Origin of the sequence: Bacillus sp. FSL K6-0268, assembly GCF_038005425.1 — a bacterium.
GTDB classification, from domain to species: Bacteria; Bacillota; Bacilli; order Bacillales; family Bacillaceae_G; genus Bacillus_A; species Bacillus_A thuringiensis_S.
In genome coordinates, this window is the sequence record NZ_JBBOTF010000001.1 from 2,950,001 (window position 1) to 3,007,671 (window position 57,671).

The following is a 57,671-nucleotide window of genomic DNA, read 5'->3' on the forward strand; positions in this document are numbered from 1 at the left end:
AACTTTTTAATTGTTTTATTAAATTTATTACACCTATTTTTTCGAAATAACAGTAAACATCCCTGTCATGTTAGGCGAATAATCTTTAAAATCATATTTTTCGTAGAATGACGTTTTACCTTGCGACGCAAACAAACCAATGAATGCTTTATCTGGAGCATTCTGATTTAAGTATTCTACTAAAGTATTCATTATTTTCTTTCCAATACCATTCTTTTGATACTCTGGATGAACCACTATATCTTGAATATAGAAATAGATAGCCCCATCACCAACAATTCTCCCCATGCCGATGATTTGATTATTATCCTTGACTGTTATACAGTAAATCGAATTTTGAAGTGATATTTCCGCCACCTCAAAGTTCATATAATTAGTCCATCCCACAGAATCACATAAATATTTATATTCTTCCAATGTTGGAATGTCACTTTTAATCTCATATTTCTTCAAAATGTCCCCTCCAAGAATTCATTTCCACCAATACAAAGTAAATTCGACAAACTTTTATCTAACCCTTCTTACTAACTTAGCACTGTAAATCCCGATTAACCTCACGCTAATCCTTATATAATAAAGAAAGAGGCTGACGTATAGCCGTCAGCCTCTTTCTTTATTATATATTACGCCTTATGACACTCTGGACAAACGCCATAAATTTCTAAGCGATGACTATTAATAACGAAGCCTGTCGTTTTTGCAGCTTCCTCTTCAAGTTGTTCCAAACCTCCATAAGGAAAATCAACAATCTTACCACATTTTTCACAAATCACATGATAATGTTGACTTGTAACATAATCAAATCTACTTGAAGCGTCTCCATAAGTTAATTCCTTTACAAGTCCAACCTCTTTAAATACACGTAAGTTATTATAGACAGTTGCAACACTCATATTTGGAAACTTACCTTCTAATGCTTTATAAATGTCATCCGCTGTTGGGTGCGTCATTGATTCCACAAGGTACTCTAAAATAGCATGACGCTGTGGAGTAATGCGTACACCCGTATTTTTCAGCATTTCTAGCGCTTCTTTTAATTCTTCTTTGACCACCGTCATGCACCCCGATTCTATACGGATTATTATTTTATAATTCTTATAAAGAGTGTACTCCTTTTCTTATAAATCGTCAATATTTCTACTATAAGTATGTGGTTTATTTTTATATTCAGGGCTTGTTTTTATGTATCTTTCCCTTTTTCTTCATATATTACATAGAAAAAAGTGCGACATAATCGCACTTGGAATACTATCATCTGAGGAGGTATGCCCTACACTTCCACTTTATGTAAGGCAGTAAAATATGTATAGACACTTGCCTTGTTTCTGCATATTTTATCTCCACTATAGATTTATTTTATATAAGAAAGAACATCCTCAATATGTCCTTTCACTTTCACTTTACGCCACTCTTTCACAAGTTCACCATCTTTATTAATAAGGAATGTAGAACGCTCGATTCCCATATACTCTTTCCCAAAGTTCTTTTTCAGCTTCCAAACATCATATAACTCTGCTACTTTATGATCTTCATCTACTAAAAGTGTAAATGGCAATTCATGTTTCTCAATGAATTTCAAATGTCTATTCGCTGAATCAGGACTTACTCCAAGAATAACCGTATCCTTCTCTTGAAATACTCCATACGCATCACGAAAATCACATGCTTCAGTTGTACATCCTGGCGTCATATCTTTCGGGTAAAAATAGAGAACTACATTTTTACCGCGGAAATCAGCTAGGCTAACTTCTTCTCCGTTACTTCCCTCTAATGTGAATTCTGGTGCCATTTCTCCTACTGTAATCATAGTTATCACTCCTACTCTTTTCCTTTACTATAACAAATGCTTCCTTATTTTTCATTGTCTATTACAGACCTCATCACAAAAGCAAAAGGGAGTGTATATCCAATTAGCGCTTCTGCAATTGCAATCCATCGCCCAATTCCAATCGGAGATATGTCACCATATCCAACAGACAATAAAGTAACTGCGCTAAAATATAAACAAACTTCAACGAGTTGAAAAGAATGAGCGTTCAAACTTTCTCCGTCCTCTTTCAAAACTGCGAAACCCATTTCCTCTAATACAACGTAACTTAATCCAAACGCGATCAGTACTGTTGTATAGATTAAAAATAATGTGGCCAAATTATACAGCGAAAAAAAACGCGTTGAATCTGAATAGGAACTCCATAATAATTGGACACTTTTCAAAATAGCGATTGCTGCAAGTAATAGAATAAATCCCCATAACATGTCCTCCACCTCATTTTATATGTATGAGACGACCATTGGATTTATCCCTTAGAAACAAACAAGCTTCTATAATTAATTCCCAGCACCACGGTACCTTTTTACCCCTTGATTCCAAAGAGTGATTGCAATCGTAAAACAGATAACACCAACAATTGGCGTCGCGAATGCATAACTATTCCATTCTGTTTTTCTTAAAAAGTATGCTGCTGGATATACTCCAACAAACGCAAACGGTAAAACAAACGTTAAAATGAAACGAATTACACGATTATAAATATTAACAGGATAGCGCCCGTAATTACCTATGTTATACATAAGGGGCATAATTGAACTTTTCGCATCTGACCAAAAACCAAGGCTCGCAAGCGTAACAAATATCCCTCCATATACAAGTGCGCCTCCTCCTACCATCAATATAAATAAGAAGAAATCATACCAGTAAAAAGATAATTGTAACTCTACAGCTGCATATCCCATTACAATCATTCCTGTAATGGCCCCAATTAAAGACTCAAGTTCCATTCTTTCTAATATAATTTGAAACAAGCTATGAATCGGTCTCGTTAATATACGATCCATCTCCCCTTTAATAATGTAACGATCATTAAAGTCCCATATGTTAAAGAAAGCTGAGAAAATGGCAAACGGCACTAAAAAGAAACCATAAATAAAGATTACTTCTTCTCTACTCCAGCCTTTTAATGCTTGTGTATGCCCAAACACAACGAGAATAAAGATTAAATTAACAGCCTGTAGTGATAAATCAGAAAGTAATCCAACGATAAAATCGCCCCGATACTCCAATTTTGTTTTTATATATTGGCTTGCATATTGCAAAAATAGTTTTATATATATCATCTCATCATCCCCCTTGTACAATTAGACGTTTTCTCGCCGTTCTCCACATAAGTACAATTGGAATAATAAGGACAATCGCCCAAATTACTTGGAATAATAATGCCTCATACAATTTATTTCCTTGTATACCTTCTGAAAAAATCATACTCGGAATATAACTAATGGCTTGAAACGGTAAAAACATCATTGCCTTTTGGGCCCATAACGGATAAAAACTAATCGGTAATAATAGACCAGAAAATAAATCAATAACAACGCGTTTTGCATACATAATTCCACTATTATTAAATAGGAAGAACGTGAGCATTCCCGTCATTAAATTAATTTGTGTATTAATAATAAAACTAAATATTAGAGACAAGAAGAAATATAACCACGTTTGAAAATTCGTTGTAATTTGCAATGAAAATAATAACGTAACGATAACCATACCTGGAATTGAAAAAAATGCAAAACGAAATATCCCTTCACCAAGACCTTGCATCACTTTCATCCCTAAATAATTATATGGACGAATCAGTTCTACCGCTACACGTCCTTCTTGAATCTCCATCGCAATTTCCCTATCTATATTATTAAAATAAAAGGCACGTGCCATCCACGCAATTGCGATATACGTAGTCATTTGCGAAATAGATAAACTTTCAATGTTCTCTTTTCCGCTATAAATTGCTTGCCATAAAAAATAATACGCACCGATATTAATCGTATAAATTAAAATCCCGCTATAATAATTTGTGCGATACGCAAGCATCATTAAAAAGCGAATTCGAATCATTTCAATATACTTACCCATGTTTAATACCTTCTTCATAAATGTTACGAATAATTTCCTCTGTAGACACTTCATTAATTTTTAAATCTTTAATTTGAAAGGCTTGTACTACTTTAGAAATAAGCATTGAAATAATAACTTCTTCATTCGGTATTTTTGCAACCCACGCGTTTTCCTCTTTCGCTTTCGACCAAACGACATGACTATCTGGCATAACCATTGATAAAGCCTGATAGGAAACTGGTGCAATAAACTGAAAATGTATTTCCTTCTCTGCTCCCCACTGCGTACGAAGATTATTTAAAGAACCGTCATACATAATATTTCCTTCATCCAGCATGATAACACGCTCACATAATGCTTCAATATCAGTAATATCATGGGTTGTTAATAAAATTGTTGTTTTATAACGTTCATTCATTTCTTTTAAAAATTCACGTATTTTCAATTTCACAAGTACATCTAGCCCAATTGTTGGTTCATCTAAAAATAATAACGGTGGGTTATGAATTAATGCTGCCGCTAATTCACAACGCATTCTTTGACCTAGAGATAACTTTCGAACTGGCTTATCTAATAAAGGACCAATATCTAACGTTTCAATCACGTGTTCCATATGCTCTTTATACTGAGCGTCTGATACACCGTACACTTTTTTTAATAAACGAAAAGATTCTTGTACAGCAATATCCCACCAAAGTTGTGAACGTTGACCGAAAACAACACCAATGGTTCTTACAAATTCTTCTCTCTGCTTATGTGGGTTCATCCCATTTACTAAAATCTCTCCTGATGTCGGAGTCAAAATCCCCGTAAGCATTTTAATTGTTGTTGATTTACCAGCACCGTTCTCACCGATATAACCAACCATCTCACCTTGTTTTACAGTAAAAGATACATCATTTACTGCTGGTACTATTTTATAATTACGATTTAATAAATCGCGAAATGCACCCTTTAAACCCGGACGACTTGAATAGGCTGTAAATTCTTTACGTAACCCTTGTACCTCAATTACCGATTTCATAATCGGCCCCCCCTCCTAAATGTCACAACGAATAGTTTACCCAACTGCCTTCTCTATCACAAACAATACGTCTTTTCGAAAAACATGTTAGAATAATACATAGATTTTTGTAAGGAGATGAATGGTAGTGAAATTCACAAAATCAGAAGCATTACATAAAGAAGCTTTAGAACATATCGTTGGCGGCGTTAATAGTCCTTCTCGTTCTTTTAAAGCAGTTGGCGGTGGCGCTCCTGTTGCTATGGAACGTGGAAAAGGTGCTTATTTCTGGGATGTAGACGGAAATAAATATATCGATTATTTAGCAGCATACGGTCCTATTATTACTGGACATGCTCACCCGCACATCACAAAAGCAATTACAACAGCTGCTGAAAATGGTGTACTTTACGGAACACCAACAGCGCTAGAAGTAAAATTTGCAAAAATGTTAAAAGAGGCAATGCCTGCTTTAGATAAAGTACGCTTTGTAAACTCTGGTACTGAAGCAGTAATGACGACAATTCGTGTTGCTCGTGCTTACACAGGCCGCACAAAAATCATGAAATTTGCTGGTTGTTACCACGGTCATTCTGATTTAGTACTTGTAGCAGCTGGATCTGGTCCTTCTACACTAGGAACACCTGACTCAGCCGGCGTACCACAAAGTATCGCTCAAGAAGTTATTACTGTTCCATTTAATAATGTAGAAACTTTAAAAGAAGCGTTAGATAAATGGGGACATGAAGTAGCGGCTATTCTTGTAGAACCGATTGTTGGAAACTTCGGTATTGTAGAGCCAAAACCTGGATTCCTTGAGAAAGTGAATGAACTTGTTCATGAAGCTGGCGCACTAGTAATTTATGATGAAGTTATTACCGCTTTCCGCTTCATGTACGGTGGTGCTCAAGATTTACTTGGCGTAACACCAGACTTAACAGCTCTTGGTAAAGTTATTGGCGGCGGACTTCCAATCGGTGCTTACGGTGGTAAGAAAGAAATTATGGAACAAGTTGCTCCGCTTGGCCCTGCATATCAAGCAGGTACAATGGCAGGAAATCCTGCTTCTATGGCATCTGGTATTGCTTGTCTAGAAGTTCTTCAACAAGAAGGACTTTATGAGAAATTAGATGAACTTGGTGCCATGCTTGAAAAAGGAATTTTAGAGCAAGCTGCAAAACATAATATCGATATTACATTAAACCGCCTAAAAGGCGCTTTAACTGTATACTTCACAACAAATACAATTGAAGATTACGATGCAGCACAAGATACAGACGGTGAAATGTTCGGTAAATTCTTCAAGCTAATGCTTCAAGAAGGAGTTAACTTAGCACCTTCAAAATACGAGGCATGGTTCTTAACGACAGAACATACAACAGAAGATATTGAATATACAATTGAAGCTGTAGGCAGAGCATTTGCTGCTTTAGCAGATAGCAAATAATCTCGTCATTAAAAGGAAAAAAGAAAGCACATCTTTCTTTTTTCCTTTTTTCTATTTCATAAATCCCACATTAATAGTATAATTATTCATAATTATCTGTTTTATATTCTTTTACATCATTACTATCTCTGTGTACAAGGTGATTCACACCTTAAATAGTAAGATTATTCTAATTTTTACAAGAGGGGGGATTGACGGATGCTCAATAAAACAAATACATGGACACCGTCTTTATTTCGAGATTATAGAAATGCAGAACATGATGCGTGTGGAATCGTTTCCGTTATGGAGAAACGAAAAATTCCTACAAAAGAAAACATTGACCTTTGCATACAATCACTCGTCAAAATGAATCATAGAGCTGGTTTCATTAATGGCGAGGGCGATGGCATCGGCATTCACATTGATGTACCAAAAACGCTTTGGAATGAAAAACTAAAAAGTAGTGGATATAATCCAACGATTGTGGATCATCCCCACTTTATCGTTGGACATTTTTTTCTAAATAAAAAAGAAAACATTACTGCCTTAAAAGATTATATTCGTACGCAATTAAACAACAAAAACTTTACTATCATTTTCGAAAGTGATGATGTAACAAACTCAGATGCGCTCGGTCCACTCGGTAAACAAGAAGAACCTTTATTTTGGCAAGTTGCCCTTATCGCAGAAAATGAAATTACAAATATTGAGCAAACATTATTTTCTGTCACAATAAAAATAGAGGAAAACGAAGCAATTCATGTTGCTTCATTAAGTCGTGATCATGTTGTATATAAAGTTCTAGGTGCTGGTGATACACTTGTTGCCTACTATAATGATTTACAACATCCACTTATCGCTTCAACTATGACATTAGGACATAACCGCTACTCTACTAATACATTATCTAATTTTTTTCGTGTACAACCATTTAGTATTCTCGGACATAATGGTGAAATTAACACAATCGCAAAATTACGCGATCAAGCTGAATTGATTGATGTACCACTTACTGCTGGAGGCAGTGACTCTCAAGATTTAAACCGCACCTTAGAAACCCTACTTGTTCAATACGACTACAGTTTATTTGAAGCAATGGAAATACTATTTCCACCAATTATTAATGAAATTAAACTTTATGAAACACCTTTACAAGATTTATATACGTATATACGTGAAGCATGGGGACATTTTGCACAAGGACCAGCTGGCATCATTTCCCGTTTTAAAGATGAAGCTGTTTTCAGCGTTGATTCCCTTGGATTACGCCCAGTATGGAAAGTAGAGACAGAAAGCTCTTATATTTTCTCTTCTGAACCTGGAGTTGTATCACCAACTAAATATGTAGCAGAACCAAAGCCACTCGCCCCTGGAGAAAAGGTCGGATTAAAATGGAATGAACAAGATGAACTTGTTCTTTATGAATATGACAAATATCAAATCCAAGTATATAACCGTTTTAAAAAGCGAATTGATACTACCAATTATCATTTAAATTTATCTATCCCTGAAACGCAAAAAATCCAAGGGCTATGTGATTTTGTTCAAGTTGAAACGAAACAATACGTCGCTTTCGGATGGGACCGAGAACATATTCAGCTTCTTGAACAGATGGCAACAAAAGGTGTTGAACCAATACGCTCACTTGGGCATGACTCACCACTTGCCGCACTTGATACTGATAGACGAAATATCGCTGACTTTATTAAAGAAAGTGTAGCTGTTGTTACAAACCCAGCAATTGACCGTGACCGTGAAATTGAACACTTCTCTACACGTACTGTACTTGGAGAGCGTCCAAGTTTATTAAGCGGCGCAAAACGGCCATTTGTAGTTGAAATGCTTTCACCAATTATTTTAGAAGGCAGCGTGGCACAACCTATTGCAGAGGAATTACACACAATTACGTACGAACAACTCACAGCGTTATTTAGGACTCATAACTCTATTGCCACAATCTCTGCTACATTCAGCTCGTCAGAAACCCTGCAATGTGCATTAAGCCGCATTAGTTCTGAAGCGATAGCTGCTGTTAACAATGGTGCTTCCCTACTAGTATTAGATGACGCAAAAGCCCATCTAAATGAACGCTTGTGGATTGATCCACATTTAGTTACCGCGAAAGTACATCAAGAATTAAGTGAAAATAAATTACGCCGCAATTGTTCTCTCGTTATACGTTCTGGTGCCCTTCGCTCCTTACATGACATTGTCACGCTATATGGATTAGGAGCAGATAGTATTAATCCATATTTATTATTCGCGACTGTAAGTGATGGAACAAAAATACCAATTACGAATCTGTATAATGCACTTAATAAAGGATTAGAAAAAGTCATTTCAACAATTGGAATTCATGAGTTACGTGGTTACGGACGTCTCTATTCATCTATTGGGTTACATGAGGAAATTGCAAATATATTACAAATCACAAATTTCTTCGGTTCAAATGATTTAGCTTTTTCACTTGAATCACTTGCTGAAGATGCAAAAATACGAGCAGAGGATTATAACAATCCTAAAATTAGAATGCGAAAATCATTTCATATATTCCCGCGAATTTGGAAAGCAATCGGCGATGTTGCAAAAGGAAATCCTTATGATGACTACCGTGACAAGTTAAGTGAACTAGAAGAGAATAATCCAATCGCAATCAGACACCTTGTTCAAACGAAACAAACAAAACATGTCGTTCCAACTGAAGAAGTATCTATCGGCATTCAAAATCATAATTTACCATTTATTATTAGTTCTATGTCATTTGGTTCTCAAAACGAAATTGCCTTTCGCGCATATGCAGAAGCGGCCGATCAGCTAAATATGATTAGCTTGAACGGTGAAGGCGGCGAAATTAAAGATATGATCGGGAAATACCCACATACACGCGGACAACAAGTGGCATCTGGGCGATTTGGAGTAAATGCCGAACTACTAAACTCATCGAATTTAATTGAAATCAAAATCGGTCAAGGCGCAAAGCCTGGTGAAGGTGGGCATTTACCTGGTTCAAAAGTGACAGCCAAAATCGCTGAAGCACGTAATGCGACAATCGGCTCAGATTTAATTTCACCTTCTAACAACCATGATATTTATTCAATTGAAGATTTAGCTCAAATGATTACCGAAATTAAAACAGCTAATCAACTTGCCAAAGTAGCCGTGAAAGTCCCTGTTGTTCCTAATATCGGAACAATTGCTGTCGGTATCGCCAAAGCTGGTGCTGATTTTATTAACATTAGCGGATTCGATGGTGGAACAGGTGCTGCACGTATTCACGCCTTGCAACATGTAGGTCTTCCTGTAGAAATTGGTGTTAAAGCCGCTCACAACGCTTTATTAGAAGCGAGCATGAGACATAAAGTAGAGATTTGGGCAGATGGTGGTATTCGAAGTGTAAATGATGCCTTGAAAATCATGCTCCTCGGAGCAAACCGTATTGGATTTGGCACACTGTCAATGATTGCAATCGGCTGTACTACTTGCCGTGGGTGCCATCTAGATACTTGCCATGTTGGAATTGCGACACAAATTGAGTCTGAAGCACAGGCAAAAGAACATGGATTACGCCGCTTCGTCCCACGCGAATTAGAAAGCGCAGTTGCTGGCCTGCTAAATTTATTCACCTCTTTCGGTGTAGAACTAAAACGATTAACAGGACAGCTTGGGTATACAAATTTACAAGCAATTGTCGGGCGGTCTGATTTATTAGAGCAAGTTCGGGGCGAAAATTTATTAAACTTATGTAATTTACTACAAATAATAGAACATCCATCTGTTACAACAACAAAAGACGTACCAGAAAAACAATTTAAAACAGTTCATTCCGCTGACTCAAAAGAATTAGTAGGCGTTGGTGTAGAGCAACGCGTTATGGGCGGTCTAGAATCATGTTATCGCGTTCGCAGTAAACTATATGAAGCTACTCAACTTGAACCACTTACATTAAAGTATACGAATGGTTCTATCCCTGGAAATGGGTTAGGTGCTTACAATAGTGAAAATTTATTTATACACGTAAATGGCGGCGCACAAGATGGCATTGGTAAAACTTCCTTTGGTGGTGGTATTTATATAACGAAATCAAAAGGAAAAGACGGAGTATATTATAACGGTTCTGTCGGAAAAGGATTTGGATATGGGGCACAAAAAGGGGCACTATACGTGCAAGGGAACGCTGATGCTCGTGCTGGCATTCGCCTTTCTGGGGCAGACATGATCATTGGAGGTAGAATAACAAAACCACTCCGTGAAAAAGAGCAAGGAAATATAGGTGCATACTCCAATATTAAAGGTTTTGCTTTTGAATATATGACAAATGGGCGAGCGCTTGTTTTAGGTGACCCTGGTCCATGGATTTGCGCTGGCATGACTGGCGGTGTTGTTTATTTGCGTCATGATTCAAACTTAGGCTTAACAGAACAGGCCTTAAAAAGAAGAATTGCAAAAGGGGCAAATGTTACATTACAATCAATTAGTAAAAATGGTTTGAAAGATGTAACTGAATTATTGCTAGACTATATTCGTGTACTAAACGAGCATGAGCAATATGAGGAAGTTGCTTTGTTAACCCCATTATTAGATGATATACAGAACCAGTTTTTTGAAATTATCCCGAAAAAAGAACAGGCAGATCCATCTATCTCAACAGAGTAACATGAGTAATTTTCATTATTAAGAAAAAATTGACGAAGTACACTTCTCATAGTAATCTATAGTAACAATTTGAGACCTGCTGAAATTCAGCAGGTCTTTTTACTAAAAACTGATGTTTAAAAGAAATTAGGAAAAATTATAAAGTGAAACTTTAATTAGCCTACAGCAATTGAGCGTTTACCGGCATCCAGCTACTGAATTTAGAGGCGGGAATCTTACTGTTCACAATTAGCCGGATAAAATGAATACTAATTTCTTTTAACGTCACTAAAATATCACTTGCTAACATATTGTAATGAATGTATAGTATCATGTTGTACATTCATTATGACAAGAGAAAGGATCTTATTAAGGGTATGAAACTTGGTGCTCGCATTTTAAAAACGGGTATTGCCATCACGTTAGCTTTATTTGCTTGTATTTTACTTCAATTACCGAGTCCGGTATTTGCGGGAATTTCAGCTATCTTTGCTGTTCAACCGTCTGTATACCGTTCTTATTTAACCGCACTTGAACAGATTCAAGCAAATGTAATCGGTGCGATATTTGCTATCGCATTTGCTACTGCTTTTGGACATAATCCTTTTATTATTGGATTAACATGTATATTAGTAATTGCTCTTACACTGCAATTACGATTAGAAAACACAATATCAATTGCTTTAGTAACAGTTATCGCCATTATGGAGTATCAAGGCGAAGACTTCTTTAGTTTTGCCTTACTTCGATTTGCGACAATTATGATTGGTATTATTGCGGCTTCACTTGTAAATTTAGTATTTATGCCGCCGAAATATGAAACAAAACTTTATCATCGTATCGTTGATAATACAGAAGAAATTGTAAAATGGATTCGAATGAATAGCAGGCAGGCTTCTGATTTTACAACGCTAAAAACTGATATTGATCGTATGAAAGAAAAAATGATCAAACTAAATCATTACTATTTGCTGTATAAAGAAGAAAGAAGCTACACGAAAAAAGTAAAGTTCGCAAAAATTCGTAAGCTCGTTTTATTCAGACAAATGTTAGCGACAACAAGCCGTGCTTTAAGTACGTTAAAATCATTACACCGTACTGAAAATGAACTACGCTACATGCCGGAAGAATTTCAGGAATCTATCCAAAACGAACTTGATTCATTAACGCATTATCATGAACAAGTTTTATTAAAATTCATTGGTAAAGCAAAAAAACAACAATCAGTTGAAATGCTTGATGAAGTTGAAACAGGTAAACAAGAATTAATTGATATCTTTATGGAATATCAAAACAAGGACGATGAAGAAGCATATAAAACATGGTTACATCTCTTCCCTCTTATTTCTTCCATCATTAACTATAGTGAAGAAGTAGAGCATTTAGATTTACTTGTAGATAGCTTCTACACATACCATAAACCAGAAAAAGAACTCCAAATCGATGATAAAAAAGAAGACGAATAAAAAAGCAGCTCCTTTTATGCTAAAGGAGCTGTTTCTGTTATATGTTGAAGTTGATATAAATTATAATAAAATCCTCTTTTTCGCATTAACTCTTCATGAGAACCGGTTTCTTTAATCTGACCGTCTTCAATGTAAATGATCGTATCAACATGCGTAATTGTCGCTAATCGATGTGCAATTATAATCGTTGTCCGGTCAGCAGCTAACGTCTGAAGCGCCTCTTGAATATACCTTTCATTTTCTAAATCTAAAGCCGAAGTTGCTTCATCCAATATAAGTACCGACGGATTCTTTAGAAATACGCGTGCAATTGCCACGCGTTGCCTTTGCCCACCCGATAGCTTCACACCACGTTCTCCAACGACAGTATTATAACCATCTGGTAAATCTATAATAAAATCATGAATTTGCGCAGCTTTGGCAGCTGCAATCACTTCTTTCTCTGTAGCTTTCGGATTTCCATATAAAATATTAGCTTCAATTGTATCGCTAAACAATAAATTATCTTGCAGTACAATTCCAATATTACTACGTAAATTTCTCATATTATACTTCCTTACATCTATGCCATCTACATAAACCGTGCCTTCAGAAACATCATAGAAACGCGGGATCAAACTAGCAAGAGATGACTTCCCTCCTCCACTCGCTCCTACAAGCGCTACTTTCTCTCCAGACTGCATAGTTAATGACAAGTTGTGTAATATCTCTTTTTCATCTGCATTATAACGAAAAGAAACATTATCAAATACAATTTCTCCATTTAATTTTTTCGTTTGTATCGCATTTGGCACATTAACAATATCGTATTTTTCATCTAACAGTTCAAACACACGATCCATCGATGCAAAAGATTGTGTCAATGTTGTAGATGAATTAACAAGGCGGCGAAGCGGACTATATAAACTATCCATATATCCAACAAAGGCTACCATCGTCCCTAGCGTTAACTGCCCCTGAATTACTTCATATGCTGCAAAACCAATCACAAGTAACGGACCTAAATCGGTTAACGTATTTACTGCCGAAAATGTTCTCGCCGTCCAACTTGTATGGTTTAATGCTTTCGTTAAAAATTCATTATTTCTTTTTTCAAACTGCTTCCCCTCATACTCTTCTAACGCAAAGCTACGTGTCACTTGCATTCCTTGAATACGTTCATGCAAATACCCTTGCATCGTCGCTAACGCTTGTGAACGCTCTTTCGTCAATTTCCGAAGACGTCCGAAAAAATATTTCACTGCTATTACATAAATAGGTAAAATCAATAACGCAACAAATGTTAATTTTATATTCATAGAAAACATAACAATGATAGCGATAGCAATTGTTGCAGTATCTAACCAGACGTTCATCAAACCTGTAATTACAAAATCTTTCGTTTGTTCTACATCATGGATGACCCGTGAAATAATCTCCCCTGTTTTCGTATTCGAATAATAACGTAAGCTTAACTTTTGTAAGTGACCGAAAATATGCTTCCGCAAATCATACAGTATTGTATTTGCGATACGTTGCGCGAAATATTGACGATAATATTCAATCGGTGGTCTTAATACCGCAAAAATAAAAAAAGCAATTCCAATCGCTGTTATTAATTGAGATGTTTTATCTTGAAGTGAACCCGCCCCTTGAATTACATCATCGATAATATACTTTAATAACCACGGCATAATAAGTGGAATACCGAACTTAACTAGTCCAATAATAATTGTAATAGCAATAAGCCATCGATATGGTTTAACAAATTGTAAATATCTTTTTATGCCCTGCACATAATCCCCCCTCTAATAGGACAAACCTGCCGGGAAATTCCCTGCAGGTTTGTTTTAATTTCTGTACATTAAATATCGTTCATACCACATATCTACGAAATCTGGTGCGAATGGACCTTTTCTTTGATGAATCCACTGTGTTAAATGTGCTACATTTCGTTTTAAAATTGTATCTATAACAGGTGGATACTGCATAATTTGACTATGTTTTTCATACTCATCTTCATCTAGAAGCGTATATGTCATATCTGGATACACTTTAATATCTAAATCATAATCAATATACTTTAATGCTTCAGAATCATACGCAAAAGGTGAGCTTAAATTGCAATAATAATATACGCCATCCTCCCTAAGCATCCCAATCACATTAAACCAATAGTTAGCATGAAAATAACAAATTGCTGGTTCGCGCGTAATCCATGTTCGACCATCTGATTCTGTAACTACTGTACGATCATTCGCTCCGATCACAAGACTCTGTGTCCCTTTTAAAATTGTTGTTTCTTCCCACATTCTATGAATGGAGCCATTATGTTTATAACTATGTATTTGTACTTTTTCTCCTTCTTTGGGAAATCCCATATATGCTCCCTTCTTTCAACTGCAAATGCCCTTTGAACGGCATTCACTTTTTTTCTATTATAACTTTTTTGTCAAAATTTTAAAACTAAAGGGATAAGACTCTATTTTCCACACTGAATATGCAGGAGGTTTATCGTTGAATACAATAATCCCCAATCTTCTCAGGAAACAAGGTTTGTATTGTATTATTTATAAAGTGAAACTTTAATCAGCCCTCACCAATCGGGCTTTTACGGGCAGCCCGCCCCCCACCTAACTTCTTTGCTTTCGCTGAATTTTGAGGTGGGGGTCTTACTGCCCGGCAAATAGCGGGATAAACGAGGACATGTAATAAAAAAAGCCCTTCTCTATTTGAAGGACTTTTCACCTGAGACAATGATATATCTTATCCTAAATTTGAAATCATTTTTTCAGTTGCAAAAGATTGGATTACACTATTTGTTTGTTCTTCAAATTTCTCATGTAACATCTTCAACGCTACTTCTGTTCTATATATTTCCTGACGGATAAAATGCAGTTCCTTTTTATCGCACATATCTTTTTCATTCATTTCAATTTGTTGATACTTCTCTAGATGTGCTTGTAACTTTAACAACTCATCCATCGTTTCTAATTGCTCCCCTACCAACTTATCAAAATCGTTCATTACTTACCCCCTTTGGACTTATTCATCAGTTATTATTCCTAATTACATATTTCTAATTGTTAACTTCCTTTTCCTTTGACTACATTTGTTGACTTATTAGAAGTTATGTCGTTCATTTTCTTTTCATTACAAAGATCCACACACAAAGAAAACACTTCTCTCGAATTGGAGAAGTGTTTTTCTTTCATTACTCGTTTGAACTAGAAGATTGTGATTGTTTTGCAGCTGACTTAGCATTTTGTTTTTTCACAGCATGCACGTCTGTTTCAGTTGCAAATTCTGTACCATAGCTAGCGTTTGCACTTTGTGCACCAGAAGCTTGTGCTTTCTTTGCTTCTGATTGTGCGTTTGCTTGTTTTACTGCTTGTACATTTGTTTCAGTCGCAAACTCTGTACCATAACTAGCATTTGTACTTTGAATGCTAGCACCAGAAGTTGCCTTGTTATAACCTTGTTGTTTTTTACTCATCTTTCTCACCTCCACAACCAATAATGTAACCAATTCACTTAGAGGCTATCCGTAATTTTATTTTGAATAATTTCCGCATATATCTTTTGTTACTTATTCAAACTATAAGAAATGGAGGTGGAAATATGTATATAGGACGCGATATGACTGAACTAACAATGGTTTCAAAACATGAATGGAAAGAAGATGAATTAGCTTATTTTCATCACTCACTACAACAGATTCTGCCTTATTTAAATGCAGAAGGTCAAAGTATTTACAAAGAAATTGTAGTAGAAATTGAATCAAGAGGCGGCTTACAAGAAGGTGAAGCTAGTTGGACTCATGGGACAAAAATTTCTTACGACTAAAAAAGTGTTCCCTAGATTGGGAACACTTTTTTATTTATTGTATTGTAATTTTCTCCACGCAATTTTCGTAAATAGTACGATGCGATTTCGAAAAAGGTAATTGCTCAAATGCTTCTTTCGATACAAATTTCAATGTATCTGTATCAACAATATTGCCAGTTACCTTTCCATAAAATACAAATATATCCCAAGTACGATGTGTAAACGTATGTTGTACATTCATTGCATATTCATCAATAGAAACCGCGAGTTCAAATTTTTCTTTCATATAATCTATAAGCTGTTCCTTCTGATTTCGAATACCTTCTCCAAGTTCAGCATTAGGAAACTCCCACATATTAGCTAACAAACCTGTACTTGGACGTTTATTAATAACGTAACGACCGTCTTCAGTTTGAAGTACTCCTGCAACAATAGGTACCATTTTAGGAGCTTTCGCTTTACTTTTTACTGGTAATTCTTTTTGAACACCTTCAGCATATCCTCTGCAATGCTCACGTACAGGACAAAGTAAGCACGATGGATTTTTAGGAATACAAATCAGTGCACCTAATTCCATCAATCCCTGATTAAAATAAGATGGGTTTTCTACTGAAATAATTTCACGCACAATCTCTTCAAAAACTTTTCGAGTCTTCGGTTTTGCAATATCATCCCATACTGATAAAATGCGAGATAATACACGCATAACATTTCCATCAACTGCCGGCTCTGGTATACCATATGCAATACTTAAAATAGCACCTTTTGTATATGGTCCGACTCCTTTTAACTTTTCAATTTTCTTTACATCACTTGGTACAACCCCGCCGTATACTTCTTTTACCTCTTTTACTGCCGCATGTAAATTACGTGCTCTAGAATAATATCCTAAACCTTCCCATGCTTTTAATACTTCTTCATCATCTGCGTTCGCTAACGCTTCAAGTGTAGGAAACTTCCCCATAAAATTTGCGTAATATGGTTTTACGGCTTCTACTCTTGTTTGCTGTAACATAATCTCAGAAACCCAAACGCGGTATGGATCTTTATTTTTTCTCCATGGTAAGTCGCGCTGCTCCTCTTCAAACCAACCAATTAAATCATTTTGAAACTGCTCTATATTAAATTTTTTTAGTATTTCAAGTGTCAAACTTGATCCCCCTCATTTTTTTGCATATAAGTACTATTATAAAGATTTTAGGAAAAAATTTAAGTAAGATGACATAGGAAATTGAAGGCAAAGGACTTGAGGTATCGAATAAAAAGAGTTACATTAATAAAAAACGGAGGTGGATTTTTATGGACACAGCCACTCACCTTGTTATGGGTATCACTTTAGGTAGCTTAGCAACATTAGATCCAGCCATAGCACAAAGTGATATTGGCCCACAAGCTGTTATGCTTGCTACAATTGCTGGTTCCAACATTCCTGACATTGACACAGTTTTAAAATTGCGTAATAACGCTAAATATATAAGAAATCATCGCGGAGTTACTCATTCCATTCCCGCGGTAATTCTTTGGTCATTTCTTATAAGTGGCATCTCTTTCGCCTTCTTTTCAGACGCTCCATATCTTCATCTACTACTTTGGTCATTTATTGCAGTCTTCCTTCACGTCTTTGTCGATATTTTTAACGCCTATGGTACACAAGCATTACGGCCTTTCACAAAAAAATGGGTCGCACTCGGCGTGATTAATACATTTGATACCGTAATTTTCTTTATCCATATACTTGCAATTGCTTGCATGCTCGTCGGTTCTCATAAAGGATACACAGCCTTAGCAGCATATATATTAATGATTATTTACTATATCGGACGGGTTATGATGCACCGAAATATAAGAAGCGTTGTACACAAACGTTTCAAAAATGTCGAAAAGATTATCATTTCTCCTTCTTACCGATTTTATCATTATCATTTAGCAGTCGTTACAGCTGATTATTACTACGTTGCGAGATGGCACCGTGGTAACATCATGATATATGACAAATTCGATCGGGTACCGTTCCCAGAAAATGATATTATGCGAGCAGCTAAACAAGATGAAAACATCTCGGCCTTCCTATCTTTCTCTCCTGTATATCGCTGGGATATTTTTGATCATGATCATTATTATGAAGTACGATTCATTGATTTACGGTATCGCAGTAAAGATTATTATCCATTTGTCGCGATTGTTCAGCTCGACCATAATTTAAATATTATTAGTTCCTATACAGGATGGATTTTTAGTGAAGAAAAACTTCGAAAAAAGCTGGAATTACTTCCACATTAAAAAAAGCGACTTAAGTCGCTTTTTTTAATGTTTCAAATGATCTTCTTGATTAATTAAATGGCTATACTTCGGATTATTTGTACGCATTTCATGAAGGCGTACACCATGATTATTAATCCATGATCGTACCACTTGCTCAGTCATTTCCTCACCTTGATAACGCCCTGATTTTGCATAAGTTGTTTGAAAATCTTCCCAAAGTAATTCAACCCACGCACGTGCTTGTCCGTAAGAAAGCTTGTCATTCTTATCTAATAATTCTTTCGTTAATGCTTCATAAATATCATTCATGTTCTAATCTCCTTTTCCCTATTTATCCCTTCATTTCTAAAGGATAGTTTCTTCTGTTTTGCACATTCTATAAGTGATACTTCTTAAAGAGGTATCAACTGATGATGAGGAGGGCGTTCGCAATGGGTAAACAAGCCGAATTTTGGTCTGAGTCAAAAAACAACAGCAAAATCGACGGTCAGCCGAAAGCGAAATCACGCTTCGCTTCGAAGCGACCTAACGGCACAATTAACACGCACCCACAAGAACGTATGCGTGCTGCAAATCAGCAGGAAGAGTAATACAGTTACAACCTAAAAAATTAACTTCCTACACGAGGTGATAAAGATGAGCTACCGTGATCGTTTAGATAGTCGTTCTGAATTATTTAACCATACGTGGACTCGTCCGAAACATGCGAAAGCGCAAGTTAACGGACAGACGCAGCAAACCCAGTCTCTCATTATATTGGCCAACGAATGTAAAAAACGCCAATTTTAGAATCTCCTATCTCCTTTAACGCCTACCAAAGATGAAAACCAGAGAGATATTTGCTCTCTGGTTTTTATTTTTCTTGCAATAAGGAAATTGGTATTCCAATCTCTTCATTATCATTTTGTTTATAACCCCAAGCGAATACCCCATTGAAGTAAGTAATTTTAAATAATATACCAGGTTCTTCTATTAATTCATATGTTTCACCAATATGGAATTTGTTTATATCAGTCATATAAGCGCGAGCCATTGCCATCTTTCTCATTAATACATCGAACTCATTTACAATTCCAAGCTGTTCAGCCTTTATTGCTTGCTCCTTCAAATCCCCAATTTCTTCTCTAAGCTCATGTGGTGTCATTTCACTGTAGCGTTTTGGCATATTCATCTCATTATTCCCCTCATCCCTCTTCACGTTTCATTTGTAAAAATATCTCTATCTCATCAATAGAGAATCCTTTTCGATATAACGCTTGTTTCATCTTGTTTTCAAATGTCCATCCATCATACTTCTTATATTTCTCATAATACTTATTCCCATGATAGTGTAACGCTTCTTGTTGCTTTTCGTCATCTCTTTCGTCTTTCAATTCTTCCAAACAAATTTGAATTACTTCTCTAGAATACCCTTTTCGAACAAGCATCTCATCCAACTTTAGCTTCATTTGTAAAAAAGAATGCTTTTGATAAGATTTTTTTTTCTTTTCTATGAGAAACAAGGCATTCTCAATTTGCTTTTCCTTCGGATATTCTTGTAAACTATGCATAATAATTAAATCCTGAACACCTTTATTTAACAACTCTCTTTTAATAACAGTTGGACCTTTTCGATTCACATTACTTTGCGTTCGCGTATATAAAACCGCGTACTCTTTATCATTAATATATCGGTCATGTAATAATTTCGAAACGACTTCAGAGATGATGGCCTGTCCCACTTCTTTTTTTCGTAAAAAATCTTCTATTTCTTGTTTTGTTCTCATTTGATAGGATAAATAGGAGATTGCTTGTAAATATGCTTTTTGTACCTCTTCATTGTACAAAATATTTCCTAACTCTATTTCATCAATTTCTAAGCCTTTTTGTAATCCATGTTTCATTAAGATTACTTGATCCACACTAAACCCGTACTCTTCACCTTGGCCTTTATCAATATAAATATTAAATCGTTCTTTCGATCGCTTTTGTACTTCTATTTTTGTAATGACAGCCATACTCTCACCTCCCTATTATTTTAACATAGTCGAGGAACATTTTTTCTTTTCAAGAATATATATAATGAGGAGGAAATGATTATGAAAATCGCAATTTCTGGTGGCACTGGTTTTATTGGTAAATACCTCTCTACTTTTTTTATTCAAAAAGGATATATGGTCTACATTCTTACTCGAAAGAAAACTACTAGAACCTCAAACCATAACCTTCAATACGTACACTGGACACCAGATTTATCTACCTTTCCACTCTCCTCTATCGATGTAGTCATTAATCTAGCTGGAGAATCTATCAATAGTAGATGGACAAAAAAACAAAAAGAAACAATATTAAACAGTAGAATTCAAACAACAAAAGGACTTATTCAACAACTACAAGTAATGGAAACAAAACCACATACATTTATTAATGCAAGTGCTATTGGATACTACGGAACATCTGAAATAGAGTCTTTTACTGAGCAACAAGAAACTCCCGGAAATGATTTTTTAGCAGAAACAGTATTTTTATGGGAGCAAGAAGCAGCTAAAGCATGTTCTCTCGGAATAAGAACAATTTACACAAGATTTGGCGTTGTATTAGGTGCAGATGGCGGAGCCTTGCCAAAGATGTTACTTCCCTATCAATTCTATATCGGCGGCACCATTGGTTCTGGGAAGCAATGGTTATCATGGATTCATATAGACGATGTCGTTCGTATGATGGATTTCATCATACACAAAAAAGAAATTGATGGCCCTCTTAATATGACAGCACCAACACCTATAAGAATGAAGGAATTTGGAAAAACCATCGCTGTCGCAACGAGAAAACCACATTGGCTGCCTGTCCCTTCATTTATGCTTCACGCCTTATTAGGTGAGATGAGCATACTTGTACTAGAAGGGCAACATGTATTACCTAGTAAAGCAATTAAACATGGATACCAATACACATTTCCGGCAATAGACCATGCATTACAAAATATACTTTCGCATACAATGTAGTACTTCTAAAACAAAATTTTACATGGGCCCTTTTAAAACTTTCATTTTCTAGGATCCGAAGCATTACCATACAAATAACCTTTCAGTTACTTTCCCTTAACTTCCATTAGCATTATAAAGTAACAGAAATGAGGTACCTATGAAAATATTGCTCAAACAAGCCATTGTATACCCTATTACATCTCCAAAGTTTCAAGGCGATGTACTCGTTACAGAAGAGCGAATTACCGAGGTCAAACCTTTTATTCAACCTACTCAAGATATGACCGTTATAGATGCACGGGCACTCCATCTCTTACCTGGCTTTATTGATGTCCATACTCACCTTGGTCTCTATGATGAAGGTACTGGTTGGGCTGGAAATGATGCCAATGAAACATCTGAAGTTTCAACACCACATATTCGTTCTTTAGATGGTATCCACCCTTTCGATATTGCCTTTCAAGACGCTGTGCAAAATGGAATTACAACCGTTCACGTTATGCCTGGTAGTCAAAATATTATCGGGGGTACTACTTGTGTAATAAAAACAGCTGGAACTTGTATTGATCATATGATTATTCAAGAACCTGCTGGTTTAAAGATTGCCTTTGGAGAAAATCCTAAAAAGGTCCATAGTAATGGAACGAAAGAATCCATAACACGTATGGGGATTATGGGGTTACTACGGGAATCATTCTATGAAGCACAACACTACGGGCACGAAGCTGATTTTCGAATGCTTCCTATTTTAAAAGCATTACGTCGTGAAATACCCGTACGTATCCACGCTCACCGAGCAGATGATATTAGTTCTGCGCTACGCTTTGCAACGGAATTCAACCTCGATCTACGTATTGAACATTGTACAGAAGGACACTTTCTTGTTGAAGAGCTTTCGAAACACAATTTGAAGGTTTCAGTTGGTCCCACTCTGACACGCCGTTCTAAAATCGAACTAAAAAACAAGACATGGGATACTTACCATATATTATCCAAAAATGGTGTGGAAGTTTCTATAACGACAGACCATCCTTATACACCCATTCAATATTTAAATATTTGTGCTGCTGTTGCAGTAAGAGAAGGGTTAGATGAGAAAACAGCACTAGAAGGAATCACCATATTCCCAGCGCGAAATTTGCGTTTAGAGGATAGAATTGGAAGTATCGAGGTTGGAAAAGACGCCGATCTCGTGTTATGGACTCATCATCCTTTTCATTATTTAGCCAAGCCTGTACTAACTATGATTGATGGAAAAATAATTTACAAAAAAAATAAAAAAAACTAGTTTATTTTTTTGACTAGATAAAGTATTATACGATTATAAACTGAATGAAACCATAATCAATTTGTGTCGTGATTATCATTTTCAAATTGATGAATGGGGAAGGCAAATGGTGCGCCACCAGCGTTAGAAACTGGTTCTAGTGGGTTCGATTCCCACCCCGAAATTTTTTAAAGATTGATATAAAAATTTCGAGGGTGGGGTGTTTTTTCGTCATGCTACCCTCGTGTGAGGAGGAGTTAGTATGTTGAAAAAACGCGACTTACACGACAGCCACGTTCTATACGAGTTAATGGTGGATCCAGCTGTCTTCCCTTTTGTGCGTCAAAAGGCTTATTCTTATGAAGAATATTTATTCTTAACGAAACAAACAATTGAAGCTGAAGAGCGTGGTGAATTAATTTCACGCACAATTTTAGATGAATGGGGTAACCCCATCGGAACAATTACTTTATTTGATGTGCAAGAAAAAGCTGGGTTTCTCGGGACATGGCTCGGCAAACCATATCATGGAAAAGGCTATAATAAATTAGCAAAAGATTCATTTTTTAGTGAACTTTTCTATGAATTAGATATTGAAACAATCTTCATGCGTATTCGTAAAATAAATATTCGTTCTATTAAAGCTGCAGAAAAACTGCAATATGTAAATCTAGCAAACGAAACAAGAAAAGCCGTATATGATGAAATTAACGCAAACGAAGAAGTATATAACTTATATGAAATTCCAAAAGATCAATACACACTTGCTACAATGCGAGATACAACCTTCCAAGATGCTCATCAATTAAAAGAAGCATAATCTAAATTTTCTGAAATGATAATCAATCATTAACATTTTCCATATGCGTATATCCCCTCATGTCTTTGGAAACGATAAATAGTAACTTTAAGACACGAGGTGATTTGTAATGGATAAAAAGAAACGTGATAAAGCAAAAAATACATTATCTAGTACACAAGAAGTTCTCTATCAACGAGAATTTCAAAAAGCAGATCGTGCAGCAGGATATCGCTCGAAAAGCATTTAAAGTGAAAATGAATAATTAGAAGTTTCCCCCCTAATTATTCATTTTCATTACATAATTTTCTCGACTGATAGAAGTAAGCAAAAAGGACCCTTATACATAAGGGTCCTTTTTGCTGTGGACAACTTTATCCACAAAACCAACGAAATTGTTAGTAATTTTCAAAAACATTTAATATTTTTCTATATTAAAGTATATATCAGCTGTTTTAATTGTGGATATTTTTCTAAAAATTGTGGACAATGTGGATATAGTTGTTAATATTCCGACTTTACTGTTTAATGAAAGCGCAATCCTTTTGTGGATAACTAGCTGAATTTTCTTTGAAAATAATAAAGAACCCTCTTTACATATACAAAGAGGGTTTCATATTAAGTAAAAGATTGTGCAAGAGCAGGTGATTTAATAGGTATATGCCGCGGTTCTGCATGATTTTCTGCCAAAATTGCATCTACAATATGACCAGCTGGCTCTGGAAGATAGATGCTTTTCATTGCTTCTTTCATTTGAAGAAGCTTCACATCATCTTGTAATAATGCCTCTGTTTTTGCAAAAACCTCACTATCATCGCGAATGACAACTGCTGCTCCTTTTTTTTCAAAGTACATCGCATTTTCATTTTCTTGTCCTGGAACAGGTTTATATAAAATGACAGGTACTTGCAACGCTGCTGCTTCACTTAATGTTATTCCGCCTGGCTTCGTAATCATACACGAAGTAACTCGGAATAATTCATCAATATTTTCAACATACCCAAACACTTTTAATGCATCGGAATTTTGATTCTGTAAACTTAATAAATCCTGTTTTAAAGCTTCATTTTTCCCACAAACGACAACTACTTGTAAATTAGGCACTGACATAAATGATTGGCATAGTTCTTTTACATTTCCTAATACCCCATGAGCACCTGCTACAATTAGTAAAATCTTTTTATTCTTACATAACTGATATTTATTATATATGATGTCTGGATTTACCTTTAACTCAAAACTACTCCGAATTGGAATTCCTGTTTCAACAATTTGTTCCGCAGGTACACCGATATCAACCATCAATTCTTTCACGTGATCCGTTGCAACAAAATAACGATCTACTTCTCGATGAATCCATATTTTGTGCACGCAAAAATCAGTTAATACGTTATAGACAGGAATTGAAATCCCTGTTTGTTTCTTCAATTCTGGTACAGCGATAATTGGAAATGTATTAATTACAATATCTGGTTTCTCCACCTGTAACAGTGTTTTCAAACGTTTTCTTCCAAAGTTCGCATACCAAGATGCTATTTTCTTATCATAAATTTTTTCTACCCCGTAATAAAACAAACGATATAGTTCTTTTCCTATTGTATAACTTTTTAAATATAAATATTTTGTAATGTCAGTTATAAATGGATGTGATTCTCCAAACAAGTCGCATACAATAACATCTTCAATTCCTTTTTGGCGAAATGTTTGTTCTAATGTTTTTGCTACTTGCACATGACCATTACCGTAATGTGCAGTTAATATTAAAACCTTGGGGTTTTTTATCAAACAAATCCACTCCTAGCTTTTTGTTTCTCCATATTGCATATACGACAATAGGAAAAACATTTTCCTTAAAAATTACATAAACAGATTCTAATAATTCCCTTTTCAGCTATGTACCTGTCGTGGATATGCAAAGCATATAAGATTGACCCCTTAATCCTATCTGTGCTCATATCTTTACATTATACTTTCCTATAAGAGCTTTCGCAATAACTTACAAATGTTCTCTATTCCATGATACTCACTCTTTTACTTCTTAATTCTTTTTACTATTTTGATTTCCCTTTACAATTATGTAAATTTCTCCACTTATTCCGTACAAAATTATGGATATTCTACTTTCAGTATACTCTTTTATCAATATATACTCTAGATTTTATTGTAAAGAAAGCAAAAAGCCTAATCCAATATTTGGATTAGACCGCTTGTAAAATATGTTTAGCATGTTCTACATTTTTCTCAGTAGGTGGTTCTACATTTGCGAGTGGATACTTATGTCCAAGCGCCTCCCATTTATATACACCAAGCTTGTGATATGGTAACACTTCAACTTTTTGAACATTAGACAGACTTTGAATAAAGCTAGATAGTTTTTGTAGATCCTCTTCATTATCCGTAACACCAGGAACTAATACGTGTCGTACCCAAATCGGTTTATCCTTATTCGATAAATAACGAGCGAATTGTAAAATATGTTCATTTGGTTTCCCTGTTAATTTACGATGCTTTTTGGAATCGATATGTTTCAAATCCAATAAAACTAAATCTGTATAATCCATTAAAATATCTAGCTTACTTTGGAATTCTGGTTCCTCAGAATAACAACCACCAGAAGAGTCGATTGTTGTATGGATACCAGCCTCTTTACACTTTTTAAACAACTCAATTAAAAAGTCTAGCTGTAATAATGGCTCTCCACCGCTAACTGTTATACCGCCTCCGGAGGCTTCAATAAATGGAAGGTAACATGTCACATCCTGCATCACTTCTTCAACTGTTATTTCTTTACCTTTACCGATTTCCCAAGTATCAGCATTATGACAATATTGACAACGTAATAAACACCCTTGTGTAAATATGACATAACGAATCCCTGGGCCATCAACAGTACCACAAGACTCTACAGAATGTATTCTTCCTTTTACCATGTTACTTCCTCCTTTATTGAAACAGCCTCCCTTCGCTATATATTAAGAGCGAAGGGACACTTTTTTCATTTACATGCTTTCATGCATTGTACGGTTAATTACATCAATTTGTTGTTCACGAGTTAATTTAATAAAGTTTACAGCGTAACCAGATACGCGAATTGTTAATTGTGGATATTTCTCAGGATGTTCCATTGCATCCATTAATGTTTCACGATTAAATACGTTAATATTTAAGTGATGGCCTTCTTTTACTGCATAGCCATCAAGCATAGATACTAAGTTACGTACTTGTACATCATCTTCTTTACCAAGTGCTTTTGGAATAATAGAGAATGTATTAGAAATACCATCTTGTGCATCTTCATATGGTAATTTAGCTACAGATAATAATGAAGCTAATGCACCTTTTGTATCACGTCCGTGCATTGGATTTGCACCTGGTGCAAATGGTTCTCCAGTACGGCGTCCATCTGGAGTGTTACCAGTTTTCTTACCGTATACAACGTTAGATGTAATAGTTAAAATTGACATTGTATGAACGGAATTACGATATGTTTTATGTTTACGAAGTTTATTCATAAATGTTTTCACGAGATTTACAGCGATTTCATCTACACGATCATCATTGTTACCGTATTTAGGGAAGTCTCCTTCAATTTCGAAGTCCACTGCAATACCGTTTTCATCACGGATTGGTTTTACTTGTGCGTATTTAATTGCACTTAATGAGTCTGCTACTACAGATAGACCCGCGATACCTGTTGCCATTGTACGAAGAACATTCGTATCATGAAGTGCCATTTCAATACGTTCATAGCTATATTTATCATGCATGTAATGGATAACATTTAGTGTGTTTAAATATAGACCCGCTAACCATTCCATTGTCATATCAAACTTATGCATAACTTCTTCGTAATTTAATACTTCAGAAGTAATTGGTGCGTACTCAGGACCAACTTGTGCTTTTGATTTTTCATCTTTACCACCGTTAATCGCATATAATAATGCTTTCGCTAAGTTTGCACGAGCTCCGAAGAACTGCATTTGCTTACCGATTCTCATTGCAGATACACAACAAGCAATTCCGTAATCATCGCCGTAATCAGCACGCATAATGTCATCATTTTCATATTGAATTGCTGATGTTTTGATGGACATTTTCGCACAGTAGTTTTTAAAGTTCTCTGGTAATTGTTTAGACCAAAGAACTGTTAAATTCGGTTCTGGAGCTGGTCCTAAATTATCTAATGTATGCAAGAAACGGAATGAGTTCTTTGTTACTAATGGACGACCATCTAATGCAATACCACCGATAGATTCAGTTACCCAAGTTGGGTCACCAGAGAATAATTCATTATAATCAGGTGTTCTTGCGAATTTCACAAGACGTAATTTCATAATGAAGTGATCTACAATTTCTTGTACTTCTTCTTCTGTTAAAGTACCATTTGCTAAATCTCTTTCAATGTAAATATCTAAGAATGTAGAAGTACGTCCAAGACTCATTGCAGCTCCGTTTTGCTCTTTAATCGCCGCAAGATATGCGAAGTATAACCATTGGAACGCTTCTTGTGCATTTGTTGCTGGTTTAGAAATATCGAAACCATGAGAAGCAGCCATTTGTTTTAGTTCTTGAAGTGCACGCATTTGCTCAGATAATTCTTCGCGTAAACGCATTGTATCTTCGCTCATTACACCGCCAGTTAAATTTAAATCAGCTTTTTTCGCTTCAATTAAATGATCAATACCATATAATGCTACGCGTCGATAGTCACCGATAATGCGTCCACGACCGTATGCATCTGGAAGACCAGTAATAACGCCTGATTTACGTGCATTTCTCATTTCTGGTGTATAGGCATCGAATACACCTTGGTTATGAGTTTTTCTCCAATCTCTAAAAATACGACTAAGTTCTTTGTCCATTTCGTATCCATAAGATTCACAAGCTTGCTCCGCCATACGAATACCACCATATGGTTGTAAAGAACGTTTAAATGGTTTATCAGTTTGGAAACCGACTACCTTTTCAATATCTTTATTTAAGTATCCTGGGTCATGTGATGTAATAGAAGAAACAATTTTTGTATCCATATCAAGAACGCCACCGTTTTCACGTTCTTTTGTTGTTAAATCCATTACTTGATCCCAAAGTTGTTTCGTTGCTTCAGTTGCTTCTGCTAAGAAAGATTCGTCTCCTTCGAAAACGTTTACATTATTTAAAATGAAATCGCGAACATCAATCTCTGCTTTCCATTTTTCACCTTTAAAGTTTTCCCATGCGTTTTTAACATTTTCTAATACTTGAGTCATCCTAATCTCCTCCATTTTTGATTAGTACAGGACTAAGATTTTTTATATAACAGCTTACACACTTAGAATACTACTTTTTTAAGAAAGTGAACGAAATAGTTGTGACATGTTTGTGAAAAATCGAGCAAACCACTATATATATAGTGGTAACTTCATTTAAAAGTCTTTAAAATTAACCCTTTCCTTAATTGTATTTTTTTGGTATTCTTATATACGAGTCCTATTTTGTAATATAAGAACAATACCCATTGTAGAGCTGTAATACTCTTATCTCCTAATCTGTTATAGTTTTTATAACAGAACAAAAAAGTGTACACATGTTGTACACTTTTTTGTTACTTCTATAAAACATCTCTTTTTCTATTGCCATCATAGAATCCGCCACGATTGTCTGTTAATGCAATTATTTGCTCTAGTCCCTCTATATGATCACCTATAATTCGAAGTACAGCTGGAGGATGACCTATTTTTGCAAAATGTTCACTGGGACGAATACGGTTCATCTTATCAACCTCAACACGATATACACACGCAATTTCAAATCCAGAAAGAAGAGCCTTCACTTGTGCTACACAAGGTGACAATAAAGATTTATACCCAATTGCTTTCAAACACTTGTGGCTAAATGCATTAGGTACCGCAATAAGTGATCCTACCCCTAAATCCTTTCTATCACAAGCTAAATTTAGTGCATACTTAAACGCAGTTACAAGATGAAGTGGTACTCTTAGATCTAAATAATGATTTAAATCATTTAATGCGACGTCCTTTCCATCTGCAATAGCTTTTGCAAAAGGATATAGCTCCCTAGCTGGAATAACAAAATCACCATCTATAAATAACACAATTTCTCCTTTTGCAAAATAAGTTCCAAGTGAACGCCCTACATCGTTTCCAAGGGCTTCTTTATATACAATTGTCGTTGCGCCCTTGTCTTTTGCAATCGTTGCTGTTTTATCTGACGAACCATTTACGACGACGATGATTTCAAAAGGTTCAATTTTACGAAGCTCTTCTATAACGTTTCCAATTGTTTTCTCTTCATCTTGTACAGGAATAACAACCGATAGTTGCTTTCCTTTATACAAATTGGATGTAACGCCCCATCCTTGATAAAAATCTTCGAAATTTAAAGTATGATAGACGCTATTCCTTTTCCTATTTCCATCATAATATCCCCCGCGTGTATCACTGCTTACTATCCGTTCCGCAACAGCTTCTATATGATCACCTATCATTCTTCTTTCAGATTGAGAAAGGCTCGTGCCATATGCAGCATGTTCAACCGGTCGAAATTTATTCGGCGTAATAACATCAATAGCACAATGACGGCTAATTCTCCATTTACTTTGTGCTATACGTAAATGAGCTACAATAGGATTAACTAAACATTCGTATCCAATACTCTGGACGACTTCTTTCGTCAACGCATGAGGTACAGATAATAAAGAATCTATTTTTAATTCTTCACGCTCTAACATTGCATTTAATATTTGACGCCACACTGTAACAGAATGGGGTTTTTGTTTCTTTAAAAACAATGCGTCCAAATTATTTAAAACGATGTCAGTCTGATCATGTAAAATCGGATTAAGAAACAATTGTAATTTTGAAGTTGGAATAGCAAAGTCCCCATCTATAAATAGTAATACATCACCTATCGCATATTTTGCGCCAACTGCACGTCCAACATCGTTTCCTAATAGTTCTGTATGCCTGATTACTTTACATCCTAACCGATTAGCAACCTCTTCTGTACCATCATTACAACCATTTGCTATTACAATAATCTCTACTGGATTTAACGGTTTTACCGATTGAATAACGTCTGAAATTGTATCCACTTCATTACTTGCAGGAATAATAACTGATAGCGACTTAGCCATTGTTTTCTTCATGAAACCACTTAATAGTTTCTTTCAATCCTTGTTCCCACGTTACTGTCGCTTGAAATTGAACAAGCTCTCTTAACTTCGTTACGTTCGGCCTTCTATTTGGAATTTCTTCAAAGCCATGTGGATATACTTCCTCAAAAGGAACTTGTATAATTTTTGAAGAAGATTTCGTTAGTTTTTTAATTGTTTCTGCTACTTCTTTTATACTCTTTTCGTTCTCGGAACCTATATTAATAATCTCACCATTTACCTTCTCATCCATTGCTCGAATCGTTGCCTCTACCGCATCACTTACATACGTAAAGCAACGTGTCTGCTTTCCATCTCCATATACGAGAATATCTTCTCCTTGCAGGGCCGCACTGATAAATCGCGGGATTACCCCTGCATACGGACCATCTTTCGCTCTTGGACCATAAATATTAAAATAACGAACAATTGTTACCGGTAAACCTTCTAATGCGTAGCCTAAACATAATGTTTCTTCTAATGTTTTACACACTGCATAACTCCAACGTATTTTAGAAGTTGCCCCGTACAATCGGTCCCCTTCTTCTGAGAAAGGCGGTTTGCCCTTGCCATATACTTCGGAAGTAGATGCAAAAACTACTTTCTTCTTTCCTTTTAATGCTGCTTGTAAAATGTTTCTCGTTCCATCAAAATTCGTTTCAATGAGCTCTATACTTTTTTCCATTGTCGTTTTAACACCTAAAATTGCTGCTAAATGAAACACTACATCATGTTGATTTACTAACTCATAAATAGAATTTTTGTCTAAAACACTTATTAGAATAACCCGCATCTCTCTCATTAGCTCATTATGATACTTATTTTTCCCTTTATAGAAGTTATCCACAATCGTGACTTCATAACCCCTTCTCACCAACTCTTCAGCTAAATGAGATCCAATAAATCCGGCCCCACCTGTAATTAAACATTTCTTACTCATACACTCACCTTCTTTATAATTCCCCTTGTATCTATTACTCGGTTCATTCCTTTAAAAAGCTTCCAATCGATATTAGAATGATCAGTTAAAATTAAAATACAACCTGCCTCTTTAACTGTTTGTTCATCCAAGGCAACGGATTGATACACCTTATCTCCAATTTCTGCAGAAGAAATATATGAATCATGGTATTTTATCTTGTATCCTTCTTTTATTAGTAATTGAATAATTGGCAAAGCCGGTGATTCCCTCAAATCATTTACATCTTTCTTATACGCGATTCCTACAATTAAAACTAGTCCGGGTGATTGCACCATGCCCTTTACTTTCCGGACAATTTTCTCTGGCATTTCTTCATTAATTACATGTGCCGCCTCAATTAATTGACTAATTGCCCCATTCTTTTTTATTCTCCATTGAAAATATAAAGGATCTACGGGAATACAGTGCCCCCCTATCCCTGGTCCTGGCCAATACGGAGTAAATCCAAACGGTTTTGTAGATGCCGCTTCAATAACCTCATAAAAATCAATCCCTAAACTTTCACATAGTGTGTTTAACTCATTTACTAAAGAAATGTTAACTAAGCGCTGAATATTTTCAAATAGCTTACACATCTCTGCTACTTTCGGAGAGCTAACAGGTACAACTAAGTCAAAAATGCTACTATATAAATCCTGTACTTTTTGTTTGCACTTTTCTGTTTGTCCACTAATAACTTTTGGAATAGCTTGAACTGAATATTGACTATTTGCTGGATCAATTCTCTCAGGAGAATATCCAATATAGAAATCTTCTCCTACCTTTTTGCCGGCTTGAGAAATAATAGGAATAATAACTTCCTCAAGTGTGCCTGGGTATGTGGAACTTTCAAAAATGAAGGTTTGTCCTTTTTGGAGATTTTGTTGTATATAATGCGAAGCTGAAATGAGGGCACTTAAATCTGGTTCTCTTCGTTCATTAATTGGAGTTGGAACAGTAACAATAACATAATCACTATTTTGGAAATCAGTAATACCTTTATCTGGTGTATTTACTATTAATTTATTTTTAGTCAATAAACTTTGTAACACTTTAGAAGAAACATCTGGAATATAACTTTCTCCTTTTATAATCGATTCTATTTTTCTAGTATCTTTATCTAATCCTAGTACGGTATATCCTCTTTCTGCAAAATGGACTGCTAAAGGAAGACCAACATACCCTAATCCAATAATAGCTACTTTACTACTAGCATTCATCTGTATTCTTTTCTTCCTTTCTCAATTGTTGAATAATGTCTCTATCGCGATCTCCATCCGTAAAACTCCCACGTTCGTCTGTATATTGTAATAGATAAGCAATCGCCTCAAGTTGATCACCGAAAATACGGTCAAATGCCGGAATACGTCCATTTACAAACCCATGTTGCTCCGGGCGTACCCGATTGGTTTTTATAACATCTACAAATTCTACTGCTGTAATAGAAAAAACCTCCAAAATAGCTTTCATTTGGGCTAATGGCGGAATAACAAGCGAGTCATATCCTATTTTCTCTATTACCCTTTTATGCATAGCATGTGGTACTGCCGTTAATGAGTTATTCCATAAATCCGGTCTTTTCGCTACTAAATTCACAAAATATTTCCCCATACTAATTGGATCTGCAGGATGAAACATATCTAATAAGCATTGTAAATCATTTAAAACCACGTCACTTCCATCTTCAACAGCTTGCAAAAATGGAGTGAGTTTTTTTGCTGGAATAACAAAATCACCATCAACGAATAAACAAATATCTGCCGTAGCATGCATGGCACCTATCGCTCGTGCTACATTATGTCCAAGCGCCTTCGTAAATTCAACAACAATAACATTTTCTAGCTTTGCGTGTTTAACAGTCTCAAAATCTGCGCCATTCGCGACAACAATAATTTCATCTACCCCTGCTTTTTTCACTTCTTGTATAACAGATCTTATCGTCATTTTTTCTTCTGACACTGGTATAATCGCACTATATTTCGCTTTTTCCTTCTTTAATACAACGGGTTTATAGTTCCCTATAAACTCTCTATCCCTGTTTCCCTCCGAAAAACCGCCGCGTTTACCATATGTTTCGATTACGTATTGTAAAGCACGTAAATGATCACCCATAATACGGCTAGTCGCTTTCGGATAAGGAGAACCAGGTGATGTTCCCGTATGCACAGGACGAACCTTATTTGTGTGAATTACATCGACCGAAGCCGTATCAACAATATCTACTCCTCTAGACATCGCCATCGCTTGAAATAGTGCTGGATCTGCTAAATTCCACCACCCAAGTTTCTCGATAACTTTCCTGTTCATCGCATGTGGAATTGCGATTAAAGATCCAACAACAAGCTCCTTTTTATTCAAATAACGATTCAACATGAACTTTCCAACTGTCGTATAATGTGGTCTCATCTTTAAATAAACCGACCATGTTAAATTATTCACAACAATTTGATGCCCTTGTTGAATCCCTTTCACGAAACGTTGTAACTCTTTACTATCAATAACAATATCACCATCTAAAAACAAGACAATTTCACCTTTTGCTTCTCTAGCTCCAATAGCCCGTCCAACATCATTGCCAAGAGAATGTTTATAATAAATCATGTGACAATGATGTTGTAACGCTATTTCTTTCGTCCCATCTGTTGACCCATTATCTACCACGATAATTTCGTAAGGCTCGAGCTTCTCCACTTCTACTAAAACTTGCGATAAAGTACTCGCTTCATTGTGCGCTGGAATAACAACTGATACTCTCATACTTGTATCACGCTTACCCTTCCAATCGAACATAAGCAATAATAGGAGTACGCACAATTACATCTTCCGGTGGTCCATAAGAAGGAGAAGTACGCACAATTATCGCCCCATCTGTCACAGATAAAAGAATGCCTGTAACAATTTCTACAGCTGTCACAACTTGCACTAGCTCACCAACATGGTTACGTAATTCATCAGTAAATAACATATATAACTCTCCTTTCTTACACTTCTTTAATTGATATAATGCTTGTAAATGGTAATAAAACTTCAGTTCCTATTCCTTCTTGCAATGTTAAGAAATCATCACCAACTGCTACAATAACGCCTGTTAATTGTCCAACCGTCACCGTAATTTCTACGTTTTTACCTAAATACTGCTTTGCAATTTCTTTAAAAGGTGATGTATTGCATTCTTTTAAAATATTACAAATAATAGATTGAAATTGACTTGATTTTATAAATTCTTCCGTAGCTTGCTTAGAGTTTCTTTGAATAAACCTTGCAAAGTTTTGCGAAAATAAAAGTCGTTCCACAGCAGGCAATAATTTGTCATCTAAAAAATAGCCTAATTGTCTATTAAATAATCTTGATAACTTATGCCAATATTTTCCGAACAGACACATACACTTCTCCTCCTATTATTTTTAGATTACAAAATTTCACATCCATACATCTTAATGTATACAAAACAGATGTTTTTGTGATAGGTAAGACATACATTTTCTAAAAGAAATATTTGTTTAAGGGCATAAAAAAAACTATCCAAAAGGATAGTTTCTTACACTTCAATATTCCGCAACATTGTATAAATGTCGTTATTCACTTTACCAAACGATTTAATGTTGTTTTGGATGTTAGATAATAAAACGACATACACACTTCCGCTTTTACTAAATCCATTTAAGCAATTCCATCCTGGCATTACACCGTGATTCGAATAACTTCCTGGGTCTACGTACCATCCAAATCCGTAATCTTTTTTTCCGCCTGTAAACATTTGATCATAGCTCTCTTTTGAAATTAACTTTCCAGAGAAGAGTGCTTCGTTAAATAAATATAAATCATGTGCACTCGTATATATATCACCACAACCATATAGTTGTGACATGCTCGGAATATTAGGTGTTGTCATATTGTTATTTACTATTTTATAACCCGTTGATGGGAATCTTGTTTGTTCTAATTCTGTGCCAAAACCAGAATGTTTCATACCCACAGTAGCAAAAATATGTTTTTTAATATATTCTTCGAGCGGCTGTCCACTTACCTTCTCGGCAATGTATGCAAGTATAGAGTAGTTCGAATCGGAATACTTCCACTTCTCTCCTGGACCACCAATACGCTTTTGATTTCCTATTCGCTTTATCAGTTCTTCATGAGAAATATCTTCTTTTCCCTGCTCATATTCTGGAATCCCTGATGTATGTGTTAATAGATGTTTTAGCTGAATACTATTACCTTGTGGAAAATCTGGAATATACTTCGCAACAGTATCTTCTACTTGTAATTTTTTTTGATCTTTCAACTGCATAATAGCGGTTGCTACAAACGCCTTTGAAATAGAACCAATATAAAAAGTCGTCTCTGAATTATTGGGTACTTGCTGCTCTTTATTTGCCATACCGTACCCTTTATTCAGAAGAACTTTTCCGTTCTTCACAATAACAGCTGTCCCGCTAAATCCTGCGTTTTGTAAATACTGGTCCAATTGAGCGTTTTCATTAATTTCTTGAGGTGGTCCTTCAGTAGGCTGTTCCGCAGCTTGCGCTTGCTTCACTTGTTCTTCCTGCTCTTTTTGTTTTTGTTCTTCTTGCTTCTTTTTTTCTTCTTCTTTCTTTTTTAGCTCTTCTTGTTTCTTCATTTCTGCTGCCGCTTTTAAAGTTTCTTCTTTCTTATTATGCTCAACAATTTTTGTATACATGAAATATACAAGTGATAATAGTAAGACGAGAATGATTGTCCTTTTTATGTATACAATCGGCCGATGTGCTTTCCCATTCGCATTATTTTTTTCCTGATCCATAATTGCTTTTTTCCCCTTACTCACCAATAATTTAATTCCTCTACTAAAGATTTATTTTAGTAGATTATGGATAATCCATTCTATATCATCCCTACTTTATCACGCACTGCAGATATTACCAACCCATATGTACAAAAAAGAAAAAGAAAATTTACAAAAGTAAGATTCCCTTTAAATTATAAAAAAAAAAAGAAGATATCCTGTAAAAAATTGATGTTATCAATCTTTTTGGACATCCTCTTATCTCATTATTTATACGTGTTTTTTCATATCATCGGCAACAGATTCAACATTTGTACCTACGATAACTTGTACACTTGTGTCACTTAATTTCATAACGCCTTTTGCACCGGCACGTTTTAATGCTGCTTCGTTTACTTGACTAGCATCTTTTACTTGTAAGCGTAGACGTGTTGCACAGTTATCAATAACTGTTAAGTTTTCTTTTCCACCTAGAGCTGCTACGTAAGTTTCACCAATTGAACCTGCAACTGGTGCATCCACATCTTCAACTAACTCATCGTCATCTTCACGACCTGGAGTTTTTAAGTTGAACTTCTTAATTAAGAAGTAGAATACTGCAAAGTAAATTGCTGCATAAATTAAACCGATACCTGCTAATAATACAGGTTTTGTTGCAATACCAAAGTTAATAACATAATCAATAGCACCTGCGCTAAATGTGAAACCATCACGAATGCCAAGTGATGTTGTTATGAATAAAGAAAGACCTGTTAATACTGCATGCACACCATATAATACTGGTGATAAGAACATGAATGAGAATTCGATTGGCTCTGTAATACCAGTTAAGAATGAAGTTAATGCTAAACCAGCTAACATACCAGTAACTGCTTTGCGTTTTTCTGGTTTAGCAGCCGCAATCATTGCGAAACACGCTGCTGGTAAACCAAACATCATAACTGGGAAGAAACCAGTCATAAACATACCTGCTGATGGATCTTTTGCAAAGAAACGAGCAATATCACCATGAACAAGATCACCAGCTGCATTTGTAAAGTCACCAAGTACAAACCAGAAATAAGTGTTCATTACGTGATGTAAACCGATTGGAATTAATAAACGGTTTAATAATCCGAATAACCCTGCACCGATTGAACCTAGGTTTACAATACCGTGTGACACTGCATCAATACCAGTTTGGATTGTTGGCCAAATTTGACCAAATAATAATCCTAAAAGAAGCATTACAATAGACGTAATGATCGGTACGAAACGTTTTCCAGCGAAGAATCCTAACCATTCTGGTAGTTTAATCTTATGGAATTTGTTGTATAGTAATCCAGCGATAACCCCGGCAATAATACCACCGAGTATAGCCATATTTATTTTTGGTGTCAAAGCTGCTGCTTTAGAAACTTTATTCATCGTATCTGCTAATTTAGTTGGATCTACTGAACCGACTAAATCTTGAACACTTTTTAATTTATCATTTAATTCTGCTGTTGAGTAAGTAACACTTAAAGCATTAGTTGTATTCTTCATAACTAAATAACCAATTGCACCTGCAAGACCAGCTGCACCACTACCGTCAACAGATAAGCCGATTGCAACACCAATTGCAAAAATAAGTGCTAAATTATCAAAAATTGCTGCACCGGCCTGTGCCATAACAGGAATGTTTAATACGTCTTCTTGTCCTAGACGAAGCAATAATCCTGCTGCTGGTAGTACTGCGATCGGAAGCATTAAAGCTTTACCAATACGTTGTAAAAACTGCAACATTTTAATTCCCCCTAATTCAATTTATGAAATCGTTATCATTATAAGTACGCCTTAGAAAACGCTTTCTATTTACATAACCATAATAACATATAGTTGTATAGATGTGTAGTTTTTATTTTTGGATTTTTTATGGATAAATCTCCTATTTCCAAACTGTTATATAAAAGGGAAATTCTCCTTTTTTAATACAGAGGACGCGAAACGAACGACCTGCTATAGAACATGTAACTTTCGTTTTATCATTCCACTTTTTCATGTTATTATTTATTTCCGAGCATATCGGGAAAAGTAAACTTAGTTAATTCGAAATAGGAGCGTTGGTACTATGCAGTGCATTGAAACAAACAACTTACAACAGTTGTTAGAACAAGTAAAACCATATACAAAAAAAGGAAAACTTGCTACTTATATCCCCGAACTAGGAAATGCAAATCCAGACGATTTAGGGATTGCCATTTTCCATAAAGAATCAGAATATATCCATGCAGGCAACTCACAAACACTATTTACTCTTCAAAGTATTTCCAAAGTAATTACACTTGCCCTTGCCCTTTTAGACCGTGGCGAAGAATATGTATTTTCTAAAGTTGGAATGGAACCAACGGGTGACCCATTTAATTCTATTATTAAGTTAGAAACGACAAGTCCGTCCAAACCCCTTAATCCAATGATTAATGCAGGAGCATTAGCTATTACAAGCATGTTAGCAGGAAAAGATAACGAGGAAAAAACGGAGCGTATCCTTCATTTTGTACGTGAAATAACAGATAATCCTACTATTAATTATTCTTCTAAAGTTGCCAATTCAGAATTAGAGACAGCTTACTTAAATCGTTCACTTTGTTACTATATGAAACAAAACGGAATTATCGATTGTGACATCGAAGAACTTATGGATTTATACACTCGTCAATGTGCAGTTGAAGTAAACTGTATTGATTTAGCACGTATTGGCTTAATTTTTGCAATGGATGGATATGATCCATATAAAAAGAAACAGATTATCCCTAAACATATTACAAAAATTTGCAAAACATTTATGGTCACATGTGGTATGTATAACGAATCTGGTGAATTTGCAATCCGTGTTGGTATCCCTGCAAAAAGTGGTGTAGCCGGTGGCATTTTCGGCTGCGTAAAAGGTGAAATGGGAATCGGTATTTTCGGGCCAGCTTTAGATGCAAACGGAAATAGTATCGCTGGTTTTAAAATTCTTGAACTTCTTTCTGCTCAAGAAGGCTGGAGTATTTTTTAATGGAAAGTTATCCTGCTAGTATAGCGGGATTTTTTTATTTGATCTGTTATCAATATCCATACAAAAACGGTATTGAAAGTTTCTCTTTATTATGCATATTTGCTCCCCCCTCCCGAATAATATAGTACAACCTAGCGCTATATGTGGAGGTGTGAAAGATGAAACTAATATTTCAAATGGGAAAACAACCTGTTCTTGAAAAAACAATTCTTCTTTTTATATTGAGTATTGTAGAAAGCTTAAAGCTAAAAGTTGTTTCACTCGACGAAGCTCACCGATACATATTCAATTTAGAAGTACTTGAACTATTAATGGACCGGAACATCGATGATCAAGTACTTGAACTTATTCATTTCGGAATGGGACTTGAAGACATTCACCATGTGCTTCCTGAAGAACTTGAGCATACGATCGAAGAATTAAAGTGGCTTTGCATTCAAGTATTAAGTGAGTACAGTATGCATGAAGAATCCGAACAATTAATTGAAGATATACGGTAAAAAAAGCACCTATGTAGGTGCTTTTAATGTTTTTTTAAACTATTTTTATACGCCTCAATATTTACTGGTAGCTCTTCCTCTTCCAAAGTATGTTCATTTACATCTTTATGAATGAACGCACCTTTAGGTGGTTGATGATCATGCCCTTTTTTCTTATGATCAAATGCTTTCCCGCGTCCCATACAAATCCCCCTTTCTTAAAAGAAATCCGTATTAGTATGGAGAAAAGTACGTCGATATATGCAATCCCTTGCTGTATTTCCAAGGAAATACTCGAACCTTGTTTTCTACTCTCCTTACAACAACTGATCAATCCCAATAAGAATTAATAACACTCCTGCAATAACCGTCGCCCATTTCCCTAAGTATTCTGCTAAATATCGTTTTCCTACATACCCAAAACCACTTATGCAAATAAAACTAAACACCCCAGAAATAGTCGCTGTAAGCCAAAGGTTTAAATTTGTTACTCCAGCATCGAACCCACCTGCGATATTATTAATAGACAATGCAACCCCTAAAACAAGTGCTTCAGAAAAACTAATTGTTTTAGATCCATCGAAATCTGCTTTTTCTGGATCACGTAAAATTCCCATAAGTACATTATCATCTTTAGAACCTGCTGTATTTTTTTGACTCAAGAAAGGCTGGCATAAAATAAACACCCCGATTATCCCTAAAACGATTGCTCCAATCAAGTTTGCTGTAAACTCTGAAATAAATAACGCAATCCAGTTCCCAAAAAATCCCGCTAATAAAGTAAATAAAAATCCAAAGAATGCGATGATAAAATTGTTAAACCACGAAATACGAATTTTACGAATGCCATACGCAATTCCAACACCTGCATTATCTAAATTAGAAGCGATCCCGATTAAAAAAATTGAAAATAAGCCTGCCGTACTCATAAATAGTCACCCCTTTTTCTCACTTTTCAATGCATATTATGAAAATGTTGAGCAACTGTGCCTGTCTGTTTCATATACTTGTAATAAATGCTCAACATTTTTTCAACACTAAAAAAGGAGTGCCTACACTATGGCTAATGAAAACCCGAATGATCGGCTTGGTAAATTAATAAAAAAACTTTTAAAAGAACGCGCCCTATCTATGCGCCAACTAGGAATACTTACAAATATTGATCCTGCAACGGTCTCAAGAATTATTAATGGCAAACAACCGCCGAAACAAAAACATCTACAAAAATTTGCAGAATGTCTTCAAGTTCCACCCCAATTGTTATTTGATGAAATGTACCCTGATTCTCCTCACATAAATAAAGAAAAAACGGATATGTACACATCTCTTGATACCATTCAGCAAACTTTACAATCCTCTAACTTATTCGATTTCGATTACACTACAACTCGCGTAAAACAAGAACTCGAAAATTACGAACGCTATGCCCAGACAACAGAAGGCGAAAATCGTATTCGTGACAGTTTCGCAAGCAAATTAGAGCAAATTGATAGTGCTGGTCCTTTTATTGAACAATTAACAGATATGTATCAACAATTTTGCAATGAAACCATTTCAAAAGAAGAACGTGCAGTTCTTGGGAGCGCATTACTTTATTTCATTTTATCGACAGATATTATTCCCGACTATCTCTTTCCAATTGGCTATTTAGATGATGCGATTGCCGTTGAATTAGCAAAAGAGAAATTACTTGAAATGAAACGAAAGACATAGCAAAATAAAGAACTATTTCAGTTGTTTCTATTTAACTCTGAAATAGTTCACTAAAAAATAGTACAAGTATACATACCTGTACTATTTCAACATACTAATCTATTTTTTCATATGACACCATTCATATATAAATGCTGTTATTACTTTTGTAAATTCAATTAACTGCTCTACTTCTACTTTCTCATTTATTGAATGAGCTTCCTCTAATGTGCCTGGTCCGTAAATAACAGCCGGAATATGAAATTCACTAAACCAACCACCATCCGTTACCGTTGCAGACATATCTAAAATTGCGTTTTTAGACAGAATTGATTCATGTACTGAGCTAAGCGTTTTTACAGCTGTATGTTCACTATCTATTTCTAAAGAAGGAAAAATTTCACCACGATCTACAATCATTGATTCTCCGCCCCACTTAAATTGTGGCGGATTTTCACTTAACCATGGATCGGCAGCTGCCACCTTTCCAATATACTCTTCAATTTCGTTTATTATTTGTTCATGTGTTTCATTCGGATAGAAGTGCACTGTTATCCACAATCGGCACTCATCCGCAATGAACGCCGCATGCCTTCCTCCCTCAATAACAGCTGGATTAATTGTTGTTGTTCCAGATGGATAGCCTTCATATGTTTTCATGACTGCCCAGTGGCGCTCTAATTCTTGTAAGCTTTGCACAATTTTCATCATTTTTTCAATCGCACTCGCTCCAAATAAACGTCCTCCAGCATGGATCATTTGTCTACGCGTTGCATCATGAAACGTTTGCGGACTTTTCACTGTAATCCATCCAGTAATGACACCGCCTTGCCCTTGCATATGTAAATCACTCGTATCCACTACGACTGCAAAATCAGCATCGTAACCCCTTTTGCAGCATTGAAGTGTACCTGCTTCTCCAACTTCTTCTCCAATTACTGATTGAAAAGTTAAATCTCCAGGTAATTCAATACCAGCTTCTTGTAAAAGTTGAATGGCAAATAGCGCTCCAGCCAACCCACCTTTCATATCTGCTGCGCCACGTCCAACTAACCAGCCATCTTTTATAAATGGATTAAATGGATTTGTTTCCCACGCCTCATCTGCTGAAACTTCAGCTACATCCATATGCCCATTAATAATAAGACTTTTATATGAGTCACTTTTTATTCCTTTTTTTACTCCAACAACGTTCGGATCATTCCGATATACATCCCATTTATCAATACTAAAATTTCGTTTTCTTAAAAACTCTGCAATAAATTCTTGCGCTTCATTTGTATTTCTCGCTGGTGGTGCTGGTGTTTCAAAACGAATTAAAGTTTTTGTAAGTTCTAGTAATTCCTCTTTCCTTGAATCTATTTGTTTTAACAACTGCGAAACTTCTGGATTCATCGCTAATTCCCCTTTGCATACATAGTATGTTTCCAGCTTTATTTTCACAAAAAAAGAGACTGTTTACAATTTTACAGTCTCCTAATTAATCACTATTATAAATTCTCTACTTCCGTTGTATTTGTCTTTTCAATATGCTCCACATTACTTCCCTTATTTCTTGTAGCACGATAAAACAGTAAACAAACAATCATAAATGGAATACCACAATACAATGCCATTCTTTGTTCTGGAATAAAGGCCATGCCAACGATTACTGTTAAATTTAATACTAACGCAAGAAGTGGTACAAATGGATACAATGGTGTTTTAAATTTCAAGTCCTTAACATCCCCGCCCCGCTTCATGTATGACCTTCTAGCTAATAAATTTGATAAAGCAATAGATGCCCAAACTAGTATCGCTCCGAACCCAGCGATAGAAAGCAGCCATAAATAAACTGTATCTTCCGCATAAATACCTGATAGTAGTGAGAGACACCCTACAATTGTGCTTACGATTAATGCATAAATAGGAACACCGTTTTTAGATAACTTGCCAAAAATTGGACTAATCATTCCTTGATTAGACATAGACCATAGCATACGCGAAGTTGCATATAATCCTGAATTCGCAACGGATAGTACTGCTGTAATAATAACGAAATTTATAATATCTGCTGCATAAGGAATACCAATTTTATCAAATACAACTACGAATGGACTTTCTATTACTCCTGCTTGCTGCCAAGGGAATAGTCCAGCAAGAATAAAAATAGATAGTACAAAGAAAACAAGTATACGCCAAACTGTATTGTTAATTGCCTTCGGGATCGTTTTCTCTGGATTTTCACTCTCACCTGCTGCAATACCAACTAATTCTGTTCCTTGGAAAGAAAAATTAACTGCAATCATTGTAATTAAAATGGCTGATAATCCATTTGGAAACAATCCACCATAATCAGTAAAGCTAGAGAACATTGGCGCTGGTTCATTTCCTTTCATATCTAGAAAACCAAACATTGCTGCCCCGCCCAAAATAATAAATGCAATAATTGTAATTACTTTAATACTTGCAAACCAAAATTCCACTTCCGCAAAACTTCTTGAAGATAACGCATTAATAGCAAAGAGCAGTACTGCGAACACTACACACCAAATCCATGACGGTACATCGGGAAACCAGCGTTTCATCAAAATACTAACTGCAATTAATTCAATGCCTATCGTAGCAGACCAGTTTAACCACGACATCCATCCCACTACATAACCCGCTGCAGGGGAAATGTGCTTTGTCGCATACGTTTGATAAGACCCTGCGTCAGGCATCGCAACAGCTAATTCTCCTAAACAGAGCATCGTTAAATACATTACAAATCCACCGACAAGATACGCTACAATTGCTCCTCCAGGTCCAGCTTCATGAATCGTATAACCTGACCCTAAAAAAAGTCCTGTACCAATAACTCCACCGAGTGCAATCATAAATATGTGCCTGCTTTTCAATTCTCTTTTTAATCCTTGGTTTTGATCCATCATATAAATCCCCCTCGTATATTAATATTTAAGCCCTATCTCAGGCTTAGTTTTTCTCTCTAATAAGAGTCCAGTAATAAAGAAAATACTTGGACGTCTCAAGATATTTCTAGATAATGGTCTTAGGATCATTTGGGACAATTCTGTATTCCCCTGTGGATTTACCACACGAAAAGAGTGTTTCTCAGTGAACGCGCGGGGCTCCCTACTCGCAGGCTGAGCAGCCTGATCCTCGAACCTAGATGTTAGTAGCTCTAGGGCGGCTTTCGATTCAGGACTAGCTCTTATACACGAGGTTGTTGGTCGGCGTACACACTAGAGATATCTCGAGACGTCCAAGCAATGATTCTAAATCGAAAGGAGGTCTCTTACGTGAGATTATTTGTTGGTCTAGATGTAAGTTCGTTTGATATGAAAGTTTGCTTTTTAAATGGTGAAGGAGAAAAGCTAGATTCTTTTTCAGTCAGTAATGACTTACCAGGTGCACAGGTACTTAAAGAACGATTATTACAGTGCACAACCAATCAAGAGGTTGAAACTTTAAAAATCGGCTTAGAATCTACATCTGTTTACAGTTTTCACCCATCCATGTTTCTCCATCATGACGAAGACTTAAAAAGATTTGGCACAAAGGTATTTCTTCTAAATCCAAAACAAGTCGCAAACTTCAAGAAAAGTTATTCAGACATGAATAAGACTGACGAAATTGATGCCTTTGTCATCGCTGATTATTTACGATTTGGGCGAAATCAAATGTCCATCGTGAAAGAAAGTCAATACGTGGCATTACAGCAATTAACAAGAGCTCGTTATCAACTCGTTAGAATGTTGACAAAGGAGAAACAACATTTTCTACAACACCTAAGTTATAAATGTAATACGTTCTCACAAGAAGTCGATTCTTCTATATTTGGTAACGCCATGATGGAATTGTTCCTTGAAAAATTCAGTCTAGAAGAGCTAGCTGACATGCCTTTAGAGGAACTCGCTGAGTTCCTACAGGAAAAGAGTAAAAATCGATTTGGTGACCCGAAATGTGTCGCATCAACCATTCAAAAGGCTGTTCGCACGTCGTACCGTTTAGATAAGGTGGTAGAAGACTCAATCGATATTCTTTTAGGAACATCAATCGAAATCATTCGTACCTATCAAAGACAAATTAAAGAACTAGAAAAATCTATTAAGCGGATCATGGCTGGATTAACGCAAACATTAGAATCCATTCCTGGAATCGGGCCTATATATGCCGCTGGTATTATCGCTGAAATTGGCCAAATCGAAAGATTTGACGATGAAACCAAAATCGCAAAATATGCCGGGTTATATTGGCGTACATACCAGTCTGGCCGGTTCACCGCTGAAAATACTTCATTATCTCGTAATGGGAATCATTACTTGCGGTATTACTTAGTTGAAGCCGCCAACTCTGTAAGAAAGCATGTATTGGAATACCAAGAATATTACGCAAAAAAGTATAATGAAGTACCAAAACATCAACACAAACGTGCACTCGTTCTAACCGCAAGAAAATTTGTGCGATTGGTGGATGCGCTACTACGTAATCACCAACTCTTTACGCCTGAAAGGTGTGTGAAAGTGTGACATAAAACTTGTCATCGCTACCTTTCAATCAATTCCAGTATTTTACATGCGGTGCTGGTCTAGTTTCGTGATGTCTTTTTTAAGCAATTTGTCCTTTGATAACTTCAAAATATATTATTTTTCAGTTGACATACTACCGCAGGTCTTTTCACTTTGCCAACCCATTTAATGTAAGCGTTTTTAAAATTATTCACCGTAAAAATAATGAGTTAAAAGAGCAAAATTACACGTCACTTACATTAATCACTGCCTGTTACTAAAAGGTCATCCCTTACTGTTATTAATAACTTTTGATCAGCAATAGCTTGTCCTTCTACTACTTCTAATGATTCAATATAACCACTGATCCCTATCTTAATTTCTACTTTCTGTTTATCTATTGTTTCAATTAACGCTAATTTCTCCCACTCGTATACGTAAGAACTTTCCGTAACAAATAACTTCTCTACTTTTCCATAACAAGGACTATACACACCTTCTATAACTGTCTTCACTTTATAAATTCCCCCTCTTATTAATTGACACCGCAACGTTGTATATCCTATAAAAATTCATATTCTCCCCTCTAGAGATTTCGAATATTATTTATGCAAAATACGTACCAAGTCTCTGATTCATATATTAAATGAGAGTTTCACACAAAAAAGCGTGCACAACCGCAAAATTTTTCTATCATTTGAGAAGTTTTAAAAGGAAAATAGCAAAAAAATTTTGCGGTTTTATAAGAATTTTAATAAAATTATAAAAAGTCAGTCTTCATAGGGTGAAATGAGGAGAAGATAATCTATGCGTACAGAAGACATTAATTTTAAACAGATCATTGAAATGAATATGCTATATGAAACTTTACTCAATGAACTCGATATCGGGATTCATATTATTAATGAGGAAAGTAAAACGATTGTCTATAACCGCAAAATGATGGAAATTGAATCAATGGATCGCTTAGATGTGCTATATAAAAGTCCTTTAGAGGTATTTGCATTTGAAGAAAATAAAAATAGTACTCTTATAGAGGCATTAAAATTTGGAAAAACAAAGAAAAATATAAAACAAACGTATTTTAACAATAAAGGACAAGAAATTACAACGATTAACGATACTTTCCCTATAATAGAAAATGGAAAAATTAAAGGTGCCATTGAAATATCAAAAGAGATCAGTCACTTAAAGCAAACAATAAGAATAGGCCCTTCTCGAAAACAAAGCACTAAATTTACCTTTGATCACATAATTGGTGATTCTGAAGCAATTCAATCCATCATTACAGAAGGAAAAAGAGTAATTCGTACATCTTCCTCCATACTTCTCGTAGGAGAAACAGGTACTGGTAAGGAACTATTTGCACAAAGCATCCATAATGAAAGTCAGCGTTCAACAAAACCTTTTATTTCACAAAACTGTGCCGCTATACCTGATACCTTAATGGAAAGCCTATTATTTGGTACAAATCGAGGTGCCTTTACAGGAGCAATAGATAAACCAGGTTTATTCGAAGAATCAAACGGAGGAACTTTGTTATTAGATGAAATCAATTCATTAAGCCCAATTCTTCAAGCTAAGTTGCTACGGGCTATACAAGAAAAAACAATAAGAAGAATCGGAGGTACACACGAAAAAGAAATTGATGTTCGTATTATAGCAACTATTAATGAAGATCCCTTCGAAGCCATCGCACATGATCGATTAAGAGAAGACTTATATTACCGATTAAGCGTCGTTACTTTATGTCTTCCGCCTTTACGGGAAAGAAAAGAAGATATTCCAGCTCTTGTTCAGCACTTTATTAAAAAATATAATACTCAATTCGTGCTCAACGTAACCGATGTAGATGTAAATGTAAGTGAATTTTTCTATGCATACGATTGGCCTGGAAACGTACGGGAATTGGAACATATAATTGAAGGTTCCATGAACTTGATAGAAGATGAAACCATCATTACAGCTTTTCATCTTCCTACTCGCTTTCGCGAACAAATAAAAAAAGAATTCAACATGCAGCATACACTAACTAATCACAATACTGATGCACCTAAAACTTTAAAACACACAATAGAAAAAATGGAAAAAAACTACATCAATCAAATTCTTAAAGAGAATCACGGTAACATCTCACAAGCTGCAAAATTTTTAGGATTAAGTAGACAAAATTTACAATATCGAATTAAAAAACTGCATTTACACATATGAAATGAACATTTCTCCAAATGCAAAAAATAATTTGGTAAAACATGTTACAATGAACATATAACATGCTAGAAAGGGGTTATATATATGAGTAATGATAAAAAATTAAAGGTAACTACTCAGCTTCTTCAAATAAAAAAACAGGCCAAATACATGTTTCCGATTCGAAAACATGAAAAGAAAATACTCCAATCAGAGAAAGAATCTATGCCAAATAGAGAAATTCTCTTATGAAGTCGTGTTATTCCAAGGAACCGTTCTAGTTTCTATGACTTGGTTTATCGCTTGTAAGACCGATTGTTTTTGTTTTTTCATGGTACTCATAAAGCTTCGTATCTGACAAAAAGATTCTGCGCCTTTCTTACTTCGGAAAGTCCCAGACACTTTCTGTTTTACTTTCGTCATCCGAATATCCCGTTCTGCTTGATTGTTATCAAATGGAATGGCTGGATGTTCTAAAAACGCTAGAATTCTGTCAGAATACTTGACGAAGCGATTCCATAAATTTTGAGAAGGCGTCTGCTTTCCTTTCTTCTTTTGTTTCGTGGAAAGAATCTGTTGTTCTTTCAATATGGATTGATACATAATAAACAGATTCTTTTGCGTCGCTTTTGGCATGGTACCTTCGGATTGCTTTTTCATCGTCAACGCTTGCGTTAGAAATTTCTGCATCTGTTGTGCCCATTGTTCTCCAGTACTATCTATAATTCCTTGTAAATCTCGTAAGAGATGGGCATTACATAAAACGTGACGACAATCTGTATACGCATCATACGATTTCCAACCATCATGCATCGCAATTCCAGAAAAAGATGGCAAGATTTCTCCAGCATCCATTGCTTCTTTTCCACGTTTTTGATGAATATGTTGCAATGTCACCTCCGGTGTACTGGCAGTATGTAACCATTGTGTTTTGTTTTCTACACGCATACCAGTTTCATCAAAATGGACAACAGGAGACTGCAGAATCTTTTCCTTTACTTCTTTTATGAATGGCTGCAATTGAGAAGCGAAAGCCTGTGTATGATTTACCAGGGTTCCTTCGCTTATAGAATGTCCAAAACAATCCTGAAAGAATTCTTTTGTTCGCTTCAAAGAAATGCATTGATAATGCGTTAAATAGGGAATCAGTCTTTTTATATTTGGACCATATTGAACAGGACGAGATACTGTCGAAGGAAATTGGGCTTCTTGGATAGAATGGCAATGTGGGCATTCTTTCTGTTCTACTTTATGTTCTGTCACTTCGATCTGAATAGGTGGTAAGTCATACACTTGGCGAATGCGATACCCTTTTACAGGCTCGTGGTTCAAGGAAGTATGACAACAAGTACAATATGTAGGAGAATGTGTAATCGTATGATCTGGAGTCGCTGTCAAACCAAGAGTATGTCCCTTGTGGCCCAACTGGCCACCCGTTTGACGATGAGACGGTTTGCGCAAACTTTTTGTAACGGGCTTACCCAAACCATCTGTAGAAGGTGGCTTATGACTATTTTTGGAGTTTTTTTTTGAAGCATTTTCTAGTTCTTGTATACGTTTTTCTAACTTAGAAAATGTTTCTTCAAATAAAGAAATAACAGCTTCAGGTCCTTTTTTATATGTATCTAAAATAATTTTTCGATCGACCATAAGATTCACCTCCCCTGTTTGATATACTCAGTATTTACAAATGGGAGGCATATGAAACTAGTAAAATTTAAAAAAGACACCGAAAGGTGGCTGAGTAGTTACAATTAAAGTTATTACAATACTTATACTTTTTCCCTGCCATGCTCTGTATGATGTTATTCATTAATTCCGATGTAAGCAGCTCTCCTTATGCAAAGCTATTAGGAACAATTTCGGGCTCCTTTGCAGCTATTATGCTTGCTGCTTTTTGGAATTTGAAGCTACATATAAAAAACGAGAAATCTTCGTAATACTAAAAAAATCGAGCTACTTAGCCCGATTTTTTTATTTGCCATTAAAACTCAACATTCTCTAAATACAACCCACTTGCCTCAGCAAGACAATTAATTTGATTGCGCTGCTTTTCTTCTAAAATGTTTGGAATTGCTTCAGCATCTAATTGTCCTAATCCAACTTCAATTAATGCCCCAACAATTTTTCTTACCATGTTATGAAGGAATCCGTTCCCACTTACTCTAATTTGTACAAATCCTGCCTCTTCCATCACATCAAGTGTATATACTTCTCGAACCATAGATTTTTTCTTTGATTTCGCATTTGAAAAAGCAGTAAAGTCATGTGAACCAACTAAATGTTTTGCAGCTGCTTTCATGCTTTTCACATTTAATTTTTTATTCACATGCATGCTGTATTTACGCATAAATGGATTTGTATGCTCTTCATTCCAAATTTTATACAGATATGTTTTTGCTTTAGAATTGTAACGAGCATGGAAACGATCATGTACTTCTTCCACATTCGTAATGCTAATATCATTAGGTAAATATTGATTTAAATATTTTTTCACTTTATGTTCCACTAACTTCTCATCACTTTGAAAGTTAGCAACTTGATTCAAAGCATGTACACCAGCGTCCGTTCTACTACAACCGATAATTTCAATTTCTTTTCCGATCATTTCAGATATGACACTTTCGATTTTTCCTTGAATCGTATTATCGTTATTACCAAGACGTTGCCATCCTTTAAAACGTGCACCATCGTACTGAATCGTTAATTTATAATTATTCATCGTATTCTCCTTGTCTTAATGGGCTAAAAATATAATCCCTCATACAGCTTTTCCATATGAGGGAACTATAACATATTGTTACTTCATTCTAAAAGGAATAAAGTAATCTATTTACTAATTACGATTCGTTCGAATCCAGGAATCTCCTAAGTATGTTCTAATTTTTAACCAACCAAATGATGTTGTAGATTCTTCAACTACAAATACAGTTTGTGGTGCAAAAGTACCGATTGCTCTACCGAAAGGTTGATCAAATGCCGTAAATACATTTGGGACATGGTAATAAGATCCTTGTGGTGCAATCCATTTTTCTCCAACCTCAACCTTAATTTTCTTCCAACCATTTTCTCCTTGTTGAAGTACTCTTACAGATTGGGCTGAGAATTTCACACCGTGATGCATGTACTTAGGTTCATTGTATGCATAAAAATCACGATTAATATGTTCCACGTGTGGATAACGAACAATCCACTTTGGCCCTAAATACGTGTTAATTAAAGACCAACCGTTTTCTTTTGTCTGCAAAATATTAACCGTTTGTGGAGCGAACCAAGCATCTGGATTTTTAGCTTCAGGGCTACTGTATGCTGCAAAATTCTGCTTCATTATTTGTGGCATTCCATTTACACTTGTCCACTTCTGCCCCAAATATGTATCAATCAAAATTTCACCTCTTAGTGTACCATCACGTGCAATAACAGTTTGAGGACCAAATACGTACTTCGCACTGTCCATATTAATCCAATCAAAAGCTTCAAAAGTTCGATTAATTTCTACTTTAGCGCCCTCTGGTGCGATAAATCCACCACTTATCTTCCACCATCCACTAGGATGTTGATTTGTAACATAAACCCTTTCTCCTGGCTGCAGTTCTTTTTTCACAGGCGAATTAAAACTACGACTTTCATATACTTTTAATGTTTTTGTTGTTTCATATGATTCCGCATGTGCAGAAGTTGCAAATAAAGAAACCATCCCAAAAACAAACAATGCCAACCATTTTTTCATAAATCTTCTCCCTTTCAGCTTATTTTCTATAGCAAAATTGCTATGTTACATCCATATTGTAATTTATTAATACAAAGTGGTCTATACAATCTGAATACTGTATATTTTTACAAATTCTTTTCAAATGCAGAAAATAATTTCATATACTTCATACAGAAAGTATGTATATTGATTACGTAACGTGATTTAGCTGCCAGCATAACAAAAAATGTTGATGTAGTTAACTACATCAACATTTTTAATCCTTCTTATTTCAACTTTAATCTAACTACATTTTCTACATGCGCAGTATGCGGGAACATATCAACTGGTTGCACATACTCCACTTCATAACTCTTCATTAATGCTTGTACATCACGTGCTAATGAAGAAGGATTACAAGACACGTACACAACTTGTTTCGGTTTCACCTTTAAAATCGTTTCCAGTAATTTATCATCGCAACCTGTACGTGGTGGATCGACAACAATTACATCTGGACGCCATCCTTCTTTTACCCATTTCGGTAACCATTGTTCAGCTTTACCTGCTTCATATTTCGTATTTGTAAATCCGTGACGCTTCGCATTTTTTCTTGCATCTGCAATCGCTTCTGGAATTACATCCATACCACGTACTTCCGCTGCATCGTTCGCAAGCCAAAGTCCGATTGTACCAACACCACAATACGCATCTACAATTTTCTCATCGCCTGTTAACGCAGCTGCTTTTTTCGCTTCATCATATAAAACAATTGTTTGTTCTGGATTTAACTGGAAGAATGCACGTGCTGATAATTCAAATGATAAATCGCCAAGTGTTTCTTGAATTACTTCTTTTCCAGCTAATTTAAATGTTTTATCTCCAAAAATAACAGATGTTTTACGCCAGTTTACATTTTGCATAATTGATTTAACCGCTGGCATCTGTTTTTGTACTTCTGCAACAAATTGTTCTTTATTTGGTAATTCTTCTTTTGTTGTAATAAGTGTAACTTGTACTTCCCCTGTTTGAACTGCAGTACGTGTTACAATTGTGCGTACTAAACCTTTTTGTTTTTTCTCATTGTAAATAGAAACATTTAATTTTTCTAAAATACGTCTTACAACTTTTGTCGCTTCATTCGTTGCTTTATGTTGAATCATACAGTGAGCAATATCAATTAACTGATGTGAGTTTTGTTTATATAGCCCTGTAATAACCTTTTCGTCTTTACGCCCCACTTGTAATTGACTCTTATTACGGTAATGCCATGGATTTTCCATGCCAAGCGTTGGACGAATTTTCTCTTCCATACTGTTTTTCATGTACTTCTCAAATGCTTGTACAACGATATCACGCTTTTGATTCAATTGTTCTTTATAATCTAAATGTTGCAGCTGACAACCGCCACACTCCTCATATACTGGACACGGTGCTTTCACACGATGCGGTGAAGCTTTACGAACTTTTTTCACTTTCGCTTCAGCGAAGCCACGCTGAATTTTCGTTGTTTCTGCAACAACTTCTTCTCCTGGTAATGCCCCTGGAATGAAAACAACTTGTCTCTTAAAATAACCAACGCCTTCTCCGTTAATCCCAAGACGTTTAATTGTCACAGGAAACGTTTGACCAACTTCCAACTTACTCTCATGTTGCTTTTGTATCATTATTACACCTCTACTCTATACTTTTCCATAAATATAACGCTGCATAACTGCAGTATGGTTCACACTCTTGTTTCACTTTTTCTAAAAATGCATCATCAGGTTTATCATCTAATTGAAATATACCTTGCACTGCACGCTGAATCCCAATGTCCGCTTTCGGAAACATATTTTTCCGTCCAATCCCAAACATTAAAAAGTTTTGCACTGTCCATGCACCAATTCCCCTAATTGGCAACAATTGTGCTGAAACTTCTTCTTCCGTCCCAGTTTCTATACTCGCTAAATTTAATGTACCACTGACAATACTTCGACCTAATCCTACTATATATTCAGCCTTTCGCTGACTAAACTTCTGCTCTCTCAATTCTTCTATTGAAATATTTGCTACTATTTCCGGAGTGGGGAAAAAGAATACACCGTTCTTCTCTGTTCCATACCGTTTCACAAATTGTTCTGTTAACACAGTAGCAAATTTCAAATTTATTTGTTGGTGAATGATACAGCGAAGAAGACAAGCAAAATAATCAAATTCTAAAATAATTGGAGTATAAGCATATGTTTCAAATAGTGGACGTAATGATGTGTTTAAAAAATGATTTTGTATATCTTGAAACGGTTCATTCCAATGAAAAATGGCCCTCATTCGTTTCATGACTTTCTCCGGATCTCCTGTCTGACTAGAAATCCAAAACTGTGGATTTTGAACAGTACCAATCCCTTGTAAGCGAACAACAACCTGTTCCTCTTCTATGCAAAGCGGGATATAAATGACTTTCTCATCTAATTGAATGACGTTAAGAGGATCAAAAGATAAACGTTTTAATACTTCTTCAAAATGATACGGATACTCTAACGTAACATGTTCGCTCCACATACGTTTCCCCATCCTTTTTACACATCATTATAGCATGAGAAAACCGTAAGCATACATGCTTACGGTTGATTGCTTTTTACTAAGTCATCTAGACTTTTAAAATGATACCCTTTCTCGCGCAAATCATCAATGATTTTCGCAAGTGCTTCTGCATTATCTTTTGATATTGCATGAAGTAATAAAATAGATCCTGGGTGAATCATCGTCATAACATTATTATGCGCATATTGCCATCCTCTTTGCTGATCCACTTTCCAATCCAAAAATGCAAGTGACCAAAATACATTATAGTAGCCCATTTCTTTCGTAAGAGCTAACGTTCTTTCACTAAATACGCCGCGCGGAGGACGTACATATTTCACTTCTTTTTGCCCAGTTACTTTTTTAATTTCTTCCGTTACACTCGTTAATTCTTCACGAAGCTTCTCATCATTTACCGCTGTAAAATCAGGATGACTCCAAGAATGATTTCCAATAATGTGTCCTTCATCCTTCATTCTTAACAATAAATCTTTTTGTGTTTTAATGTAATGCCCCGTTACAAAGAAAGTTGCTGGTACTTTTTTCTCTTTTAATACATCTAAGATTTTCCCTGTGTATCCATTCTCATATCCATTATCAAATGTTAAATAAATATCTTTTTTCTTCGTATCTCCTAAATAAAACCCGCCATTTTTTTGCAGTAAATCCGTATATAACTTTCCTGCATCTGGTACTGTTTCATTTTTAGGACGCGGGATTCCCCAGTTATGTGGAGTATTTGTATAAGCCAATGTTGAAACTGGAACAAGTGCCATCATAATTGAAAAAATGAGACCGATATATAACCATTTATATTTCATAAATAGTCTCCTTTCCATATATAATCGTACCTGTAGTTTCTGTTTCCTTACTTACTTTCATGCTGTGCATGTTTTTCTATATATACCAAAAAATGCATCTCGAAAGATTCGAGATGCATTTTTGTTTATTTAAATACCGGCTCTTTAAAGCTCGCTAATTTTTCAAGTGATGTTTTATCAACATCTGCATGTAAACTATTACCATGAGAGTCCATCGTTACAACTGCTTTAAAACCTTCAATGCGTAAATGCCACATTGCTTCTGGAATACCAAATTGTAAGAAATCAACATCTTCCACTTCTTTAATACATTCAGCATAATATTGCGCGGCACCGCCGATTGCGTTTAAGTACACGCCACCGTGTTCTTCTAAAGCCGCTAATGTTTTCGCACCCATACCGCCTTTTCCAATAACAGCGCGAATACCAAATTTCTTCATAATATCGCCTTGGTACGGTTCTTCACGAATACTTGTCGTTGGACCTGCCGCTTTAATTTGCCAATTGTCATTGTCATCTTTCACAACAACTGGACCACAGTGGTAAATAATTTGTTCGTTTAAATCTACTGGACAATCATTATCCATTAAATGCTTATGGATTGCGTCACGACCTGTATACATCATGCCATTAATTGTTACAACATCACCAACGCGAAGTCCACGAATTTGCTCTTCTGTAATTGGTGCTTGTAATACAATCTCACGTTGCTCTGTTTTTTCTTGTGCTTCATGCTGAAGTGTATCTTCACCTTCTTGATATAACCAATCCATAATTTCACCTGTTTCAGGATGGATTGTTACACCTAGGCGGCGATATGCCCAGCAATTATACGCCACAGATACGTAGAAGCTAGCTGGCAGGCGGTTATACACGCCAATTTTACAGCCCAGTAAAGTTGTTTCTCCACCAAATCCCATCGTACCAATGCCAAGCTTATTCGCATTTTCTAATACGTACTCTTCAAGTTGTTGTAACTCTGGTACTGGATTGACATCATCTAATGTACGGAATAATTGATTTTTTGCTAATTCATAACCTGATGTGCGGTCTCCCCCGATACCAACACCAATTACACCAGCACTACATCCTTGACCTTGTGCTTGGTATACTGCATGAAGAAGGCATTTACGAATTCCTTCTAAATCACGGCCAGCTCGTCCAAGTCCTTCTAGTTCACACGGTAAGCTATATTGAATATTTTTATTCTCACAGCCACCACCTTTTAGGATTAAACGTGCATCAATATAATCTTTTTCCCATTGTTCAAACTTAATAACCGGTGTACCTGGTCCTAAATTATTTCCACTATTGTCTCCAAAAAGAGAGTCAACAGAATTTGGACGAAGTTTACCATCTTTTGTCGCCCGCTCAAGCGCATTATAGATAGCTTCCTTCAACTTTAATTGATTCACACCAACTGGTGTATAAATTTTAAACGTTGGCATCCCTGTATCTTGGCAAATCGGTGAGATGTTATCATCAGCCATTTTAATATTATTTGTAATTGTGCCAAGTGCCATCGCAGAACGAGTCCCTACATTTTCTCGCTCTTTCGCTTGTTGAATCGCACGACGAACATCTTTCGGTAAGTTCGTTGACGTTTCAACAATTAGTTGATACATGCTTTCTTGAAGCTTTTCCATTGTTACTTCCCCCTCAATTGTGAACGCTACCAAAACGTTATGAGCTGAAAATTCCATTGTTATGCTCTTTAGCTTTTTATTTGTTTCACGCTATTAAAGAATAAATGAAATTTTTCACAACTTGATTATACCTCTTTTTCTATCGTCCTTCTATTATCCGCACAGAAAAAGGCTACCAAATTGGAATTGGCAGCCTTTTTAATATATTATTCGTCTTTTTTAAATTGCTCACATTTTAATTCTAATTCATCTAACATTGCAAGAAGACGATCTACATCTTCTAATTCTACTTCTTCAGGTTCAATTGTATCAATTACTTCAATGAACATATTTAAACGCTCTTTTAAATATACTAATTGTGTATCTTTATCTTGAATTGCTTTTCCCATGAAGGCACTCTCCTTTTAATTCGAGTTGCTTTTATTATACCGCAAAAATGATTGCTATGGGCATGAAATTTCACCAATTTTGTCACAGTCATCCACTATAATGTAAGCCCTCTCTCTTTTCATGCTAAAAAGTTTCACTTTATAAAAAGCACATATTCTTCTATTATAGAGAATGGACAAATTGTTATTTCAATAGTCAAAGGAGTATTTCATATGACGATATCACAAAAAATGAAGCCGATTACTCCTTCTTACGATCCATGGGAAGCGTATATGGACCTTGAAGAGTA

General features: G+C 35.7%; 58 protein-coding genes and 2 pseudogenes (1 of these 60 cut by a window edge). 19 read left to right on the forward strand and 41 right to left on the reverse strand.

The genetic code is table 11. The features are described from left to right. Positions 1–33 precede the first annotated feature (33 nt). The 7 genes from MHI28_RS15210 to MHI28_RS15240 form a co-directional block, all read right to left on the reverse strand. Entirely contained in the window at positions 34–453 is a 420-nt protein-coding gene (locus tag MHI28_RS15210; protein WP_000759743.1) for a GNAT family N-acetyltransferase, read from the reverse strand. A gap of 170 nt (positions 454–623) precedes the next feature. Next, complete coding sequence (gene perR, locus MHI28_RS15215) at positions 624–1,052, reverse strand: peroxide-responsive transcriptional repressor PerR (RefSeq protein ID WP_000237831.1); 429 nt, start codon at positions 1,050–1,052, stop codon at positions 624–626. Between the two features lie 299 nt (positions 1,053–1,351). Next, positions 1,352–1,807, reverse strand: a complete 456-nt coding sequence (gene bcp / locus MHI28_RS15220) for a thioredoxin-dependent thiol peroxidase (RefSeq protein WP_000633711.1) — start codon at positions 1,805–1,807, stop codon at positions 1,352–1,354. A gap of 44 nt (positions 1,808–1,851) precedes the next feature. Continuing rightward, positions 1,852–2,256, reverse strand: coding sequence for a potassium channel family protein (locus MHI28_RS15225; protein ID WP_000964360.1), 405 nt, complete (start codon positions 2,254–2,256; stop codon positions 1,852–1,854). Positions 2,257–2,328: 72 nt separating this feature from the next. Next, positions 2,329–3,114, reverse strand: coding sequence for an ABC transporter permease (locus MHI28_RS15230; RefSeq protein WP_000639350.1), 786 nt, complete (start codon positions 3,112–3,114; stop codon positions 2,329–2,331). Between the two features lie 4 nt (positions 3,115–3,118). Beyond that, positions 3,119–3,910: an ABC transporter permease gene (locus MHI28_RS15235; RefSeq protein WP_000521515.1), complete on the reverse strand. Its 792-nt coding sequence runs from the start codon at positions 3,908–3,910 to the stop codon at positions 3,119–3,121. Beyond that, positions 3,903–4,916 carry an ABC transporter ATP-binding protein gene (locus MHI28_RS15240; RefSeq protein ID WP_000843649.1) on the reverse strand — a complete coding sequence of 338 codons (1,014 nt, stop codon included), beginning with the start codon at positions 4,914–4,916 and terminating at the stop codon, positions 3,903–3,905. The genes MHI28_RS15235 and MHI28_RS15240 overlap by 8 nt, the downstream gene beginning before the upstream one ends. A gap of 121 nt (positions 4,917–5,037) precedes the next feature. Between MHI28_RS15240 and hemL the strand changes: the two genes are divergently transcribed. The 3 genes from hemL to MHI28_RS15255 all read left to right on the forward strand — a co-directional run bounded on the left by hemL (position 5,038) and on the right by MHI28_RS15255 (position 12,422). Beyond that, entirely contained in the window at positions 5,038–6,342 is a 1,305-nt protein-coding gene (hemL, locus tag MHI28_RS15245; RefSeq protein WP_086413619.1) for a glutamate-1-semialdehyde-2,1-aminomutase, read from the forward strand. Between the two features lie 198 nt (positions 6,343–6,540). Then, on the forward strand, positions 6,541–10,977 hold the full coding sequence (locus MHI28_RS15250; protein WP_000933012.1) for a glutamate synthase-related protein: 4,437 nt from the start codon (positions 6,541–6,543) through the stop codon (positions 10,975–10,977). A gap of 356 nt (positions 10,978–11,333) precedes the next feature. Beyond that, positions 11,334–12,422 (forward strand): aromatic acid exporter family protein, encoded by a 1,089-nt coding sequence (locus MHI28_RS15255; RefSeq protein WP_000765787.1) that lies wholly within the window; start codon positions 11,334–11,336, stop codon positions 12,420–12,422. 14 nt (positions 12,423–12,436) lie between these two features. Here MHI28_RS15255 and MHI28_RS15260 read toward each other — a convergent pair whose 3' ends face one another. The 4 genes from MHI28_RS15260 to MHI28_RS15275 form a co-directional block, all read right to left on the reverse strand. Next, positions 12,437–14,197: an ABC transporter ATP-binding protein gene (locus MHI28_RS15260; RefSeq protein WP_086389644.1), complete on the reverse strand. Its 1,761-nt coding sequence runs from the start codon at positions 14,195–14,197 to the stop codon at positions 12,437–12,439. A gap of 54 nt (positions 14,198–14,251) precedes the next feature. After that, positions 14,252–14,782 carry a nucleoside tri-diphosphate phosphatase gene (gene ntdP / locus MHI28_RS15265; protein ID WP_000506625.1) on the reverse strand — a complete coding sequence of 177 codons (531 nt, stop codon included), beginning with the start codon at positions 14,780–14,782 and terminating at the stop codon, positions 14,252–14,254. Between the two features lie 385 nt (positions 14,783–15,167). Beyond that, a complete protein-coding gene (locus tag MHI28_RS15270) occupies positions 15,168–15,428 on the reverse strand; it encodes a YgaB family protein (protein ID WP_000997574.1) in 261 nt (86 codons plus the stop codon). A 187-nt stretch (positions 15,429–15,615) separates the two neighbouring features. Further along, entirely contained in the window at positions 15,616–15,897 is a 282-nt protein-coding gene (locus MHI28_RS15275) for a gamma-type small acid-soluble spore protein (protein WP_000039034.1), read from the reverse strand. A gap of 125 nt (positions 15,898–16,022) precedes the next feature. Here MHI28_RS15275 and MHI28_RS15280 point away from each other — a divergent pair, with 125 nt between their 5' ends. Then, positions 16,023–16,247 carry a hypothetical protein gene (locus MHI28_RS15280; RefSeq protein ID WP_000275441.1) on the forward strand — a complete coding sequence of 75 codons (225 nt, stop codon included), beginning with the start codon at positions 16,023–16,025 and terminating at the stop codon, positions 16,245–16,247. 34 nt (positions 16,248–16,281) lie between these two features. Here MHI28_RS15280 and mutY read toward each other — a convergent pair whose 3' ends face one another. Then, a complete protein-coding gene (mutY, locus tag MHI28_RS15285) occupies positions 16,282–17,379 on the reverse strand; it encodes an A/G-specific adenine glycosylase (protein WP_000171380.1) in 1,098 nt (365 codons plus the stop codon). Between the two features lie 149 nt (positions 17,380–17,528). On the opposite strand from mutY, the gene MHI28_RS15290 reads away from it, so the two are divergent. Next, positions 17,529–18,509 carry a metal-dependent hydrolase gene (locus MHI28_RS15290; RefSeq protein WP_000379114.1) on the forward strand — a complete coding sequence of 327 codons (981 nt, stop codon included), beginning with the start codon at positions 17,529–17,531 and terminating at the stop codon, positions 18,507–18,509. A gap of 24 nt (positions 18,510–18,533) precedes the next feature. On the opposite strand, the gene MHI28_RS15295 is transcribed toward MHI28_RS15290, so the two are convergent. Beyond that, entirely contained in the window at positions 18,534–18,800 is a 267-nt protein-coding gene (locus MHI28_RS15295; RefSeq protein WP_000998159.1) for a YfhJ family protein, read from the reverse strand. 122 nt (positions 18,801–18,922) lie between these two features. On the opposite strand from MHI28_RS15295, the gene MHI28_RS15300 reads away from it, so the two are divergent. Further along, positions 18,923–19,081, forward strand: coding sequence for a small, acid-soluble spore protein K (locus tag MHI28_RS15300; protein ID WP_000517891.1), 159 nt, complete (start codon positions 18,923–18,925; stop codon positions 19,079–19,081). A 46-nt stretch (positions 19,082–19,127) separates the two neighbouring features. Beyond that, a complete protein-coding gene (locus MHI28_RS15305) occupies positions 19,128–19,280 on the forward strand; it encodes a YpzG family protein (protein WP_000122093.1) in 153 nt (50 codons plus the stop codon). A 64-nt stretch (positions 19,281–19,344) separates the two neighbouring features. Here MHI28_RS15305 and MHI28_RS15310 read toward each other — a convergent pair whose 3' ends face one another. Together MHI28_RS15310 and recX are read right to left on the reverse strand one after the other, a co-directional pair. Beyond that, positions 19,345–19,662 (reverse strand): YfhH family protein, encoded by a 318-nt coding sequence (locus tag MHI28_RS15310; protein ID WP_001057028.1) that lies wholly within the window; start codon positions 19,660–19,662, stop codon positions 19,345–19,347. 13 nt (positions 19,663–19,675) lie between these two features. After that, a complete protein-coding gene (recX, locus tag MHI28_RS15315) occupies positions 19,676–20,488 on the reverse strand; it encodes a recombination regulator RecX (RefSeq protein WP_000268512.1) in 813 nt (270 codons plus the stop codon). A gap of 81 nt (positions 20,489–20,569) precedes the next feature. On the opposite strand from recX, the gene MHI28_RS15320 reads away from it, so the two are divergent. From MHI28_RS15320 to MHI28_RS15335, 4 genes are all read left to right on the forward strand, one after another. Beyond that, entirely contained in the window at positions 20,570–21,475 is a 906-nt protein-coding gene (locus tag MHI28_RS15320; protein WP_000684388.1) for a TIGR01777 family oxidoreductase, read from the forward strand. Between the two features lie 139 nt (positions 21,476–21,614). Further along, the gene (locus MHI28_RS15325) at positions 21,615–22,745 is read left to right on the forward strand and encodes an amidohydrolase (RefSeq protein ID WP_000698293.1); all 1,131 of its coding nucleotides are present in this window, start codon (positions 21,615–21,617) and stop codon (positions 22,743–22,745) included. Positions 22,746–22,986: 241 nt separating this feature from the next. Then, positions 22,987–23,544 carry a GNAT family N-acetyltransferase gene (locus MHI28_RS15330; RefSeq protein WP_000914737.1) on the forward strand — a complete coding sequence of 186 codons (558 nt, stop codon included), beginning with the start codon at positions 22,987–22,989 and terminating at the stop codon, positions 23,542–23,544. Between the two features lie 109 nt (positions 23,545–23,653). Then, the gene (locus MHI28_RS15335) at positions 23,654–23,773 is read left to right on the forward strand and encodes a YfhE family protein (protein WP_000358482.1); all 120 of its coding nucleotides are present in this window, start codon (positions 23,654–23,656) and stop codon (positions 23,771–23,773) included. Positions 23,774–24,141: 368 nt separating this feature from the next. On the opposite strand, the gene MHI28_RS15340 is transcribed toward MHI28_RS15335, so the two are convergent. From MHI28_RS15340 to MHI28_RS15400, 13 genes and pseudogenes are all read right to left on the reverse strand, one after another. Further along, positions 24,142–25,308 carry a diglucosyl diacylglycerol synthase gene (locus tag MHI28_RS15340; protein ID WP_000594686.1) on the reverse strand — a complete coding sequence of 389 codons (1,167 nt, stop codon included), beginning with the start codon at positions 25,306–25,308 and terminating at the stop codon, positions 24,142–24,144. Positions 25,309–25,721: 413 nt separating this feature from the next. Continuing rightward, positions 25,722–26,453 carry a pyruvate formate-lyase-activating protein gene (gene pflA, locus MHI28_RS15345; RefSeq protein ID WP_000238468.1) on the reverse strand — a complete coding sequence of 244 codons (732 nt, stop codon included), beginning with the start codon at positions 26,451–26,453 and terminating at the stop codon, positions 25,722–25,724. Between the two features lie 69 nt (positions 26,454–26,522). After that, on the reverse strand, positions 26,523–28,772 hold the full coding sequence (pflB, locus tag MHI28_RS15350; RefSeq protein ID WP_000195467.1) for a formate C-acetyltransferase: 2,250 nt from the start codon (positions 28,770–28,772) through the stop codon (positions 26,523–26,525). Positions 28,773–28,924: 152 nt separating this feature from the next. Further along, positions 28,925–29,145: pseudogene (locus tag MHI28_RS15355) on the reverse strand (hypothetical protein). After that, complete coding sequence (locus MHI28_RS15360; protein WP_012614731.1) at positions 29,114–30,658, reverse strand: glycosyltransferase family 2 protein; 1,545 nt, start codon at positions 30,656–30,658, stop codon at positions 29,114–29,116. The pseudogene MHI28_RS15355 and the gene MHI28_RS15360 overlap by 32 nt, the downstream one beginning before the upstream one ends. Further along, positions 30,651–31,616 carry an NAD-dependent epimerase/dehydratase family protein gene (locus MHI28_RS15365; protein ID WP_000037051.1) on the reverse strand — a complete coding sequence of 322 codons (966 nt, stop codon included), beginning with the start codon at positions 31,614–31,616 and terminating at the stop codon, positions 30,651–30,653. The genes MHI28_RS15360 and MHI28_RS15365 overlap by 8 nt, the downstream gene beginning before the upstream one ends. After that, complete coding sequence (locus MHI28_RS15370) at positions 31,613–32,857, reverse strand: nucleotide sugar dehydrogenase (RefSeq protein WP_000994265.1); 1,245 nt, start codon at positions 32,855–32,857, stop codon at positions 31,613–31,615. Before MHI28_RS15370 ends, MHI28_RS15365 begins: the two co-directional genes overlap by 4 nt. Then, complete coding sequence (locus tag MHI28_RS15375) at positions 32,847–34,394, reverse strand: glycosyltransferase family 2 protein (RefSeq protein WP_003309053.1); 1,548 nt, start codon at positions 34,392–34,394, stop codon at positions 32,847–32,849. The genes MHI28_RS15370 and MHI28_RS15375 overlap by 11 nt, the downstream gene beginning before the upstream one ends. Positions 34,395–34,407: 13 nt before the next feature. Beyond that, positions 34,408–34,602: a hypothetical protein gene (locus MHI28_RS15380; protein WP_000899475.1), complete on the reverse strand. Its 195-nt coding sequence runs from the start codon at positions 34,600–34,602 to the stop codon at positions 34,408–34,410. A 16-nt stretch (positions 34,603–34,618) separates the two neighbouring features. Then, positions 34,619–35,020, reverse strand: a complete 402-nt coding sequence (locus MHI28_RS15385) for a hypothetical protein (protein ID WP_000335512.1) — start codon at positions 35,018–35,020, stop codon at positions 34,619–34,621. 155 nt (positions 35,021–35,175) lie between these two features. Further along, on the reverse strand, positions 35,176–36,420 hold the full coding sequence (locus MHI28_RS15390) for a serine hydrolase domain-containing protein (protein WP_340828068.1): 1,245 nt from the start codon (positions 36,418–36,420) through the stop codon (positions 35,176–35,178). Between the two features lie 252 nt (positions 36,421–36,672). Continuing rightward, a complete protein-coding gene (nagE, locus tag MHI28_RS15395) occupies positions 36,673–38,166 on the reverse strand; it encodes an N-acetylglucosamine-specific PTS transporter subunit IIBC (protein ID WP_000938888.1) in 1,494 nt (497 codons plus the stop codon). Positions 38,167–38,308: 142 nt separating this feature from the next. Further along, entirely contained in the window at positions 38,309–38,422 is a 114-nt protein-coding gene (locus MHI28_RS15400; RefSeq protein ID WP_079245029.1) for a transcriptional regulator, read from the reverse strand. Positions 38,423–38,491: 69 nt separating this feature from the next. Between MHI28_RS15400 and glsA the strand changes: the two genes are divergently transcribed. Beyond that, positions 38,492–39,421: a glutaminase A gene (gene glsA / locus MHI28_RS15405; RefSeq protein ID WP_001149847.1), complete on the forward strand. Its 930-nt coding sequence runs from the start codon at positions 38,492–38,494 to the stop codon at positions 39,419–39,421. A 158-nt stretch (positions 39,422–39,579) separates the two neighbouring features. Then, positions 39,580–39,921, forward strand: a complete 342-nt coding sequence (locus tag MHI28_RS15410; RefSeq protein ID WP_000766603.1) for a DUF3969 family protein — start codon at positions 39,580–39,582, stop codon at positions 39,919–39,921. A gap of 23 nt (positions 39,922–39,944) precedes the next feature. Here the strand turns inward: MHI28_RS15410 and MHI28_RS15415 are convergent, their stop codons facing one another. Together MHI28_RS15415 and ytaF are read right to left on the reverse strand one after the other, a co-directional pair. Beyond that, positions 39,945–40,103 (reverse strand): hypothetical protein, encoded by a 159-nt coding sequence (locus MHI28_RS15415; RefSeq protein ID WP_000532409.1) that lies wholly within the window; start codon positions 40,101–40,103, stop codon positions 39,945–39,947. A gap of 114 nt (positions 40,104–40,217) precedes the next feature. Beyond that, entirely contained in the window at positions 40,218–40,829 is a 612-nt protein-coding gene (gene ytaF / locus MHI28_RS15420; protein WP_000100730.1) for a sporulation membrane protein YtaF, read from the reverse strand. Positions 40,830–40,959: 130 nt separating this feature from the next. Between ytaF and MHI28_RS15425 the strand changes: the two genes are divergently transcribed. Continuing rightward, positions 40,960–41,613, forward strand: a complete 654-nt coding sequence (locus tag MHI28_RS15425; protein WP_001262777.1) for a DUF1232 domain-containing protein — start codon at positions 40,960–40,962, stop codon at positions 41,611–41,613. Between the two features lie 99 nt (positions 41,614–41,712). Here MHI28_RS15425 and MHI28_RS15430 read toward each other — a convergent pair whose 3' ends face one another. Further along, positions 41,713–42,987, reverse strand: coding sequence for an acetylornithine deacetylase (locus MHI28_RS15430; RefSeq protein WP_001067752.1), 1,275 nt, complete (start codon positions 42,985–42,987; stop codon positions 41,713–41,715). A gap of 95 nt (positions 42,988–43,082) precedes the next feature. Next, positions 43,083–44,504 (reverse strand): amino acid permease, encoded by a 1,422-nt coding sequence (locus MHI28_RS15435; protein ID WP_000969252.1) that lies wholly within the window; start codon positions 44,502–44,504, stop codon positions 43,083–43,085. A 369-nt stretch (positions 44,505–44,873) separates the two neighbouring features. On the opposite strand from MHI28_RS15435, the gene MHI28_RS15440 reads away from it, so the two are divergent. Next, on the forward strand, positions 44,874–46,103 hold the full coding sequence (locus tag MHI28_RS15440) for an IS110 family transposase (RefSeq protein WP_100909797.1): 1,230 nt from the start codon (positions 44,874–44,876) through the stop codon (positions 46,101–46,103). A gap of 239 nt (positions 46,104–46,342) precedes the next feature. Here the strand turns inward: MHI28_RS15440 and MHI28_RS15445 are convergent, their stop codons facing one another. After that, complete coding sequence (locus tag MHI28_RS15445; RefSeq protein ID WP_000859489.1) at positions 46,343–46,597, reverse strand: biotin/lipoyl-containing protein; 255 nt, start codon at positions 46,595–46,597, stop codon at positions 46,343–46,345. A gap of 292 nt (positions 46,598–46,889) precedes the next feature. Here MHI28_RS15445 and MHI28_RS15450 point away from each other — a divergent pair, with 292 nt between their 5' ends. After that, positions 46,890–48,293 (forward strand): sigma-54 interaction domain-containing protein, encoded by a 1,404-nt coding sequence (locus MHI28_RS15450; RefSeq protein ID WP_001258425.1) that lies wholly within the window; start codon positions 46,890–46,892, stop codon positions 48,291–48,293. A gap of 84 nt (positions 48,294–48,377) precedes the next feature. Next, positions 48,378–48,524, forward strand: coding sequence for a hypothetical protein (locus MHI28_RS15455; protein WP_340828069.1), 147 nt, complete (start codon positions 48,378–48,380; stop codon positions 48,522–48,524). On the opposite strand, the gene tnpC is transcribed toward MHI28_RS15455, so the two are convergent. Further along, entirely contained in the window at positions 48,519–49,922 is a 1,404-nt protein-coding gene (tnpC, locus tag MHI28_RS15460) for an IS66 family transposase (protein ID WP_100910632.1), read from the reverse strand. The genes MHI28_RS15455 and tnpC overlap by 6 nt on opposite strands. 101 nt (positions 49,923–50,023) lie before the next feature. Between tnpC and MHI28_RS15465 the strand changes: the two are divergent. Beyond that, positions 50,024–50,212, forward strand: a pseudogene (locus tag MHI28_RS15465) (hypothetical protein); the annotation flags it as partial. 44 nt (positions 50,213–50,256) lie between these two features. Here MHI28_RS15465 and truA read toward each other — a convergent pair. The 7 genes from truA to MHI28_RS15500 all read right to left on the reverse strand — a co-directional run bounded on the left by truA (position 50,257) and on the right by MHI28_RS15500 (position 57,381). Beyond that, positions 50,257–50,994 (reverse strand): tRNA pseudouridine(38-40) synthase TruA, encoded by a 738-nt coding sequence (truA, locus tag MHI28_RS15470; protein WP_001067298.1) that lies wholly within the window; start codon positions 50,992–50,994, stop codon positions 50,257–50,259. 114 nt (positions 50,995–51,108) lie between these two features. Further along, entirely contained in the window at positions 51,109–52,002 is an 894-nt protein-coding gene (locus tag MHI28_RS15475) for a hypothetical protein (RefSeq protein WP_000758929.1), read from the reverse strand. Positions 52,003–52,250: 248 nt separating this feature from the next. After that, positions 52,251–53,630, reverse strand: a complete 1,380-nt coding sequence (gene rlmD / locus MHI28_RS15480) for a 23S rRNA (uracil(1939)-C(5))-methyltransferase RlmD (protein ID WP_000615212.1) — start codon at positions 53,628–53,630, stop codon at positions 52,251–52,253. A gap of 10 nt (positions 53,631–53,640) precedes the next feature. After that, positions 53,641–54,504, reverse strand: a complete 864-nt coding sequence (locus tag MHI28_RS15485) for a DNA-3-methyladenine glycosylase family protein (RefSeq protein ID WP_000269427.1) — start codon at positions 54,502–54,504, stop codon at positions 53,641–53,643. A 59-nt stretch (positions 54,505–54,563) separates the two neighbouring features. Continuing rightward, positions 54,564–55,346: a delta-lactam-biosynthetic de-N-acetylase gene (gene pdaA / locus MHI28_RS15490; RefSeq protein ID WP_000875970.1), complete on the reverse strand. Its 783-nt coding sequence runs from the start codon at positions 55,344–55,346 to the stop codon at positions 54,564–54,566. A 125-nt stretch (positions 55,347–55,471) separates the two neighbouring features. After that, complete coding sequence (gene fumA, locus MHI28_RS15495) at positions 55,472–56,992, reverse strand: class I fumarate hydratase (RefSeq protein WP_340828070.1); 1,521 nt, start codon at positions 56,990–56,992, stop codon at positions 55,472–55,474. Positions 56,993–57,198: 206 nt separating this feature from the next. Further along, positions 57,199–57,381: an SE1561 family protein gene (locus MHI28_RS15500; protein WP_000513558.1), complete on the reverse strand. Its 183-nt coding sequence runs from the start codon at positions 57,379–57,381 to the stop codon at positions 57,199–57,201. A 213-nt stretch (positions 57,382–57,594) separates the two neighbouring features. Between MHI28_RS15500 and yfkAB the strand changes: the two genes are divergently transcribed. After that, positions 57,595–57,671: the 5' portion of a radical SAM/CxCxxxxC motif protein YfkAB gene (gene yfkAB, locus MHI28_RS15505; RefSeq protein ID WP_000156022.1), read on the forward strand. 1,051 nt of this gene lie beyond the right edge of the window; 77 of the gene's 1,128 nt are visible here — the first part of the coding sequence; it begins with the start codon at positions 57,595–57,597; the stop codon falls past the right edge of the window.

Bases quoted from the DNA above. Each gene is read 5' to 3' on its own strand.
- bcp (WP_000633711.1), bottom strand. From the start codon at position 1,807: ATGATTACAGTAGGAGAAATGGCACCAGAATTCACATTAGAGGGAAGT.
- MHI28_RS15225 (WP_000964360.1), bottom strand. From the start codon at position 2,256: ATGTTATGGGGATTTATTCTATTACTTGCAGCAATCGCTATTTTGAAA.
- MHI28_RS15230 (WP_000639350.1), bottom strand. From the start codon at position 3,114: ATGATATATATAAAACTATTTTTGCAATATGCAAGCCAATATATAAAA.
- MHI28_RS15235 (WP_000521515.1), bottom strand. From the start codon at position 3,910: ATGGGTAAGTATATTGAAATGATTCGAATTCGCTTTTTAATGATGCTT.
- MHI28_RS15240 (WP_000843649.1), bottom strand. From the start codon at position 4,916: ATGAAATCGGTAATTGAGGTACAAGGGTTACGTAAAGAATTTACAGCC.
- hemL (WP_086413619.1), top strand. From the start codon at position 5,038: ATGGTAGTGAAATTCACAAAATCAGAAGCATTACATAAAGAAGCTTTA.
- MHI28_RS15250 (WP_000933012.1), top strand. From the start codon at position 6,541: ATGCTCAATAAAACAAATACATGGACACCGTCTTTATTTCGAGATTAT.
- MHI28_RS15255 (WP_000765787.1), top strand. From the start codon at position 11,334: ATGAAACTTGGTGCTCGCATTTTAAAAACGGGTATTGCCATCACGTTA.
- ntdP (WP_000506625.1), bottom strand. From the start codon at position 14,782: ATGGGATTTCCCAAAGAAGGAGAAAAAGTACAAATACATAGTTATAAA.
- MHI28_RS15270 (WP_000997574.1), bottom strand. From the start codon at position 15,428: ATGAACGATTTTGATAAGTTGGTAGGGGAGCAATTAGAAACGATGGAT.
- MHI28_RS15275 (WP_000039034.1), bottom strand. From the start codon at position 15,897: ATGAGTAAAAAACAACAAGGTTATAACAAGGCAACTTCTGGTGCTAGC.
- MHI28_RS15280 (WP_000275441.1), top strand. From the start codon at position 16,023: ATGTATATAGGACGCGATATGACTGAACTAACAATGGTTTCAAAACAT.
- MHI28_RS15290 (WP_000379114.1), top strand. From the start codon at position 17,529: ATGGACACAGCCACTCACCTTGTTATGGGTATCACTTTAGGTAGCTTA.
- MHI28_RS15295 (WP_000998159.1), bottom strand. From the start codon at position 18,800: ATGAATGATATTTATGAAGCATTAACGAAAGAATTATTAGATAAGAAT.
- MHI28_RS15300 (WP_000517891.1), top strand. From the start codon at position 18,923: ATGGGTAAACAAGCCGAATTTTGGTCTGAGTCAAAAAACAACAGCAAA.
- MHI28_RS15305 (WP_000122093.1), top strand. From the start codon at position 19,128: ATGAGCTACCGTGATCGTTTAGATAGTCGTTCTGAATTATTTAACCAT.
- MHI28_RS15310 (WP_001057028.1), bottom strand. From the start codon at position 19,662: ATGAATATGCCAAAACGCTACAGTGAAATGACACCACATGAGCTTAGA.
- recX (WP_000268512.1), bottom strand. From the start codon at position 20,488: ATGGCTGTCATTACAAAAATAGAAGTACAAAAGCGATCGAAAGAACGA.
- MHI28_RS15320 (WP_000684388.1), top strand. From the start codon at position 20,570: ATGAAAATCGCAATTTCTGGTGGCACTGGTTTTATTGGTAAATACCTC.
- MHI28_RS15325 (WP_000698293.1), top strand. From the start codon at position 21,615: ATGAAAATATTGCTCAAACAAGCCATTGTATACCCTATTACATCTCCA.
- MHI28_RS15330 (WP_000914737.1), top strand. From the start codon at position 22,987: ATGTTGAAAAAACGCGACTTACACGACAGCCACGTTCTATACGAGTTA.
- MHI28_RS15335 (WP_000358482.1), top strand. From the start codon at position 23,654: ATGGATAAAAAGAAACGTGATAAAGCAAAAAATACATTATCTAGTACA.
- pflA (WP_000238468.1), bottom strand. From the start codon at position 26,453: ATGGTAAAAGGAAGAATACATTCTGTAGAGTCTTGTGGTACTGTTGAT.
- pflB (WP_000195467.1), bottom strand. From the start codon at position 28,772: ATGACTCAAGTATTAGAAAATGTTAAAAACGCATGGGAAAACTTTAAA.
- MHI28_RS15360 (WP_012614731.1), bottom strand. From the start codon at position 30,658: ATGGCTAAGTCGCTATCAGTTATTATTCCTGCAAGTAATGAAGTGGAT.
- MHI28_RS15365 (WP_000037051.1), bottom strand. From the start codon at position 31,616: ATGAGTAAGAAATGTTTAATTACAGGTGGGGCCGGATTTATTGGATCT.
- MHI28_RS15370 (WP_000994265.1), bottom strand. From the start codon at position 32,857: ATGAATGCTAGTAGTAAAGTAGCTATTATTGGATTAGGGTATGTTGGT.
- MHI28_RS15375 (WP_003309053.1), bottom strand. From the start codon at position 34,394: ATGAGAGTATCAGTTGTTATTCCAGCGCACAATGAAGCGAGTACTTTA.
- MHI28_RS15380 (WP_000899475.1), bottom strand. From the start codon at position 34,602: ATGTTATTTACTGATGAATTACGTAACCATGTTGGTGAGCTAGTGCAA.
- MHI28_RS15385 (WP_000335512.1), bottom strand. From the start codon at position 35,020: ATGTGTCTGTTCGGAAAATATTGGCATAAGTTATCAAGATTATTTAAT.
- MHI28_RS15390 (WP_340828068.1), bottom strand. From the start codon at position 36,420: ATGGATCAGGAAAAAAATAATGCGAATGGGAAAGCACATCGGCCGATT.
- nagE (WP_000938888.1), bottom strand. From the start codon at position 38,166: ATGTTGCAGTTTTTACAACGTATTGGTAAAGCTTTAATGCTTCCGATC.
- MHI28_RS15400 (WP_079245029.1), bottom strand. From the start codon at position 38,422: ATGAAAAAGTGGAATGATAAAACGAAAGTTACATGTTCTATAGCAGGT.
- glsA (WP_001149847.1), top strand. From the start codon at position 38,492: ATGCAGTGCATTGAAACAAACAACTTACAACAGTTGTTAGAACAAGTA.
- MHI28_RS15410 (WP_000766603.1), top strand. From the start codon at position 39,580: ATGAAACTAATATTTCAAATGGGAAAACAACCTGTTCTTGAAAAAACA.
- MHI28_RS15415 (WP_000532409.1), bottom strand. From the start codon at position 40,103: ATGGGACGCGGGAAAGCATTTGATCATAAGAAAAAAGGGCATGATCAT.
- ytaF (WP_000100730.1), bottom strand. From the start codon at position 40,829: ATGAGTACGGCAGGCTTATTTTCAATTTTTTTAATCGGGATCGCTTCT.
- MHI28_RS15425 (WP_001262777.1), top strand. From the start codon at position 40,960: ATGGCTAATGAAAACCCGAATGATCGGCTTGGTAAATTAATAAAAAAA.
- MHI28_RS15430 (WP_001067752.1), bottom strand. From the start codon at position 42,987: ATGAATCCAGAAGTTTCGCAGTTGTTAAAACAAATAGATTCAAGGAAA.
- MHI28_RS15435 (WP_000969252.1), bottom strand. From the start codon at position 44,504: ATGATGGATCAAAACCAAGGATTAAAAAGAGAATTGAAAAGCAGGCAC.
- MHI28_RS15450 (WP_001258425.1), top strand. From the start codon at position 46,890: ATGCGTACAGAAGACATTAATTTTAAACAGATCATTGAAATGAATATG.
- MHI28_RS15455 (WP_340828069.1), top strand. From the start codon at position 48,378: ATGAGTAATGATAAAAAATTAAAGGTAACTACTCAGCTTCTTCAAATA.
- tnpC (WP_100910632.1), bottom strand. From the start codon at position 49,922: ATGGTCGATCGAAAAATTATTTTAGATACATATAAAAAAGGACCTGAA.
- truA (WP_001067298.1), bottom strand. From the start codon at position 50,994: ATGAATAATTATAAATTAACGATTCAGTACGATGGTGCACGTTTTAAA.
- MHI28_RS15475 (WP_000758929.1), bottom strand. From the start codon at position 52,002: ATGAAAAAATGGTTGGCATTGTTTGTTTTTGGGATGGTTTCTTTATTT.
- rlmD (WP_000615212.1), bottom strand. From the start codon at position 53,630: ATGATACAAAAGCAACATGAGAGTAAGTTGGAAGTTGGTCAAACGTTT.
- MHI28_RS15485 (WP_000269427.1), bottom strand. From the start codon at position 54,504: ATGTGGAGCGAACATGTTACGTTAGAGTATCCGTATCATTTTGAAGAA.
- pdaA (WP_000875970.1), bottom strand. From the start codon at position 55,346: ATGAAATATAAATGGTTATATATCGGTCTCATTTTTTCAATTATGATG.
- fumA (WP_340828070.1), bottom strand. From the start codon at position 56,992: ATGGAAAAGCTTCAAGAAAGCATGTATCAACTAATTGTTGAAACGTCA.
- MHI28_RS15500 (WP_000513558.1), bottom strand. From the start codon at position 57,381: ATGGGAAAAGCAATTCAAGATAAAGATACACAATTAGTATATTTAAAA.